The sequence below is a fragment of the Streptomyces sp. SAI-135 genome (assembly GCF_029893805.1).
Taxonomy (GTDB): Bacteria; Actinomycetota; Actinomycetes; order Streptomycetales; family Streptomycetaceae; genus Streptomyces.
The window spans coordinates 1,489,769-1,547,439 of record NZ_JARXYP010000002.1 but is presented as its reverse complement, the minus strand read 5'-3'; the positions used below and the strand labels follow the sequence as shown (position 1 = coordinate 1,547,439).

Below are 57,671 nucleotides of genomic sequence, written 5' to 3'. Positions count from 1 at the left end.
AGCGCGGTCTGCGGCACGTTCGAGGCGTGCTTGAGCAGGCCGACGTTGCCCGCCATCAGCGCGGGCGCCGCGAAGCGGACCACCTGCCACAGCGGGAAGTTCCACGGCATCACCGCGAGCACCGGACCGAGCGGGCGGTAGCGGACCAGGGCGCGGGAGGCGCCGGAGTCCTTGACGTCGTGCTCGGCGGGCTCCTCGTCGGCCAGCAGCGACTCGGCGTGCTCGGCGTACCAGCGCATCGCCTTGGCGCACTTGGCGGCCTCCGCGCGGGCCTGCTTGACCGGCTTGCCCATCTCGGTGGTCATGACGCGGGCGATGTCCTGTCCGCCCTCGTCGAGGAGCTCGGCGGCCCGGTTCAGGAGGCGGGCGCGCTCCGCGAAGGACGTCGTGCGGTAGGTGCGGAACGTGGCCTCGGCGAGCTGGAGCCTGCGTTCGATCTCCTCCTCGCCCATGGCCTCGTACGTCTTGAGCGTCTCGCCGTTCGCCGGGTTCACCGTCGCGATGGGCATGACCGACCTCCTGAAGGGCTGACTGTGCTTCGACCTTCCCGCGCGGCGGGGGCGACCGCAACGCGTGGACGTCAGGCCGAGTGCTCAGCCAGCCGGTCGAGAAACGCGGCCTGCGCCTTGACGATCACGGCCCGGGCCCGGTCGAGGCCGAACCACTCGACGCGGTCCAGTTCCGGGAACTCCTGTGTCCTGCCGGACTTCGGCGGCCACTCCATGCTGAACAACCCCGGGACCACGGTCGCCGGATCGAGGTCCGCCTCGACCGCCCACGCCGTGACGACCTTGCCGTTGGTCTGCCGGACCTCACCGAGCGCCACGGCCTCCCCGTCGGGCGGCTCCAGGCCGAGCTCCTCCTGGAACTCCCGGCGGGCCGCGTCCCAGGCCGACTCCGAGGCCGGTTCGTACTCGCCCTTCGGAACCGTCCACGCTCCGGCGTCCCGCCGCGCGAAGAACGGACCGCCCATATGGCCCAGCAACACCTCCAGCCCGTCCCCGGTGTGCCGGAACAACAGCAGGCCGGCGCTCGTCCTCACGGCATCACCTCGGGGTGCGCGGCCAGCAGCGTCTCGACCGTGTCGGCGTCCTCGGGGCGCTTGTCCTCGCGGTAGCGGACCACGCGGGCGAAGCGGAGGGTGACCCCGGCCGGGTAGCGGGTCGACCGCTGGAGACCGTCGTAGGCGATCTCGACGACGAGTTCGGGCCGTACGGTCACCACGTAGCCGCTGCTGTCGACGGCCAGCTCCTGGAGCCGCTCGGTCTGCCAGGCGAGCATCGCGTCGGTCATGCCCTTGAAGGTCTTGCCGAGCATGGCGTAGCCGCCGTCGGCCGTGCGGGCGCCGAGGTGCAGGTTGGAGAGCCTGCCGGTGCGGCGGCCGTGGCCCCACTCGGCGGCCAGCACCACCAGGTCGAGGGTGTGCACGGGCTTGACCTTCAGCCAGGAAGCGCCCCGCCGGCCCGCGCTGTAGGGGGCGTCGAGGGACTTCACGACCACGCCCTCGTGGCCGCGCTTCAGGGTCTCGGCGAGGAACTCCTCGGCCTCGTGCACGTCCTCGGGACCCGACACCAGCGCGCGCCGGACCCGCATGGGCTCGGGCACCAGCCGGGCCAGCTCCGCGTGCCGTTCGGCGAAGGGCAGGTCGAGGAGGTCGCGGTCGTCGACGGACAGGGCGTCGAAGAAGACGGGGGAGACGGGGACCGCCTCGGCGGCCGTCGTCACGTCCACCCGGGAGCCGACCCGGCCCGCGGTCTCCTGGAAGGAACGCGGGCGCCCGTCCTCGTCGAAGGCGATCACCTCACCGTCCAGGATGAACCGTTCGCCTCTCAACTCCAGTGCTGCTGCCGTCAGTTCGGGCAGCCGGTCGGTGATGTCGTCGAGGGTGCGGGTGTACAGCCGTACGACATCGCCGTCCCGGTGGATCTGGACGCGGATGCCGTCCAGCTTCTCCTCGACCGCGCAGGCGCCGAGCTTCCCGACTGCCTCGGCCACCGAGGAGGCGCTGTGCGCCAGCATCGGCAGGACCGGGCGGCCGACGGTGAGCCGGAAGCGTTCGAGGGCGGGCGGGCCGTCGGTGAGCAGGGCCTGGGCCACCGTCTGGAGGGAGCCCGCGAGCATCACCGCACGGCGTACGTCGGCCGGCGGCGCCCCGGTCGCCTGGGCGAGCCCTTCGACCGCCACCGCGTCCAGCGCGCCCTGCCGTACCTCGCCGGTGAGGAGGCCGAGCAGGAACCGCTGCTCGGCCTCGGTGGCAGCGCCCATCAGCTCGCCGACCAGCCGGGCGCGTTCGGCCTGCGACCCCGCGCCCGCGACCTTGCCCAGCTCGCTGAGCAGGGCGTCCACCGCCTGGACGGTCAGCGTCGGTTCGGCGGCCGGGGCGACCGGGCGGCCCAGCACCTTCCAGCCGACGCCGATCCGGCCCTGCGGGAGCCGTCCCGCCAGGTACGGGATGACGATCGGGACGTCGTCCGCCTCGGCGTCCCGGAAGAGCTCGGCGAGGAGCGCGATCTTCTTCGAGCGCGCCGTGGTCGCGGCGACGTCCTGGGACACCTGGGCCAGCCGGGCAAGCAACATGCCTCCAGGGTGTACCGGAGGCGGCCGGTCTACACCCCGGCAGCCGCGTCGAGGTCGCTCATCAGCAGTTCGCCGTTGACCGCGGCGGCCGCCCGGTACCCGGCGCTCGCCGCGTTGATCACCTGCTCGCCGAAGCCGGCCGCGTTGCCCACGGCGTACACCCCGGGCACGGTCGTCCGCCAGGTGCCGTCGACCACCGGGTAGCTGCCGAAGGGCGTCTCCTGGAACTCGGCGCCGAGCCGCTCCAGCAGGCCGTTGCGCGGGACGGCGCGGGGTGCGGTGAAGACGACCTCGCGCGCGTGCGTCGTGCCGTCCCGCAGGCGTACGGCGGTGAGCCGGTCGTCGGTCACCACCAGCGCGGCGACCTCGCCCGGCACCACCCGGACACCGGCCGCGGCCAGCCTGCGCAGGTCGTCGTCGGAGAGCTCGGCCTCGGCGACCGTGTGCAGGAACAGGGTCACGTCCTTCGACCACTGGGAGACCATCAGCGCCTGGTGCACGCTCAGCGGGCTCGTGGCGAGCACACCGAAGGCCTGGTCGCGGACCTCCCAGCCGTGGCAGTACGGGCAGTGCAGGACGTCCCTGCCGAAGCGCTCGGCGACACCGGGCACGTCCGGGAGCTCGTCCGCCAGGCCGGTCGCCAGGACCAGGCGACGGGCCCGCACCACGCGGCCGTCCGCCAGGGTCACGGTGAAGCCCGGCGCGACCTCGGTCACCCGGCCCCGGACCAGCTCGACACCGTACCCCTCGACCTCCTCGCGGCCGATCGCCAGGAACTCGGCGGGCGGCATGCCGTCCCGGGTCAGGAAGCCCTGCATGTGCGCGGCGGGCGCGTTGCGTGGCTCGCCCGCGTCGACGACCAGGGTGCGACGCCGGGCCCGGCCCAGGACCAGGGCGGCGGACAGGCCCGCCGCGCCGCCACCGACAACGATCACTTCATAGGTATCGGTCATGCCGACACGGTCGCTCCGCGGACGCGGGATTGACAAACAACTTTGCCGATTCTGCAATACGGGTATGAGTACCGACGACGTTCTCGCCGAAGTGGGACCCAGGCTCAGGCGGCTGCGCAAGGACCGGGAGGTGACCCTCGCGGCCCTCTCGGAGACGACCGGCATCTCCGTGAGCACGCTCTCCCGTCTGGAGTCCGGCCTGCGCAAGCCCAGCCTGGAACTGCTGCTGCCGATCGCCCAGGCCCACCAGGTGCCGCTGGACGAACTGGTCGGCGCCCCGCCGGTCGGCGACCCCCGGGTGCGGTCGGCGCCGCTCGAACGGCACGGGCGCACCTTCTGGCCGCTCACCCGGCAGCCCGGCGGCCTCCAGGCATTCAAGGTGCTGGTGCCGCGCCGCGAGGAGGAGCCGGAGCTGCGCACCCACGAGGGCTACGAGTGGCTGTACGTGCTGGCGGGACGGCTGCGGGTGGTGCTGGGTGACCACGACGTGGTGATGTCGGCGGGCGAGGCGGCGGAGTTCGACACCCGGGTGCCGCACTGGTTCGGCTCGACCGGGGAGGGCCCGGCGGAGTTCCTGAGTCTCTTCGGGCCGCAGGGGGAGCGGATGCACGTGAGGGCCCGTCCCCGGAAGGCGTGAGGGGCACCTCGGGGCGTTCGTGGACACTCCGATCCGCGATCGGGCGTTCCTGGTACGTTACGGAGCTTCCGCCGCCCCACGATCCGGAGACCGAGCCCCGTGACGACCGTCGCTTACCAAGGTGAACCCGGATCCAACTCGGCGACCGCCGCGCACACCCTGTACCCCGGGTGCGAGGAACAGCCCTGCACGAGTTTCGAGCAGGCGCTGGACGCCGTGACGCTCGGCACGGCCGACGTCGCCGTGATCCCGGTGGACAACTCCGCGGCGGGCCGGGTGGCGGACGTGCACCATCTGCTGCCCGAGTCGGGGCTGTTCATCATCGCCGAGCACTTCCTCGCCATCCGCTTCGACCTGATGGGCGTGCCGGGGGCGACAGCGGACCAGGTGGAGTGCGTACGCAGCCATGTGCACGCCCTCGGGCAGTGCCGCAAGGTGCTGCGGGAGGGCGGCTGGCGCACCCTCGTCACCGACGACACCGCCGGAGCGGCGCGTGAGGTGGCCGAGCTGGCGGACCCGCGGCACGCGGCACTCGCCCCACCGGCCGCGGCCGCGCTGTACGGCCTCGACGTCCTGCGCCCCGAGGTCGAGGACGACCCCGACAACACCACCCGGTTCGTGGTCCTGTCCCGGGATGCCGCCGTCGGCCCCGACACCGGCGAGCCCACGATGACCAGCCTGTTCTTCTCCGTGCGCAACATCCCGAGCGCCCTGTTCAAGGCGCTCGGCGGGTTCGCCACCAGCGGGGTGAACCTCACGAAGATCGAGAGCTACCAGGTCGGCGCCGGACTCGACGCCAGCCGTTTCTACGTCGAGGTCGAGGGCCACCCCGACGAGCAGCACGTCGCCCTGGCCCTGCACGAACTGCGGTTCTTCTCCACCGAGGTGCGCATCCTCGGTGTGTACCCGGCCCATCCGCGCCGTTCGGCGCGCTGAGCGCCCCAGGCGGACCGGCCTAGGCCTGGTGCTCGGCCTGGAACATCCAGCTCTGCTTCTCCAGGTCGGCGGCGAGGCCGATCAGCAGGTCCTCGGTGACGGGGTCCGCGGGGCCGGTCTTCTCGATGCGTTCCCGTACCCCTTCGACGACCGCGGAGAAGGTCCGCACCAGCGCGCCGACCGCGTCCACGTCCTTCGTCCAACCGGGTGAGAACTCCGGCACCCCGCTGGTGGCCGCGACGGTGCCGGCCCGGCCGTCCGGGCTGACCCCCAGCGCCGCGGCGCGCTCGGCCACCGTGTCGGCGTACGCGCGGGCGGTGGTCACCACCTCGTCGAGCTGGAGGTGGATGGAGCGGAAGCGCGGCCCGTACAGGTTCCAGTGCGCCTGCTTGGCGACCAGGGAGAGGTCGAGCAAGTCCACCAGGGTCGCCTGGAGGGCGCTCCCCGCGATCTCGCGTTCCTTCTCCGGCAGCGGGCTGTTGATGACCGTCATGTGCGCGGGTCCTTTCCGGGGATCGCCGGGGCCGCCCGGTGGGGGACCGGAGCCCGGCTCGTCCCTGTCACCCTGTTCAGCCTCACCGGGTCGTGCAACCGCTGGGCGGCCCCACGGTGTGCGTGCCGACACTTTCCCCGCGGACTGTTCCCTGATCGGCAAGCGACCGCTTAGTATGCGGAGGACCCCGGTCAGACCCCGGCATGACGACGCAGTCCCGTGGAGGCCCCCCCATGCAGGCTTGGCAAGTGCACGAGAACGGCGAGCCGGGCGAGGTGATGCGCCTCGCGGACGTGGCGCGGCCCGAACCCGGCGACGGCCAGGTCCTGCTGAAGGTGCGCGCCGCGAACATCAACTTCCCGGACGTGCTGATGTGCCGCGGCCACTACCAGGTACGCCCGCCCCTGCCCTTCACGCCGGGCGTGGAGATCTGCGGCGAGACCGAGGACGGGCGGCGCGTGATCGCCAACCCCGCGCTGCCGTACGGTGGTTTCGCCGAGTACGCAGTCGCGGACACCGCCGCTCTGCTGCCCGCGCCGGACTCGCTGGACGACGCCGAGGCCGCCGCGCTGCACATCGGCTACCAGACGGGCTGGTTCGGCCTGCACCGGCGGGCACATCTGGAAGCCGGGGAGACGCTGCTCGTCCACGCCGCCGCAGGAGGGGTCGGCAGCGCGGCCGTGCAGCTCGGCAAGGCCGCCGGCGCCACCGTCATCGGTGTCGTCGGCGGCCCCGAGAAGGCGGTCGTGGCCCGCGAGCTGGGCTGTGACGTGGTGGTCGACCGGCGCGGCGAGGACGTCGTCGCCGCAGTGAAGGAGGCCACCGGGGGCCGGGGCGCGGACGTGATCTACGACCCCGTGGGCGGCGAGACCTACACGCAGTCGACCAAGGTCGTGGCCTTCGAGGGGCGGATCGTGGTCGTCGGCTTCGCCAGTGGGACCATCCCGAGCCCCGCCCTCAACCACGCCCTCGTGAAGAATTACGCGATCCTCGGCCTGCACTGGGGCCTGTACAACACCAAGAACCCGAAGCTGGTCCAGCACTGCCACGAGCAGCTCACCGAACTGGCCGCCCGGGGCGCGATCAAGCCGCTGATCAGCGAACGGGTGCCGCTCGCCGGGGCCGCGGACGCGGTCCAGCGCCTCGGCGACGGGGTGACCACGGGCCGGATCGCCGTCGTACCCACGGGAGCGCAGGCATGACCGACGCAGCCGAACTCAAGCGCCGCACAGCCGAGTTGCTGGCCGCCCACCCGCCGGCGTCCACGGACCGCCTCGACTTCCTCAAGGCCCGCTTCGACGCCGGACTCGCCTGGGTGCACTACCCGGAGGGCCTCGGTGGACTGAACGCGCCCCGCTCCCTCCAGGCCGTCGTGGACGCCGAACTGGAGGCCGCGGGCGCCCCCGACAACGACCCGCGGCGCAACGGCATCGGCCTCGGCATGGCCGCCCCCACCATCCTCAAGTACGGCACCGAGGAGCAGAAGCAGCGCTATCTGCGGCCCCTGTGGGTGGGGGAGGAGATCTGGTGCCAGCTGTTCAGCGAGCCCGGCGCCGGATCCGACCTCGCCGCGCTCGGCACCCGCGCCGTCCGTCAGGACGACGGGGACTGGGTCGTCAACGGGCAGAAGGTGTGGACGTCCGGCGCCCACAACTCCCGCTGGGCCATCCTCATCGCCCGCACCGACCCGGACGTGCCCAAGCACGCGGGCATCACCTACTTCATCTGCGACATGGCCGATCCCGGCGTGGATGTGCGCCCACTGCGCCAGATCACCGGCGAGGCCGAGTTCAACGAGGTCTTCCTCACCGACGTCCGCATCCCCGACGACCGCCGCCTCGGCGAGGTCGGCGACGGCTGGCGGGTCGCGCAGACGACGCTGAACAACGAGCGCGTCGCCATCGGCGGCATGCGGCTGCCCCGCGAGGGCGGCATGATCGGCCCGGTCTCCAGGACCTGGCGCGAGCGCCCCGAACTGCGCACCCAGGACCTGCACCAGCGCCTGCTGAAGCTCTGGGTCGACTCCGAGGTCGCCCGTCTCACCGCCGAGCGTCTGCGCCAGCAGCTCGTCGCCGGGCAGCCAGGCCCCGAGGGCGCCGGCATGAAGCTCGGCTTCGCCCGCCTCAACCAGGAGATCAGCGGCCTGGAGGTCGAACTGCGCGGCGAGGAGGGCCTGTTGTACGACGACTGGACCATGCGCCGCCCCGAGCTGGTGGACTTCACCGGCCGTGACGCCGGGTACCGCTACCTGCGCTCCAAGGGCAACAGCATCGAGGGCGGGACCAGTGAGGTCCTGCTGAACATCGTCGCCGAGCGTGTCCTGGGCCTGCCGGCCGAGCCGCGCACCGACAAGGACGTCGCCTGGAAGGACCTGGCCCGATGAGCGACCTGCTGTACTCGGAGGAGGAAGAGGCGCTGCGGGCCGCCGTACGGGACCTGCTCGCCGACCACTGCGACGCGCCGGGCGTGATCGCCCGCACCGAGTCGGACACCCCGCACGACCTCGCCGCCTGGAAGGCCCTGGCCGACGGCATGGGCCTCGCCGGACTCCTGGTCCCGGAGGACAAGGGCGGCCAGGGCGCCTCGCACCGCGAAGCCGCCGTCGTCCTGGAGGAGTTGGGCCGCGCGGTCGCGCCCGTGCCCTATCTCACCAGCGCGGTCGTCGCCACCGAGGCCCTGCTCGCCTGCGACGCCGACGACCTGCTCGCCGAACTCGCGTCCGGACGCAGGATCGGCGCCCTCGCCGTCGCCCTGAACATCGCCCCGGGCGGCGCCTACAAGGTCGTACGCCATGAAGGCGGGGCCCTGCACGGGGAGTTGACCGCGGTCGCGGACGTCCAGGCGGCCGACGTGCTGCTGGTGCCCGCGGACGACGGCGGACTGTACGCGGTGGACGCCTCCGCGGTGACCGTCACCCCGCAGATCCCCTTCGACCTGACCCGGCCGCTCGCGACCGTCACCCTCGACGGGACCCGGGGCCGCCTGCTGGGCGACGCCGAGACCGCCGTGCACCGCGCCCTGCGGGCCGGGGCCGGACTGCTCGCCTCCGAGCAACTCGGCCTCGCCGACTGGACGTTGACCGAGACCGTGCGCTACCTCAAGGAGCGCAAGCAGTTCAACCGGCCCGTCGGCGGGTTCCAGGCGCTCAAGCACCGGCTCGCCCAGCTGTGGCTGGAGGTCGTCAACCTCCGGGCCGCCGCACGCAACGCGGCCGACGCGCTCGCCACCGGCGAGGACACCGACGTGGCGGTCGCCGTCGCGCAGGCCTACGCGGCCTCCGTCGCCGTGCACGCCGCCGAGGAGGCGCTCCAACTGCACGCCGGGATCGGCATGACGTGGGAACACCCGGTCCATCTCTACCTCAAGCGCGCCAAGGCCGACTCGATCGCCTACGGCACCGCGGGCGCGCATCGCGCACGGCTGGCCGAACTCGTCGACCTCCAGGCGCCTTGAGCATCCTGCGCTGACCGCCGGTGAAGCCCGCCCCACCTGGGGCGGGCTTTTCCGTGTGCCTGCGCGCACGGAGTGAACGGGCGACGGCAGTCCGGCCAACTCCTGGCGCGTACAGGTCCCTTGAGGGTCGAAGGGCCCCATACTCCCTGTGGTTCCGACCCGCCCCGCAGGGAGGCAGAACATGGCCCTCATCACCCGTCGCAGAGCCCTCACCACCCTCGGCGCCGCAACCGCGGCGACGCTCGCCCCGCCCGTCGGCAGCGCATGGGCCGACAGCCGCACGCACCGCCCCCGTCCGCTGTGGCGCGCCCATGCCCACAACGACTACGAGCATCCGCGCCCCCTCCTCGACGCCCTCGACCACCGCTTCGGCAGCGTCGAGGCCGACATCTTCCTCGTCGGCGACCAACTCCTCATCGGGCACACCGTGGACGACCTCGACCCCACGCGCACCCTGGAGTCGCTCTACCTCGACCCGCTGGCCAGGATCGTCAGGGCCCACCACGGCTCCGTGTACCGGGGGTACCGCCACCCGCTCCAGCTGCTCGTCGACATCAAGACCGAGGGCTCCTCGACCTACCTCGAACTCGACCGCCGTCTGCGGCGCTACCGGCACCTGTTCACGACCTGTGTGCACGGCAAGGTCGTCCCCGGTCCGGTCACCGCCGTGATCTCCGGCGACCGCGCCGCCCGCGTCCCGATGGAGGCGCAGAGCGTGCGCCGGGCCTTCTACGACGGCCGGCTCGCCGACCTCGGCACCGCGGCGCCCGCCTCCCTCATCCCGCTGATCAGTGACAACTGGACGCTCAACTTCACCTGGCTCGGCGAGGGCGCCTTCCCCGACGCCGAACGCCAGAAACTGCGCGGCATCGTGCGGCAGGCCCACGTGCGCGGCCAGAAGGTGAGGTTCTGGGCCACCCCGGACCTGGCGGGCCCCGCCCGGGACGCGCTGTGGGCCGAGCTCCTCGCCGCCGGCGTCGACTACCTCAACACCGACGACCTGGCGGGCCTGGAGGCCTTCCTGGACGCCCACCGGTAGGAGCCTTCGAGCAGGTGTGGACACCACTCGTTCGGAGGACACTTCAGCCGCCCGGACGAACCCTCCGCTACGCCACACTTGCGGCCGAACGCCGCGAAACGGACCCAGCGGCGTGGCGGAGGAGGCTGTCCATGGCGATTTCCATCTCGGTACTGGTGCTGCTGCTGATCCTGGCGGTGGTCTTCCTGCGCAGCGGCGGACTCAAGGTCTCCCACGCGCTGGTGTGCACCCTGCTCGGCTTCTACCTCGCCAGTACCAGCCTCGCGCCCACCATCCACAGCGGCCTCACGGCGACGGCCGGCATCGTCAGCAGTCTGCGCCCCTGACCTCAGCCCGTGGCGAAGACCCCGATGCCGTTCGGTACGGGCCGTTCGACGCCGCCCGAGGGGTGGTTGAGGGCGACGACGGCACCGGTGCCCGGCGTACGGGCGGCCATCGTCGTGGAGCCGCCGCCGTCCAGGCTGAAGGCGTCCACCGAGCCCAGGGTCCGCAGGGTGTCGGCGACTTCGGCGATCGTCAGCCCCCGCCGGTAGTCGGGAGCGCCGTCCAGCGCGAGGAGATACAGCCGCCGTCCGCCGTCCGCGATGCCCACCGCTGTGCGCACGGCGGACGTCGTGTCGTCGAGGCCGGGCAGCGGACGGCCGCCGGTGAGCACCGGATAGCCGCCGAGCGCGAAGCCGTACGGGACTTTCGCCGCGGCCGCGACCAGTCGGTGCTGCACGGTCACCGCCGAGCCGACCGAGAGCTTCCGCAGCTGCTGCGCGCCCGCCTCCCGGCCCACGAGCACGGTGGTGCCGCCGGCGATCGGCCCGCTGCCCGGGGTGTCGGCGGTGGCGACGACCCGCCCGTCACGGACCGTCACCTCATGGGTGTCCGTGCTGCACGGGGCGGCCCGGTCCGTGTCCGTCCCGCAGGTCGCCCGCAGCCGGGAGGCGCTGCCCCAGTCCGCGGTGAACGCCCCGACCGAACCGACGGGAAGCGCGTACTGGTTCAGCCCGCCGAGCGGCAGTTGTCCCCCGGGGGTCCGCACCGACCCGTCGAGCGTCAGGGCGTCGAGACGGGCCCGGCGGTCGGTGCCCACGCCGAACACCTCCTTCGTGCCGGTGCCGGGCGGCAGCGCGGGCCCGAAGCGCTGGCCTTTCGGCACCGCCGCCTTGAGCGCGCGGCCCTGCGCGATCGCCGGGCCCACGCTCGCGCCGGTGGCCTCGACGCCGGGGTGCTGGGTCTCCGAGATGTTGAAGAAGTCGCCGTTCACCCCCGCGAGGGCGCCCTGTGCGGCGGCCAGCCGGGACACCGTGGCCCGCGCGGCCACCGCCCCGGGATGGAGCAGTTCCACCCGCACGCCCGGCTCGTCCAGGTCCACGCGGATCACGTGGGCGTGCGCAGGCCCCGCGGCGGCGGAGATGTCGAACTGCTCGTACTGCACGCCCGCCGCGAGCCGTGTCCACCCCGGCGCGGCGCCGGCCGGTGCCGCCCCGGCCAGGGCCGCACCGGCCAGCGTGCCGAGTGCCGCGAGAAACGTGAGGACCGATCTGCCTGCGCCGGAACGTCTTTGACGGTGCGTCACAGCTCACCCCTGAGGTCGTGCCAACTGTCCCAGAACTCAGGGGAAGTGCACCAGACGACGGTGAGCGGAGGGGCTACTCGGCGCCGACCACACGCGAACGGATGAGGAAACGCACCCCCTCGGGTGCCTCGAGAGAGAATCCGCTGCCGCGGCCCGCGACGACATCGACGATCAGCCGGGTGTGCGCCCAGACCTCGAACTGGCTCCTCGACATCCAGAAGGTCACCGGTTCGCCGACCCCCGGCACGTCCAGCTCGGCGAGCAGCACGTCCGAGCCGCCGGTGCGGAACTCACCCTCCGGGTAGCACATCGGCGCACTGCCGTCGCAGCAGCCGCCCGACTGATGGAACATCAGCGGCCCGTGCGCCTCGCGCAACCGGCGCAGCAGCTCGGCGGCCGCGGGCGTGACCTCGACACGCGGCACCTCGTCGTACACGGCACGTGCGGAATCCTCGTCCATGGGGGTCGAGTCCAGCACGGGCAAGGTTGCGAGGGGGTTGCACGACGCGGTGCCGCACCCGCGCCTTCAGGACAGGTCGACGGGATCCGGATTCCACATCCGCTTCACCCGGTTGAACCCCTGGTCGGGAACGTTGTTGCGTTCCATGTCGTCCCGCGCCTTCAGCTGTGGTCGGCGAACTGCGTGAAGTGCGCCGGAGTGTGGTCGATCGGCAGGTCCGGACGCCAGGCGGTCAGGCCCTGGGCGCTGCACACGAAGAGGTTCTCCGGGAGCCGGTCGAGCGGGAACCAGCGCCAGTCGCCGACGCGTTCGCCGGGCTGGTCGCACGGCTCGCCCCGCCAGGCGGTGACCTGGGCGGCCACGGTCATCCGCACCACGCCGTCGACGTCGTCGAGGAGCGTGCCGAGCAGCCGGACGTCCACGGGGCCGGCCTCGACGCCGGTCTCCTCGCGGAGTTCGCGCACGACCGTCTGCTCCAGTGACTCCCCGGGCTCCACCGTGCCGCCGGGCAGTTCCCAGGTACCGCGCCGGTGCCGGCCGAGGAGCAGCCCGCGGGGGCCGTACAGGATGGCGCCGACCCCGATCGCCGCGTGCGGGACCGGAGCGCGGCTGCCGCGCGGCCGGGAGGAGACCCGGGCCGGCCGGGTCGCCCGGAAGACGCGGTACGAAGCGTGGTTGCCCTCCTCCGGCGCGTCGAGGACGTCGACGCCCTCGACCCGCAGTCCGTGCTCGCCCAGCAGATCCGTCCAGAGCTCCTCGGTCAGCACCCACATCCACACGGTCACCTCCCCGCCCCCGGCGAGCCGCAGGGTCTCGGGCCGGGCCTCGACGACGGAGGAGGGGCCCGCCCCGTGCGAGTTGGTGTGCAGCACGGTGAAGCACAGCGTCCCGCCGGGCCGGAGCGCCGCGGCGAGGGCGGGCAGCAGCCGTCGGGGATCGAGGTACGGCACCGCGCTGACGGAGTAGACGACGTCGTACGGCTCCGCGGTGCGGAGGTGTTCGACGGCGTCGGCCCTGATCAGGCGCAGACCGGGCAGGGAGCCGTAACGGGCGCGGGCGCGTTCGTGCTGGGTGGGGGAGGAGTCGACCGCGTCGACCGCGGCACCGTACGTCCGGACCAGATGCGCGGCGTGCCGGCCCGGTCCGCAGCCGAGGTCCAGGACCCGCCGTCCGGCGAGCTCGCCGAGGATCTCGGCGCCCGGGCCGGTGTCCCGCAGGCCCCAGTCGAACCGCGCCGGCTCCGGCAGCACGGTGCCGCGCCGCAGATGGTGCTCGCCGTAGACGTGCCAGGCCTCGGCGTTGACGGAGTCGGGGTCCACGGGGCGCGTGGTCAACATGCCTCCCAGGTGCGGTGGTCGAGGCTCGGAACTCTATGCGCGCCCGCAGCCCTTTGCCGTCGCGCATCTTGACGTGTACTTGACGGGTTGGCTTCTATGGGAGCGCTCCCATCCTCCTTCCGACTGCCTCACCCACCTCTGGAGCCGCAGTGAGAAGAACGAGAAAGAGCCCCTTGAGCGCCCTTCTGGCCCGGCTGGCGGCCCTCGTCGGACTGGTGGTCCTCGGTGCCCTCTGCCCCGGCACGGCCCAGGCCGCCCAGGAACCCGGCATCCAGGCCGCCGGTCTGCACATCAGCAACGGCCGCCTGGTCGAGGGCAACGGCAACGACTTCGTGATGCGCGGCGTCAACCACGCCCACACCTGGTATCCGAACGAGCTGGGCTCGCTGGCCGACATCAAGGCCCAGGGCGCCAACACCGTCCGCGTGGTCCTCGCCGACGGCCACCGCTGGACCGCCAACAGCGCCGCCGACGTGGGCGACGTCATCGCGCAGTGCAAGGCCAACCGGCTCATCTGCGTCCTGGAGGTCCACGACACCACCGGTTACGGGGAGGACAGTGCCGCCGGCACCCTCGACCAGGCCGCCGACTACTGGATCGGCCTGAAGAACGTCCTGGCCGGCCAGGAGGACTACATCGTCATCAACATCGGCAACGAGCCCTGGGGCAACACGGGTCCGGAGGGCTGGACAGCCCCGACCGTCGCGGCGATCGAGAAGCTCCGCAACGCCGGCTTCCAGCACACGATCATGGTGGACGCGCCCAACTGGGGCCAGGACTGGCAGCAGGTGATGCGTACCAACGCCCGGTCCGTGTACGCCGCCGACACCACCGGCAACCTGATCTTCTCGATCCACATGTACAGCGTCTTCGACACCGCGGCCGAGGTCACCGACTACCTGAACGCTTTCGTGAGCGCCAAGCTGCCCATCGTGATCGGGGAGTTCGGCGGACCCGCCGACCAGTGGGGCGATCCCGACGAGGACACCATGATGGCGACGGCCCAACAGCTGAGACTCGGCTACCTCGCCTGGTCCTGGAGCGGCAACACCGACCCGGTCCTCGACCTCGTGCTGAACTTCGACCCGGCACAGATGACGGCGTGGGGTCAGCGCATCTTCAACGGGGCCAACGGCATCGCCCAGACCGCCAAGGAGGCCACCGTCTTCGGCGGCGGCTCCACCGACACCCAGGCCCCGACCGCCCCCGGCACCCCCACCGCCTCCGCGGTGACGGCGACCTCCGCCCAGCTGTCCTGGACGGCGTCCTCTGACAACGTTGGCGTGGCGGGGTACGACGTCGTCCGGGTCAGCGGGAGCACCGAGACCAAGGTGGCGTCCTCGACGACGAGTTCGGTGACCGTGGCCGGCCTGACCGCCGGTACCGCGTACTCCTTCGCCGTCTACGCCCGGGACGCCGCCGGCAACCGGTCGGCCCGTTCGGCGACGGTGAGCGTCACCACGGCGAACACGCCCGCCGGGAGCTGTTCCGTCGGCTACCGGGTGGTCGGCGAGTGGCAGGGCGGCTTCCAGGGCGAGATCGTCCTCCGCAACACCGGCACCGCGGCCGTCACCGGCTGGAGACTCGGCTTCACCTTCACCGACGGGCAGACGGTCTCCACCATGTGGGGCGGGACCGCCGCGCAGAGCGGTGGTGCGGTGACCGTCACCCCGGCTTCCTACACCAACACCATCGCGGCCGGGGGTTCGGTCACCCTCGGGTTCATCGGCAGCAAGGGCGCCACGAACACCGCGCCGACCGCTTTCACTCTCAACGGAGCGGCCTGCGTGAACGGTTGATGTCCCCCAGGCATCAGGTCAACTGTCCCGGACCCTTGACTCGGAACGCGCTCGGTCGCGATCCTCGACGCATATATTGCGCCGGTCATGACAACTCCCAGGGCAGTCGGAACGCCCTCGGTCGACGGCGCCTCCGCCGACCGAGGGACGTGGGCCATGGCTGGACGCTCCTGCCGCAGCCGCAAGAACATCACCGCCGTCTCCGTGCTCTTCCTGGTGCTGGCCGCCCTCCTCGGCCCCACGCCGAGCTCGGCGGCCACCGACTGGTGGACACCGACGGCCAGACCCGCACCCGACGCCCAGATCAACGTGACCGGGGCTCCCTTCACGGGCACCGACTCCGCCGGGGAGGTACGCGGGTTCGTCGACGCCCACAACCACCTCTTCTCCAACGAGGCCTTCGGCGGCCGGCTGATCTGCGGCAAGGTGTTCTCCGAGTCCGGAGTCGCCGACGCGCTCAAGGACTGCCCCGAGCACTACGCCGACGGCACCCTGGCGATCTTCGACTACATCACCCACGGCGGCGACGGCAGGCACGACCCGACCGGCTGGCCGACCTTCAAGGACTGGCCGGCGTACGACTCGATGACCCACCAGGCCAACTACTACGCCTGGGTGGAGCGGGCCTGGCGCGGCGGTCAGCGGGTGCTGGTCAACGACCTCGTCACCAACGGGATGATCTGCTCCGTCTACCCCTTCAAGGACCGCGGCTGTGACGAGATGACGTCCATCCGCCTCCAGGCCAAGCTCACTTACGACCTCCAGGCCTTCATCGACCGGATGTACGGCGGCACCGGAAAGGGCTGGTTCCGGATCGTCACGGACAGCGCACAGGCCCGACAGGTCATCCAGCAGGGCAAGTTGGCGGTCGTCCTCGGCGTCGAGACCTCCGAGCCGTTCGGCTGCAAGCAGATCCTCGACATCGGCCAGTGCAGCAGGGCGGACATCGACAAGGGGCTCGACGAGCTGTACGGGCTGGGGGTGCGGTCGATGTTCCTGTGCCACAAGTTCGACAACGCCCTGTGCGGTGTCCGCTTCGACGAGGGCGGCCTCGGAACCGCCATCAACGTCGGCCAGTTCCTGTCCACCGGCACCTTCTGGAAGACGGAGACCTGCAAGGGGCCGCAGCACGACAACCCCATCGGTACGGCGGCCTCCGCGGCCGAGGGCGATCTGCCGGCGGGCGTCGAGGTCCCGTCGTACGACAAGGACGCGCAGTGCAACGTCCGCGGCCTCACCGATCTCGGCGAGTACGCCGTGCGCGGCATGATGAAACGCAAGATGATGCTCGAGATCGACCACATGAGCGTCAAGGCCACCGGCCAGGTGCTCGACATCTTCGAGGCCGCGAACTACCCGGGCGTGCTCTCCTCGCACAGCTGGATGGACCTCAACTGGACGGAGCGGGTCTACTCCCTCGGCGGTTTCGTGGCCCAGTACATGCACGGCTCCGAAGGGTTCGCCGCGGAGGCGAAGCGCACCGACGCGCTGCGCGCCAAGTACGACGTGGGCTACGGCTACGGCACCGACTTCAACGGCATCGGAGACCACCCCGCACCGCGCGGGGCGGACGCCGCGAACAAGGTGACGTACCCCTTCAGGAGTGTCGACGGCGGGTCGGTCATCGACAAGCAGACGTCCGGGCAGCGCACCTTCGACCTCAACACCGACGGCGCGGCCCATGTCGGCCTGATCCCGGACTGGATCGAGGACATCCGGCTCGTCGGCGGACAGGGCGTGGTCGACGACCTGTTCCGGGGGGCCGAGTCCTACCTGGACACCTGGGGTGCCTCCGAGCGGCACCAGGCGTCCGTGAACCTGGCCCACGGGCGTACGGCCACGGCCAGTTCGTCGGAGTCCAACCCCTTCACCAGCTACCAGCCGGGGCGGGCGGTGGACGGCGACGACTCCAGCCGCTGGGCGAGCGACTGGAGCGACGACCAGTGGTGGCAGGTGGACCTGGGCTCCACCAACCTGGTCTCCAAGGTCACGCTCGACTGGGAGCGGGCGTACGGGAAGTCGTACCGGATCGAGCTGTCGACGGACGGCACGGACTGGACGACCGCCTGGTCGACGACCTCCGGTGACGGCGGGCTCGACACGGCGAAGTTCGCGGGCACACCGGCCCGTTACGTCCGGGTCCACGGTCTCGGCCGGGGCACCGACTGGGGATACTCGCTCCACGAGGTCGGCGTCCACAGCGGCTGACCGGATCGACAGCGGGGGAGACGCATGGCACGCATGCCGTCGGCCGAGCGGCGCAGACAGCTCACGGAAGCCGCGATCAGGGCGATGGCCCGGGACGGCGTCGCCAGGACGACGACCCGGTCCATCGCCGCCGAGGCCGGTGTGTCCCTCAGCGTCTTCCACTACTGCTTCGACTCCAAGCAGGCCCTGGTCGAGGCCGTGATCACCACGCTCACCGATCACTCGGTGGGCGTGGTCCAGGACGCCCTGCGTCCCAAGGACACCCTGGAGGAGACCGTCGCCGCCGGGTTCCGGGCCTACTGGGACCACGTCCGCGTCAACCCCGAGGCGCACATGCTCACCTACGAGCTCACCCAGTACGCCCTGCGCGAGCCCGGCTTCGAGCACCTGGCCAGACGCCAGTACGAGCTGTACGGCGAGGCGTACGCCGAGCTCATCGAGCAGCTCCGCAAGGACATGGACCTGGAGCTGCGGGTGCCCGTCCCGGTGCTGGCGCGCTATCTCGCAGCCATGACCGACGGGCTCACCCTGAACTACCTCGTCCTCGGTGACGCGGCCGCCTGGACGGACATCCTCGACACCGTCACGGCGCACATCGCCGGACTGGTGCGCTGAGACCCGCGGGGACGGTCAGGATTCGAGAAGCGCGGACCGGGTGGCCGTGGCTAGCGTGACGGCCATGGACATCCGGATTCGGGCGAGTTTCCTCCCGCACGACGACCCGGCGGCCTCCCTGGCCTTCTACCGGGACGTACTGGGCTTCGAGGTGCGCGCTGACGTGGGCCGCGGCGGGATGCGCTGGATCACCGTCGCTCCCGCGGGCCGGGCCGGCCCCTCGGTCGTGCTGCGCCCGCCGGGAGACGACCCCGAGCTCCTGCTCGCCACCCCCCGTCTCGACTCCGTCTTCGAGCGGCTCCAGGCCCGCGCCGAGGTGATCCAGGAACCGATCGAGCAGCCGTACGGCATGCGGGACTGCGCCTTCCTCGACCCCGCGGGCAACATGATCCGCGTCCAGGAGCTGCGCTGAGGCGTGCGCGTCGACATAGTGTTCGAAGTTGTCGAAACGGGAGGACCAGTCACCATGAGCAAGGCCACGCGGACCGACACACCGCACGCCGCTGACAGCCACGACCTGATCCGCGTGCACGGGGCGCGCGAGAACAACCTCAAGGACGTCAGCATCGAGATCCCGAAGCGCCGGCTCACGGTCTTCACCGGGGTCTCCGGTTCGGGCAAGAGCTCGCTGGTGTTCGACACCATCGCCGCCGAGTCGCAGCGGCTGATCAACGAGACCTACAGCGCCTTCGTGCAGGGCTTCATGCCGACGCTGGCCCGGCCCGAGGTCGACGTCCTGGACGGGCTGACCACCGCGATCACCGTCGACCAGCAGCGCCTGGGCGGCGACCCGCGCTCCACCGTCGGCACCGTCACCGACACCAACGCGATGCTGCGCATCCTCTTCAGCAGGCTCGGCACCCCGCACATCGGCTCGCCCAAGGCGTTCTCCTTCAACGTCGCCTCCATCAGCGGAGCGGGCGCGGTGACCGTGGAGCGCGCCGGGCAGACCGTGAAGGAGCGCCGCAGCTTCAGCATCGTCGGCGGCATGTGCCCGCGCTGCGAGGGCCGGGGCACGGTCAACGACATCGACCTCACCCAGCTCTACGACGACTCCAAGTCGCTGAACGAGGGCGCGATGACCATCCCCGGCTACAAGGCCGGCGGCTGGAACTACCGCCTCTACAGCGAGTCCGGCTTCTTCGACGCGGACAAGCCGATCCGCAGGTTCACCAAGCGCGAGCTCCAGGACTTCCTGTACCGGGAACCCACCCGGATGAAGATCGCGGGCATCAACATGACCTACGAGGGTCTCGTCCCGCGCATCCAGAAGTCGATGCTTGCCAAGGACCGCGAGTCGATGCAGCCGCACATCCGCGAGTTCGTGGACCGCGCGATCACCTTCATGGTCTGCCCCGACTGCGAGGGCACCCGGCTGAGCGAGGGCGCCCGGTCCTCGAAGATCAAGGGGATCAGCATCGCCGACGCCTGCGCGATGCAGATCAGTGACCTCGCGGAGTGGGTGCGCGCGCTGGACGAGCCCTCGGTCGGGCCGCTGCTGACGGCGCTGGGGGAGACCCTCGACTCCTTCGTGGAGATCGGGCTCGGCTATCTGTCCCTGGACCGCCCCTCGGGCACCCTGTCCGGCGGCGAGGCACAGCGCACCAAGATGATCCGCCACCTCGGCTCCTCGCTCACCGATGTCACCTACGTCTTCGACGAACCGACGATCGGGCTGCACCCCCATGACATCCAGCGCATGAACAACCTGCTGCTGCGCCTGCGGGACAAGGGCAACACGGTCCTCGTCGTGGAGCACAAGCCGGAGACGATCGTGATCGCCGACCATGTCGTCGACCTCGGCCCCGGAGCCGGTACGGCGGGCGGCTCGGTCTGCTTCGAGGGCACCGTCGAGGGGCTGCGGACCAGCGGCACCGTCACCGGACGCCACTTCGACGACCGGGCCGGGCTCAAGGACACGGTCCGCAAGGCCACCGGCGCGCTGGAGATCCGGGGCGCGAGCACGCACAACCTCCAGGACGTCGACGTCGACATCCCGCTCGGGGTGCTGACCGTGATCACCGGGGTCGCCGGGTCCGGCAAGAGCTCGCTGGTGCACGGGTCGATCCCGGCCGCCGAGGGGATCGTCTCCGTCGACCAGGGCGCCATCCGCGGCTCCCGGCGCAGCAACCCGGCGACGTACACCGGACTGCTGGAGCCGATCCGCAAGGCGTTCGCGAAGGCCAACGGGGTGAAACCGGCGCTGTTCAGCGCCAACTCCGAGGGGGCCTGCCCGACCTGCAACGGCGCCGGGGTCGTCTACACCGACCTCGCGATGATGGCCGGGGTCGCGACGACCTGTGAGGAGTGCGAGGGGAAGCGGTTCCAGGCCTCGGTGCTGGAGTACCGCCTCGGCGGGCGGGACATCAGCGAGGTGCTCGCGATGCCGGTGACGGAGGCGGAGGAGTTCTTCAGCACCGGCGAGGCGCGTACGCCGGCCGCGCACAGGATCCTGGAGCGGCTCTCGGACGTCGGGCTCGGCTACCTCACCCTCGGCCAGCCGCTCACCACGCTGTCCGGCGGTGAGCGGCAGCGGCTGAAGCTGGCGACCCACATGGGCGAGAAGGGCGGCGTGTACATCCTCGACGAGCCGACGACCGGGCTCCACCTCGCCGACGTCGAGCAGTTGCTCGGCCTGCTGGACCGGCTCGTCGACTCCGGCAAGTCCGTCATCGTCGTCGAGCACCACCAGGCGGTGATGGCTCACGCCGACTGGATCATCGACCTCGGCCCCGGCGCGGGCCACGACGGCGGCCGGATCGTCTTCGAGGGGACTCCGGCGGAGCTCGTCGCCACGGGGGGCACGCTCACGGCGGAGCATCTGGCGGCGTACGTGGGGGAGTGACGCACCGCGTCTAGAGCCGCAGCGTGAACCAGGTCGTCTTGCCCTCGTCGGTCGGGCGGACGCCCCAGCTGTCGGCGAGGGTCCTGACCAGGAGCAGACCGCGGCCGGACTCCTCGTCGTCGGCGGCCCGGCGGGGCTGGGGCAGATGCGGGCTGTGGTCGCTCACCTCGACGGTGAGGCCGGTGGCGGTGCGGCACAGGCGGACCCCCACGGGGCCCTCGGCGTGCTGGACGGCGTTGGTGAGGGTCTCGGAGAGCAGCAGCAGCGCCTCGTCCGCCAGGGCGGCACAGTCCCAGGAGAGCAGGGCCTTGCTCAGGAAGGCCCTGCCCTCCGGGACCGACGAGGGGACGGCGGCGAGGTCGGTGCTCACGGCGTCCGGGGGTGCGTCCGGCAGCTGGGCGAGCAGGAGGGTGACGTCGTCGTTGTGGCTCTCCGCGTCCGGCAGCAGACCGGCGAGCACGTGGTCGGCGGCGGCCTCCAGACACGGTGCGTCGAGGAAGAACTCGTTCAGCAGCGAGGTGAGTTCACCGACGCGTTCCTCGATGTCGCTGCCGGGCGTCTCGATGAGGCCGTCGGTGTAGAGGACGAGCGTGGCGCCGGGCGGGACCGCCACCGACGACTGCTCGTAGAGCACGTCACCGACCCCGAGCGGCGCGTTGACCGGGACGTCCAGGCCGCGCACCCCCTCGCCGGGGACGGCGACCAGGGTCGGCAGATGACCGGCGGAGCAGACGGTGACCGTGCCGGTGTCCGGGGCGATCGTCAGATAGCAGCAGGTGACGAGCTGGTCGGGGACGTCGAGGTCGGTGACGGAGCTCTCCAGCTCCTGCATGAGCTGACGTGGCTGCATCCCGGTCCTGGCGAGGGCGTGCGCGGCCGAGCGCAGCTGGCCCATGACGGCGGCCGCCTCCAGGCCGCGGCCCATGACGTCGCCGATGAGCACCCCCACCCGCCCGGCCCCGAGCGGGATCAGGTCGAACCAGTCGCCGCCCACGCCGGCGCCCTGCGTGGCCGGGCGGTAGCGGCTGGCGGTGGCGAGGCCGGGCAGGGCGGGCGGGGTGCCCATGAGGCTGCGCTGGAGGGTGAGCGCGATGTGCCGCTGCTGCTCGTACAGTTCGGTGAGCTCGGCCTCCGCGCGTTTGCGGTCGCTGATGTCCCGGACGATGGCGCAGGCGCCGACGACCTTCCCACGGGTGTCCCGCGTCGGCCACAGGGTCACGTCCACGTCCAGCAGGGTGCCGGCCTTGGTGACCCGCAGTGTCTCGAAGTGCTCCACCTTCTCGCCGTGCCGCAGCCGTTTCAGCAGGGCGTTGATGTCGCCGTGCAGTGCGGCCGGGGAGAGCATCGACACGTGGCGGCCGATGGCCTCCTCGGCGGTGTAGCCGTACAGCCGCTGGGCGGCCGCGTTCCAGTAGGTGATGTACCCGTCGAGGGTCTTGGCGAGGATGGCGTCCTGGGAGGACTCGACCAGGGCGGCGAGCTCGTTGATGCGGGCCTCGGCGGCCTTGCGGTCGCTGACGTCGCGGACGGCGGCGGAGACCAGGAGTCCGTCCGCCGTCTCCATCGGGCTCAGGCTGATCTCGACGGGGAACTCGGTGCCGTCCTTGCGCAGGCCGTGCAGATCGAGTCCGGCACCCATCGGGCGGACCTGGCGGTTGGCCGCGTACCGGCCGCGGTGCACGCCGTGCTGGCCGCGGAAGCGGTGCGGCATGAGCAGTTCGACGGGACGGCCGAGCAGGTCCTCGCGGGCGTAGCCGAAGAGTGCCTCGGTCTGGGCATTGACGAGCTTGATGATCCCGGCGTCGTCGACGATGACCATGGCGTCCGGAGCGGCCTCGAGCAGCCCCCGGAACCTTTCCTCAGCGGCTCCGGACACCGGGCCTCGAGGGACGGGGGAGTGCGCGGCCGCTCCCGCGCGGGCCGCGGCGCACCCGTGCGGTGGCGGGGCGGCGGACGACGTCGGTGTTGTCGGGTCCATTTCTGCGACGTCGCCCATGCCCATCCCTGCCTGTTCCTCCGGCGGTAGGGGCCATCACAGTGCACCCCGGCCGTCGTCGTGGCCACATGTCCTCAACTGTTCTTTCCTTGCCGGAACGCCTTCCGGATCCGGCCGGAACCGACCTCTTGACCCGATGTCTCCCCCTCCCTGATGCTCGGTTGCGCATAGCGATACCTGTCGCGAATGAGGCAACCGAGAGCGCAGTCGGAGGAGTGACCCATGGCTCATGAGGTTCGTGCTGTCGTCGCCCGGGCGAAGAGCGCCCCCGTCACCGTCGAGACGATCGTCGTACCCGACCCGGGGCCCGGGGAGGCGCTGGTGCAGGTGGAGGCGTGCGGGGTCTGCCACACCGACCTCCACTACCGGGACGGCGGGATCAACGACGACTTCCCCTTCCTGCTGGGCCACGAGGCGGCCGGCCGTGTCGAAGCCGTGGGGGAGGGCGTCACCGGCGTCGAACCCGGCGACTTCGTCGTCCTCAACTGGCGCGCGGTGTGCGGCACGTGCCGGGCGTGCAGCAAGGGCAGACCCTGGTACTGCTTCGCCACCCACAACGCGGCGCAGTCCATGACCCTGCTCGACGGCACCCCGCTCTCGCCCGCCCTCGGCATCGGTGCCTTCGCGGAGAAGACCCTGGTCGCCGCCGGGCAGTGCACCAAGGTGGACCCGGCGGCCCCGGCGACCGCCGCGGGGCTCCTCGGCTGCGGTGTGATGGCGGGCTTCGGTGCCGCCGTGAACACCGGTGCCGTCGGCCGCGGCGACTCCGTCGCCGTCATCGGCTGCGGCGGGGTCGGCATGGCCGCCGTCGCGGGGGCGCGGCTCGCGGGCGCCACCAAGGTCATCGCCGTCGACGTCGACCCGCGCAAGCTGGAGCGGGCCACCGCCATGGGGGCCACGCACACCGTCGACTCGCGCGCGACCGACCCCGTCGAGGCGATCCGTGAACTGACCGGCGGCCACGGTGCCGACGTGGTCGTCGAGGCGGTCGGCCGCCCGGAGACGTACGAGCAGGCCTTCTACGCCCGCGATCTCGCAGGCACCGTCGTCCTGGTCGGGGTGCCCACCCCGGAGATGAGACTGGAACTGCCGCTGCTCGACGTCTTCGGGCGCGGCGGGGCCCTGAAGTCCAGCTGGTACGGCGACTGTCTGCCCTCGCGCGACTTCCCGGCCCTCATCGACCTCTACCTCGGCGGGCGCTTCGACCTGGACGCCTTCGTCTCCGAGACCATCGGCCTCGGGGACGTGGAGAAGGCGTTCGAGAAGATGCAGCGCGGCGAGGTGCTGCGCTCCGTGGTGGTGCTGTGATGTTTCCTATCGCGCATGAGGTTGCGCATGAGGCAACTCTGAGCCACGCGTGTGTCCGCCCCCTGGACGCCTTGACAAGGGTTTGCGGGCGCCCTCAAACTGACGTTGCGTTCAACGCAATCCGTTTCGCTATACGCACCGAGGTGTCATGATGATTCCCGCGTGCCGTCTCGTGGATCTCCCCCGAGGCGAGGCCTACCGGCTCGACATCGATCCGCCGGTCTCGGTGTTCCACACCGACGACGGCGAGGTCTTCGCCATCGACGACACCTGCACCCATCAGGACGCCTCGCTCGCCGACGGCTGGCTGGAGGGCTGCGAGGTCGAATGCCCGCTGCACGCCTCGAAGTTCGACCTGCGCACGGGCGCCGTCGACGCCCCGCCGGCCAAGCGTCCGGTCCGCACCCACGAGGTCCACGTCGAGGACGGCATGATCTACGTCCGGCTGTCCCTGGACGCCCCCAACCTGCCGCCCTGTGTCGCGGCCCGGCTCGCCGGCGGACCCGCGTGAGGATGGTCGCCGTGGTCGGCGCCTCGCTCGCCGGACTCTCGGCGGCCCGCTCGCTGCGCGGACAGGGCTTCGACGGGCGGCTCGTGGTCATCGGCGACGAGCTGCACCGCCCGTACGACCGGCCCCCGTTGTCCAAGGAGTTCCTGGCCGGCTCCCTGGCCGAGACCGAACTCGCGCTGGAGCCGGACGACGAGGACCTGCGGGCCGAGTGGCTCCTCGGCGTCCGCGCCGTCGGCCTCGACGGCCCGCAGCGCGCCGTACGGCTCGCCGACGGCAGCGAGGTACGGGCGGACGGCGTCGTCATCGCGACCGGCGCCGCCGCCCGGACCCTGCCCGGCACGGACGGCCTGGCCGGGGTGCACACCCTGCGCACCCTGGACGACGCCCGTGCCCTGCGCGACGAACTGGCCCTCGGGGGACGGCTGGTGGTGATCGGCGGCGGTTTCATCGGCGCCGAGGTCGCCTCCACCGCGTACGCCCTCGGACTCGACGTGACCGTCGTGGAGGCGGCCCCCACCCCCCTGGCCGGACCGCTCGGCGAGACCATGGGCGGGATCGTCTCGGCCCTCCACGCCGACCATGGCGTACGGCTGCTGTGCGGGGTCGGCGTCCAGGGGCTGCGCGGCGTGAGCCGTGTCGAGGCCGTCCTGCTGGAGGACGGCCGCAGCATCCCCGCCGACACCGTGGTCGTGGGGGTCGGCGCCCGCCCCTGCGTCGAGTGGCTCGCGGGCTCCGGCCTGGAGCTCGCCGACGGTGTCAGGTGCGGCGCCGACGGCCGGACCGGTCTGCCCGGTGTGGTCGCGGTCGGGGACTGCGCCTCCTGGTACGACCCGCGCGCGGGCCTGCACCGCCGTGTCGAGCACTGGACCGGCGCCCGGGAGCGGCCCGACGCGGCCGTCACCGCGCTGCTGGCCGGCGGTGCGGTGGAACCGGGCGCGCCGAGGCCGCCGTACTTCTGGTCCGACCAGTACGGCGTGAAGATCCAGTTCGCCGGTCACGCGGCCGCCGCCGACAGCGTGACCATCGAGGAGGGCGCCCGGGACGATCGCAACGTCCTGGCCGTCTACCGGCGTTCCGGTCACCCGGTCGCCGTGCTCGGGATGAACCAGCCGCGGCTCTTCACGCGCTGGCGCAAGCAGCTCGCCGCAGCGGCCTGACAGCACCGCCGCTGCCGCTCCGTCCAGAACGCCGTCCGCTCTTCCCGGCGTGCACCACCGGCCCACGACGTTCCCCGAGGAGTGCACTGTGACCTCGACCAGCCTGCCCGACAGCCTGATCGCCACCCTTCCCGGCACCTCCTACACCGATCCCGGGCTCTTCGCGCAGGAGCAGGAGCGCATCTTCGAAGCGATGTGGTTCTGCGCCGTCCGCGCCTCCGACCTGCCCAGGCCCGGTGCTTTCCGGACCGTGGAGGTGGGCCGGGAGAGCATCCTGATCGCGCGTGCGCGGGACGGCTCGGTGCGCGCCTGGTTCAACGTCTGCCGTCATCGGGGCGCCAAACTGTGCACGGAGGAGTCCGGGGAGGTGAAGCGGGCCTTCCAATGCCCCTACCACGCCTGGACGTACGACCTGACGGGCAAGCTCGTGGCCGCGCCCAACCTGACGAAGATGCCGGACGTGGGCCGCACCGAGTACGGCCTGGCGAGCGTGGCGGTGCGCGAATGGCTCGGCTATGTGTGGGTGTGCCTGGCCGAGGACCCGCCGCCCTTCGAGGAGGTCGTCCAGGACGTGGTCGCGCGCCTCGGCGACACCGAGTCGATCGAGCACTACGACATCGCGGGGCTGGAGGTCGGCCGGCGGATCGTCTACGACGTCAGGGCCAACTGGAAGCTGATCGTCGAGAACTTCATGGAGTGCTACCACTGCGCGACGATCCATCCCGAACTCACCGAGGTGCTCCCGGAGTTCGCCGACGGGTACGCGGCGCAGTACTACGTCGGGCACGGCGCGGAGTTCGGCGAGGACGTCAGGGGCTTCACCGTCGACGGCTCGGAGGGGCTGGACCGGATCCCGGGGGTCTCCGCGGACCAGGACCGCAGGTACTACGCCATCACGGTGCGCCCGCAGGTGTTCATCAACCTCGTGCCCGACCATGTGATCTTCCACCGGATGTACCCGGTCGCCGCGGACCGCACCGTCGTCGAGTGCGACTGGCTGTACCTGCCGCACGTCGTGCAGAGCGGCAAGGACGTCAGCCGCTCGGTGGAGCTGTTCGACCGGGTCAACCGGCAGGACTTCGAAGCCTGCGAGCGCACGCAGCCCGGCATGCGCTCACGGCTGTACGCCAAGGGCGGGGTGCTGGTCCCCAGCGAGCACCACATCGCCGAGTTCCACGACTGGGTCCAGGCCCGGCTCGGGGCTCAGCCCAGGTAGCCCATCCGGTGGCTGATCTCCTCGGCACCCTTGACCAGGACCGGGGCGAGCTCGTGCAGGCGCTCCTCGGAGAGCCGGTACGCGGGCCCCGAGGCGCTGAGGGCCGCGATGACCTCCCCGTCCCGGTCGCGGACCGGCGCGGCCATGGCGTGCAGGCCGAGCTCCAGTTCCTCCAGGGCCCAGGCGTAACCCCGCTCCCGGGCCTCGGCGAGGTTCTTCTCCAGCTTGGTCTTCGCGGTGATGGTGCGCGGGGTGACCTTCTTCAGGCCGGTCTCGGTCAGCAGCGCGGCGCGCTCCTCGGCGGACAGGTGGGCCAGCAGGATCTTGCCGCTCGACGTGGCGTGCAGCGGGGTCAGCTGGCCGACCCAGTTCTGCGCGGTGACGGCACCCGGGCCGCGCACCTGGTAGAGGTTGACCGCGTACCGCTCCTGCATCACGGCGAGGTTCACGGTCTCGCCGATCTCCTCGGCGAGGTCCTCGCAGACCGGGCGGCTCTGCTGGGTGATGTCGATGCGCCCGGTGACCGCGCCGGCCAGGCGCACGATACCGAAACCGAGCCGGTACTTGCCGCGCTCACCCGCCTGTTCCACCAGGCCGCGCGCTTCCAGGGCGCCGAGGAGCCGGAAGGCGGTGGACTTGTGGACGTCGATCTCGGCGGCCACCTCACTGACCCCGGCCTCGCCGCGCTGGGCCAGGATCTCCATGACGTGAATGGCCCGGTCGACGGACTGCACTCCGCCGCTCGACGACCCTGTCGTTTCGTTATCCGGGTGGTAGTTGCTCACAACGCAACTATACGGCCGGTAAACAACAAGGACGTGAGTCTGTTTCGCGGACCCCGTGCATGTGTCGTGGAAGTTGCGCGCCTCGCAACCTGGTGCGTATCACGCTACTCGTACTAGCATGCCGCGCGTATCGACGGCGCGAGCGAGACGAGGCACCATGGCTCCTCAGCAGTACGACTTCGTCATCGTCGGTGGTGGATCGGCCGGCAGCGCACTGGCCAACCGGCTCTCCGCCGACCCGGGCAACCGGGTACTGGTCCTGGAGGCCGGCCGGCCCGACTACCCGTGGGACGTCTTCATCCACATGCCCGCGGCGCTGACCTACCCGATCGGCAGCCGCTTCTACGACTGGAAGTACGAGTCCGAACCCGAGCCGCACATGGGCGGGCGCCGCGTCTACCACGCCCGCGGCAAGGTGCTCGGCGGTTCCAGCAGCATCAACGGCATGATCTTCCAGCGCGGCAACCCCATGGACTACGAGCGCTGGGCCGCCGATCCCGGCATGGAGACCTGGGACTACGCGCACTGTCTGCCGTACTTCAAGCGCATGGAGAACTGCCTCGCGGCCGACCCCGACGACGAGTTCCGCGGCCATGACGGCCCGCTCGTCCTGGAGCGCGGCCCGGCCGACAACCCGCTCTTCGGCGCCTTCCTCAAGGCCACCGAGGAGGCGGGGTACCCGCCCACCGAGGACGTCAACGGCTACCGGCAGGAAGGCTTCGCCAAGTTCGACCGCAACGTCCATCGCGGACGCCGGCTCTCGGCCTCCAAGGCCTATCTGAAACCCGCCAGGAAGCGGCCCAACCTCACGGTCACCACCCGCGCCCTCGTCACCCGCGTCCTGTTCGAGGGCAAGCGGGCCGTCGGCGTCGAGTACCGGCGCGGCCGGGGCGCGCTCCAGCAGGTCCGCGCCAAGGAGGTGATCCTGTGCGGCGGCGCGATCAACTCCCCGCAGCTGCTCCAGCTGTCCGGCGTCGGCAACGCCGGGGAACTGCGCGCCCTCGGCATCGACGTCGTCCACGACCTGCCGGGCGTCGGCGAGAACCTCCAGGACCACCTGGAGGTGTACATCCAGTACGCCTGCAAGCAGCCCGTCTCCGTGCAGCCGTACCTCGCGAAGTGGCGCGCCCCCTTCATCGGCCTGCAATGGCTGTTCCGCAAGGGCCCGGCCGCCACCAACCACTTCGAGGCGGGCGGCTTCTGCCGCAGCAACGACGACGTGGACTACCCCAACCTGATGTTCCACTTCCTGCCGATCGCGGTCCGCTACGACGGCTCCGTGCCGGCCGGCGGCCACGGCTACCAGGTGCACGTGGGACCCATGTACTCCGACGCCCTCGGTTCCGTGAAGATCAGGAGCAGGGACCCGGAGGAGCATCCGGCGCTGCGTTTCAACTACCTGTCCACCGAACAGGACCGCCGCGAATGGGTCGAGGCCGTCCGCGTCGCGCGCAGGCTGCTCAACCAGCCCGCGCTGGCCCCCTACAACGGCGGGGAGATCTCGCCCGGACCGTCCGTCGAGACCGACGAGGAGATCCTCGCCTGGGTCGCCAAGGACGGCGAGACCGCCCTGCACCCCTCCTGCACCTGCAAGATGGGCACCGACGAGATGGCCGTCGTCGACCCGGCCGGCATGCGGGTGCACGGGGTCGAGGGGCTGCGGGTCGTCGACGCCTCGGTGATGCCCTACGTCACCAACGGCAACATCTACGCGCCGGTGATGATGATCGCGGAGAAGGCGGCCGACCTCATCCTCGGCAACCAGCCGCTCGCTCCCTCCGAGGCCGTGTACTACCGGCACCGGGACGCCCGCACCCAGGCCGGGTAACGCGGATTTTCCGCGGCGGAGCTTGTGCCGGAAACCGGCCGGGTGCGTGGTGCGCGCAAGGCGTCCGCGTGCCCAAACCGTCATCCCCCAACCCCTTGACGTGGGTTGCCGCATTCTCCAGAGTGTTCCACCACAAGCAATGCGATGCGTCATGCGCAACGAAATCGCTCGAAGGGCTCCCGACGTGGCAGACCTGTACGTGGACGGTGAATGGCGGGAGCCGGTGGCCGGAGGCCGCCGGGAGATCCGATGTCCCGCCGACGGCACGCTCTCCGCGACCGTCTCCGAAGGCAGCCGGGCCGACACCGAGGCGGCCCTCGCCGCCGCCCGCCGGGCCTTCGACGCAGGACCCTGGCCGCACACCCCCGAGCGGGACCGGGGCACCCTGCTGCTGCGCACCGCCGACCTGATCGAGCGCGACGCCAAGGAGTTCGCCCGCGCCGAGTCCCTCGACACCGGCAAGCGGCTGGTGGAGAGCGAGTACGACATCGCCGACGTCGTCTCCTGTCTTCGCTATTACGGCGGCCTCGGCGGCACCGACGCCGGCCGCGTGATCGACACCGGACGGGACGACGCCACAAGCCGCGTGGTCTACGAGCCGATCGGGGTCTGCGGACTGATCACACCCTGGAACTACCCTCTTCTGCAAGCGAGTTGGAAGGTCGCCCCGGCCCTCCTGGCCGGAAACACGATCGTCCTCAAGCCCAGTGAACTCACCCCCTCCACCTCGATCCTGCTCATGAAGGCGCTGGAGGAGGCCGGACTCCCCGCGGGTGCGGCCAACCTCGTCCTCGGCACCGGCCCCGAGGTGGGCGCACCGCTCGCCGAGGACCCCCGCGTCGACATGGTCTCCTTCACCGGGGGCGTGGAGACCGGCAAACGGATCATGGCCACCGCCGCCGCGACCGTGAAGAAGGTCGCCCTGGAGCTCGGCGGCAAGAACCCCAACGTCGTCTTCGCCGACGCCGACTTCGAGACGGCCGTGGACTTCGCGCTCACGGCCGTCTTCCTGCACTCCGGGCAGGTCTGCTCGGCCGGGGCCCGGCTGATCGTCGAGGACTCCCTGCACGACCGCTTCGTCGACGAGGTGGTCCGCCGTGCCCGGCAGATCCGCCTCGGCGGCCCCTTCGACCCCGAGGCCGAGACCGGGGCGCTGATCTCCGCCCAGCACCTGGCGAAGGTCGAGGCGTATGTCGCGGCCGGTGTGGCCGAGGGCGCCGTCCTGCGCTGCGGCGGCCGACGACCCGACGACCCCGCCCTGGCCAACGGCCACTACTACCCGCCCACCGTGCTCGACGAGTGCCGGCAGGACATGCGGGTGGTGCACGAGGAGTCCTTCGGGCCGGTCCTCACCGTCGAGCGCTTCACCGACGAGGACGACGCCGTGCGCATCGCCAACGACACCGAGTACGGCCTCGCCGGGGCGGTCTGGACGCAGGACGCCGGGAGGGCCCAGCGGGTCGCCCGCCGGCTGCGGCACGGCACCGTGTGGATCAACGACTACCACCCCTATGTGCCGCAGGCCGAGTGGGGTGGCTTCGGGCATTCCGGAGTGGGCCGGGAACTGGGACCGACCGGCCTCGACGAGTACCGCGAGCCCAAGCACATCTGGCAGAACATCCAACCCCGGCCGCAGCACTGGTTCCGCGGCTGAACGCCGAGAAGAGGTCGACCATGACCCCCACCAAGACCGAGGTGCCGCCGCGCCGCGGCACCCCCGAGGACGCGGCCCCCACGCCCGTCATATCCGTGCGCGGGCTGTGGAAGGTGTTCGGGCCGAAGGCGGACCAGGTACCGGCCTCCGAGGAGCTGCGCGGGCTCACCCGCCGCGAACTCATGGACCGCGCCGGCTGCACCGCCGCCGTGCGCGACGTGAGCTTCGAGGTCGCCCCCGGCGAGGTCTTCGTCGTCATGGGACTGTCCGGCTCCGGCAAGTCCACCCTGGTGCGCTGTCTGACCCGGCTGATCGAACCCACCGCCGGTGAGATCGTCTTCGAGGGCGAGGACATCCGGGACGCCGACGAGAAGCGGCTGCGGGAACTGCGGCGCAGCAAGTTCTCCATGGTCTTCCAGCACTTCGGTCTGCTGCCCCACCGCCGCGTCGTCGACAACGTGGCGTTCGGCCTGGAGATCCGCGGCATGGGCCGGGCCGAGCGCACCAGGCGGGCGCTGGAGGTCGTCGAACTCGTGGGCCTTTCGGGCTACGAGAACTCCTACCCCGACCAGCTCTCCGGCGGCATGCAGCAACGCGTGGGCCTGGCAAGGGCGTTGGCCGGCGATCCCGACGTCCTCCTCTTCGACGAGCCCTTCTCGGCGCTCGACCCGCTGATCCGCCGCGACATGCAGAACGAGGTCATCCGGCTGCACCACGAGGTCGGCAAGACCATGGTGTTCATCACCCACGACCTCTCCGAGGCGCTGAAGCTCGGCGACCGCATCCTCATCATGCGCGACGGCAGAACCGTCCAGTGCGGCACCGGTGACGAACTCGTCGGCGCCCCCGCCGACGACTACGTGCGCGACTTCGTCAAGGACGTGCCGCGCGGCGATGTGCTGACCCTGCGCTGGATCATGCGCCCGGCCACTGCCGAAGACCCGCTGGACGGCCCCGAGTTGGGGCCGGACGTCGTGGTGAAGGAGGCCACCCGCGCGGTGCTCGCGGCCGAGAAGCCCGTCAAGGTCGTCGAGAACGGCGAACTGCTCGGCATCGTCGGCGACGAGGAGATCCTCGCCGTGGTCGCCGGGCAGGAAGGCGACGCCTGATGACCGTCGCCATGGAGAAACCCGAGACCTCGGGGGAGGCGCGGCAGAGCGCACCCCCTCCGCCCGTCGCCCCCGTCCGCAGGATCAGCCGGTCCATGGTGATCGGCGCGATCCTCGTCGTCTGGCTCGTCCTGTTCGCCCTGCTGCGCGGACAGCAGACCCTGTCGCTCGCCGCGGCCGACCTCACCGATCTGCACCGCAGGCTCAACGACCTCAACGACTCCATCGGAGCCAACCGCAACTCCAACCCGCTGTTCCTGTACTTCTTCAACGAGATCCGGCTGGTCATCGACAACCTGGTGACCTTCGTGCAGGACCTGATCTCCCAGCCGTCCGGTGACCGCCCGCTCCCGCAGATCGGCTGGCTCGGCGTGGTCGGCCTCGCCGGGTACGTCTCCTGGGCGGTCGCCAACTGGCGGGTCGCGCTGCTGGCCGTGGCCGGCTTCACCTTCCTCGGGCTCCAGGGCCTGTGGCAGGAGAGCATGGACACACTGGCCCTGACCCTCTCCGCGGTCCTGGTGGCGCTGCTGTTCGCCCTCCCGCTGGGCGTGTGGGCGGGCCTGTCGGAGCGGGTCAACCGGATCGTCACCCCGTTCCTGGACTTCATGCAGACGATGCCGACCTTCGTCTACCTGGCGCCGCTGACCCTGTTCTTCCTCATCGGCGGTGCCTCCGCCACCATCGCCACCGTCATCTACGCCGCGCCCCCGGCCATCCGCATCACCGCGCACGCGATCCGGTCCGTGCCCGCGACGACGGTCGAGGCGGCCGACTCCCTGGGCGCCACCCGCCGGCAGTCGCTGCTCAAGGTGCTGCTGCCGATGTCCCGGCGGACCGTGGTGATGGGCGTCAACCAGACCATCATGGCCGCCCTGGCCATGGTGACCATCGCGGCCCTGATCGACGCCCCAGGGCTCGGCAAGACCGTCGTGCAGGCCCTCCAGTCGCTCGACGTCGGCACGGCCTTCAACGCGGGCCTCGCGATCGTCGTCATGGCGATCGTCCTGGACCGGGTCACCACCGCGGCGAGCGGACGCGCGGAGGCGGCCCGGCGCTCCGGCGGCCCGCTGCTCAAGTGGCGCCGGCACCTGCTGGTCGCCGGGGGAGCGGTGGCCGCCGTACTCGTCTATCTGTCGCACACCTACGTGTGGGCGGCCGAGTTCCCCGGCGACGGAAGCACCGGCAGCACCATCGCCAAGGCCGCCGACGACGTGACCACCTGGGCGCAGGACAACCTGTCCGGGCTGACCAACGGATTCCGTGACGTCATCACCAACGGACTCCTCAACCCGTTCCAGACCCTGCTGACCGACTCCCCGTGGTGGCTCGTGGGCGCGGCCCTCATCGGGATCGCCGTCGTGCTCGGCAGGTGGCGCGCGGGGATCACCACCGCCGTGTGCGTGGGCCTCCTGGTCGCCACCGGCGTGTGGTCGGACGCCATGACCACCCTGGCCTCGACCGTCGTGGCGACCGTGCTGGTCATGCTGCTCGGCGTGGTGATCGGGGTGTGGATGGGACGCAGCGCGCTGGTGGACCGGCTGGTCCGGCCCACCCTCGACGCGGCCCAGGTCATGCCGCCGTTCGTCTATCTCGTGCCGTTCCTCGCGCTGTTCGGCGCGACCCGGTTCACGGCCATCGTCGCCGCGATCGTCTACGCGGCCCCGGTCGCCATCAAGATCATCGCGGACGGGGTGCGGACCGTGCCCGCGACCACCGTCGAGGCGGCCACCTCCGCCGGGTGCAGCACCTGGCAGATCATCACGAAGGTCCAGCTGCCGATGGCCCGCAGTGCCCTGACCCTCGCGACCAACCAGGGGCTGATCTACGTGCTGGCGATGGTCGTCGTCGGCGGCCTGGTGGGCGCGGGCGCCCTCGGCTACGACGTGGTGGCCGGCTTCTCCCAGGGACAGCTGTACGGCAAGGGCCTGGCGGCCGGGCTCGCCATCGTCCTGCTGGGCGTCATGTTCGACCGGATCACTCAGGCAGCGGCTCGCCGCACCAGCGCATGAACGCCGTATCGGCGCACGATTAAGGAGCACCACACGATGGCAAGACACTGGCGAGCCGGCGCGGCCGGCCTGGCCGTCCTCGGCCTCACCCTCACGGCCTGCGGCGGCGCGAAGGTCGGCGACTCCTCGGAGGCCGGCGGTTCGGGCGGCTCCGGCAAGTGCGGCACCTTCAACCTCGCGGTCAACCCGTGGGTGGGCTACGAGGCCGACGCGGCGGTCGTCGCGTACGTCGCCGAGCACGACCTGAAGTGCAAGGTCACCAAGAAGGACCTCAAGGAGGAGATCGCCTGGCAGGGCTTCGGCACCGGCGAGGTCGACACCGTCCTGGAGAACTGGGGCCACGACGACCTGAAGAAGAAGTACATCACCCAGCAGAAGACCGCCGTGGAGGCCGGTTCGACCGGCAACAAGGGCATCATCGGCTGGTACGTGCCGCCGTGGCTGGCCAAGGCCCACCCGGACATCACCAACTGGAAGAACCTCAACAAGTACGCCGCGAAGTTCAAGACCTCGGAGTCCGGCGGCAAGGGTCAGCTCCTGGACGGCGACCCGTCCTACGTCACCAACGACGAGGCGCTGGTGAAGAACCTCAAGCTGGACTTCAAGGTGGTGTACGCGGGCAGCGAGACCGCGCTGATCCAGGCGTACCGCAACGCCGAGAAGAACAAGGAGTGGGTGATCGGCTACTTCTACGAGCCGCAGTGGTTCCTGTCCGAGGTGCCGCTGGTCAAGGTCGAGCTGCCCGCGTACAAGGCGGGCTGTGACGCCGACGCGGAGAAGATCGCCTGCGACTACCCCGTCTACGACCTCGACAAGATCGTCAGCGCCAAGTTCGCCAAGTCGGGCAGCCCGGCCTACGACCTGGTGAAGAAGTTCAACTGGACCAACGACGACCAGAACACCGTGGCCAAGTACATCGCGGTGGACAAGATGACGCCGGAGGCGGCGGCCAAGAAGTGGGTCGACGCCAACCGCGGCAAGGTCGACGCCTGGATCAAGTAACCCTGTCCGGAAGGCCCGGTGGTCGGTGCGCGCGGGTGCGTGCCGCCCACCGGGCCGTGCCGTTTTCCCGGGCGGTCGCCGGGCGTTCCCCGACGTCACAGGACCTCTTGACACCCACCGGCACGGCGGGCACATTGAGTTGCGCAGCCTGAATCGTGTTGCGTAAAAAGCAACTTAACCGGAGGTGCGGCGATGGCGGGACCCCGAGTGGTCATCATCGGAGCGGGCGTCGTCGGCGCGGCACTCGCCGACGAGCTCTCCGCGCGCGGCTGGACCGAGGTGACCGTGGTCGACCAGGGCCCGCTGCCCGCCACCGGGGGCTCCTCGTCGCACGCCCCGGGCCTGGTCTTCCAGGCCAACCCCTCCAAGACCATGACCGAGCTGGCCCGCTACACCGTCGAGAAGTTCTGCTCCCTCGACGTCGACGGACAGCCCTGCTTCCTCCAGGTCGGCGGACTGGAGGTGGCGACCACCCCGGAGCGCGTCACCGAACTCCACCGCCGGCACGGCTGGCTCACCGCCTGGGGCGTCGAGTCGCAGATCCTGACCGCCGACGAGTGTGTCGAGACGCACCCCCTGGTCAACCGCGAGCGGGTCCTCGCCGGCCTCCACATCCCCACCGACGGGCTCGCCAAGGCCGTCCTCGCCGTCGAGGCGCAGATCCGCCGGGCCACCGGGCGCGGAGTGACCTTCCTGGCCCGCCACGAGGTCCTGGACGTCCTCCGGGCCGACGGCGAGGTGACGGGCGTCCGCACCGACCAGGGGGACCTCCAGGCCGACATCGTCGTGTGCTGCGCCGGCATCTGGGGCCCGAGGATCGCCCGCATGGTGGGGATGAACCTCCCGCTGACCCCGCTCGCCCACCAACTCGCCTGGACCGGCCCGGTCCCGGCGCTCGCGGGCCAGACCGAGGAGGCGGTCCGCCCGATCCTGCGCCACCAGGACGCCGACCTCTACTACCGCGACCGCCACGACACCCTCGGCATCGGCTACTACGGGCACCGCCCCATGCCGATCACGGCCGACGACATCCTCTCCTTCGACGAGGCCGAGGAGATGCCGTCCGTCCTGAAGTTCACCGCGGACGACTTCGCCGACGCCTGGACCGAGACGCAGTCACTGCTGCCCGCGACGAAGGACGCCAAGGTCGAGGAGGGCATCAACGGCCTGTTCTCCTTCACCACCGACGGCCTGCCCCTGCTCGGCGAGTCCCCGGACGTCAAGGGCTTCTGGGTCGCCGAGGCCGTCTGGGTCACCCACTCCGCCGGCGTCGGACGGGCCGTCGCCGAATGGCTCGTCGACGGCCACTGCTCCTCCTTCGACCTCCACGAGTGCGACGTCAACCGCTTCGAGCCGCACCAGCTCTCCCCGGAGTACGTCCTCGCCCGCGACTGCCAGAACTTCGTCGAGGTCTACGACATCCTCCATCCACTGGAGCCGGCCGGAGACCCGCGCCCGATCCGCACCAGCCCCTTCCACACCCGCCAGCAGGAACTCGGCGCCTTCTTCCTGGAGGCGAACGGCTGGGAGCGGCCGCACTGGTACGAGGCCAACGCGGGCTTGGTGCAAGGCCGTTCGATCCTCACCCCCAACGACTGGGCCGCGCGGTACTGGTCCCCGATCGTCGGCGCCGAGGCCCAGACCACCCGCGAGACCGTCGCGATGTACGACATGACCGCCCTCAAGCGCCTGGAGGTGAGCGGGCGGGGAGCGGCCGACCTCCTGGAGCGGCTGTGCACCGGCAAGGTCGCCAAGTCCGTCGGTTCGGTGACGTACACCCTGCTGCTCGACCACGACGGCGGCATCCGCAGCGACATCACCGTCGCCCGGCTCGCCCCCGACCTCTTCCAGGTCGGCGCCAACGGCAACCTCGACCTCGACTGGTTCACCCGCCACCTCCCCGCCGACGGCACCGTCCAGGTCCGTGACATCACCCCGGGCACCTGCTGCATCGGCCTGTGGGGGCCGCTCGCCCGGGACGTCCTCCAGCCGCTCGCGGACGAGGACTTCTCGGCGACGGGCCTGAAGTACTTCCGCGCCAAGCGCGCCCACATCGGGTCCGTCCCGGTGACCGCCATGCGCCTCTCCTACGTCGGCGAGCTCGGCTGGGAGCTGTACACCACGGCCGACCTCGGCCGGAAGCTGTGGGACACGCTCTGGCGGGCGGCGCAGCCGCTGGGCGGCATCGCGGCCGGCCGGGGCGCCTTCAACAGCCTCCGCCTGGAGAAGGGTTACCGCTCCTTCGGCACTGACATGACCTACGAGCACGACCCGTACGAGGCCGGGGTCTCCTTCGCGGTGAAGGCCGACAAGGACGACTTCGTCGGCAAGGCCGCGCTGGAGCGCCGCAGGGCCGACGTGCGGCGGAGGTTGACCTGCCTGACCATCGAGGACCCGCGGGCCGTCGTGATGGGCAAGGAGCCGGTGTACGACGGGCGCCGGGCGGTCGGGTACGTCACCAGCGCGGCCTTCGGCTACACGATCGGCAAGGGCATCGCCTACGCCTGGCTGCCGGCGGAGCTCGCCGTCCCCGGGACCTCGCTGCACATCGGTTACTTCGACCAGCGGGTGGCGGCGGTCGTGGCCGAGGAGCCGCTGTTCGACCCGGCGATGTCCCGCCTCCGGGGGTGAGCAGGGCACAGGCGGACGCCGTACGGGAGGACACCTGAGGGCAGCACCCGGGGCTCTGCGGCGGCCAGGGCGTCCCGGAGGCCGGGAGCCGCACGGCGGGTCCGCAGGGCCGGGGCCACCAGCGTACGAGGCGGCTCGGGCAATCGGGGTCCACGTAACCGGGCGCCCGGGACGAGCGGCGTCCGCGGTGCCCCGGGAGTCCCCGGCGGCCGGCGCGTCTCGGAGGCCGGGAGCCGGGAGCTGTGAGGCGGTCCGAAGTATCGGGGCCATCGCCGTCCGGGGCGACCCGGGTGCCCCGGACGAGCGGCGTCCGCGGTGCCCCAGGAGTCCGCGGCGGTCGGCGCGTCTCGGAGGCCGGGAGCCGGGAGCTGTGAGGCGGTCCGAAGTATCGGGGCCATCGCCGTCCGGGGCGACCCGGGTGCCCCGGACGAGCGGCGTCCGCGGTGCCCCCGGCGAGCGGTGTCAGCCCAAGTGGCCGAGTCGGCGGCTGAGTTCGTCGGCGCCCTCCACCAGCACCGGTGCCAGTTCGTGCATCCGCTCCTCGGTGAGCCGGAAGGCGGGACCGGAGGCGGTGAGGGCGGCGACGACCTTGCCGTCGCGGGAACGCACCGGCGCCGCCATCGCGTTGAGGCCCTCCTCGTACTCCTCCACCGTCATCGCGTAGCCCTGCTCACGGACCCGGGCCAGCTCCGCCTCCAGCTCCTGCCGGGAGGTCAGCGTGCGCGCCGTCATCCGTTCCAGGCCGGCCGCGGCGACGAGCTCGTCCCGGCGGGTGTCCGGGAGGTGGGCGAGCAGGACCTTGCCGCTCGACGTGCAGTGCATCGGCGTCAGCCGGCCGACCCAGTTCTGCGCGGTGATGGCCGACTGGCCGCGCACCTGGTCGAGGTTGATCACGTGATGGGACTCCAGGACCGCGATGTTCATCGTCTCGCCCAGTTTGTCGGCGAGGCGCTCGCAGATCCCGCGGCCGTGCTTGGTGACGTCGATGCGCCCGGTGACCGCCCCGGCCAGCCGCACGATGCCGAAGCCGAGGCGGTACTTGCCGCGCTCGCCCTCCTGCTCGACCATCCCGTGCGCCTCCAGCGCGCCGAGCAGACGGAACGCGGTGGACTTGTGGACGTCGATCGCCTCGGCCACTTCGCTGACGCCTGCCTCGCCGCGCTGCGCGAGGATCTCCAGCACGGTGACGGCCCGGTCGACGGACTGCACCCCGCCGCCGGACGTGCCCCCGGACTCGGTGCCGTAGCTGCTCATGGCGGAACCCTATGCGAACAGGTCGGCGCTGGTCAGCGGAAGACCACCGTGCGATGGCCGTTGATCATGACGCGGCTCTGGCAGTGCCACTCCACGGCCCGGGCGAGGACCTGTGCCTCGACGTCCCGGCCCAGGGTGACCAGACTCTCGGGGCTCTGCGCGTGGTTCACGCGGATCACGTCCTGCTCGATGATGGGCCCCTCGTCGAGGTCCGGGGTGACGTAGTGGGCCGTGGCCCCGACGAGCTTGACACCCCGCTCGTGCGCCTGGACGTAGGGCCGCGCGCCCTTGAAGCTCGGCAGGAACGAGTGGTGGATGTTGATCGCCCGGCCCTCCAGCTGCTTGCACAGGTCGTTCGACAGGATCTGCATGTAGCGGGCGAGGACCACGAGGTCGATGTCGAGCCGGTCGACCAGTTCGAGCAGCCGCGCCTCCGCGTCCGCCTTGGTCTCCGGGGTCACCGGCACATGGTGGAAGGGGATGCCGTAGCTCTCGGCGAGCGGGGCGAAGTCGCGGTGGTTGGAGACGATCGCCGGCACCTCGATGTCGAGTGCGCCGGTGCGCTGCCGGAAGAGCAGGTCGTTGAGGCAGTGGCCGAACTTCGACACCATGATCAGGGTGCGGGTCGGGGTGCCCGCGGGCCGCAGCTGCCAGGTGATCCGGTACGCCTCGGCGACGGGTGCGAAGCCGGACCGCAGATCCTCCAGGGTGGTGTCCGGGTCCGAGACGTCGAAGTGGACCCGCATGAAGAAACGGTCCTGGAGCCGGTCGTCGAACTGCTGGCTCTCCTGGATGTTCCCGGAGTGCCGGACCAGGAAGCCGGTGACGGCGTGGACGAGTCCGGAGCGGTCCGGGCAGGACAGGGTGAGGACGAACTCGCGGTCGGGTTGCGGTCGAAGAGACACGGAGTCCTCCCGATGGCTGCGTATTACGCAACAGTGCGACTGATACGCAACATGGTCCCGGTTGGGGCGGCCGTCGGTCAAGGGGTGGCCCGGGTGCGGCCGGAGGGGCACTGCGATGCTTGTGTGACCGGTCACACGCGTGTGAAGATGGCGGGCGTCACATCGGGGCGGCGGGGGACACGGCTGGTCGCCCACCCTTCCCGCACGTCCAACCGCCCGGAAGGGAAGGCGCGTTGACCGCACTCGTCGGCACACCCGAGGAAACCCGCCTCTGGTCGCATCCCGAACTCGGGCTCCAGGCCGTCCTGGACGCCACGGGGTCGGTCCGGCTGGGCGCGCCCGACGGGGACCGGGCCGCTCTGGTGCCGTTGGTCGAGGTCACCGCCACCGGGCACGGACGACTGTGGTCGGGGGAGCGTTTCGTCGAGACCGCGATCGGCGACCGGCTGGCCTACCGCGGCCATGACACGGTCCGGGACGGAAACCGTGAGCGTACGACGATCCGGCTGGCGGATCCCGAGACCGGCCTGGTCGCCGAGGTGCTGCTGGAGACGGCCACCGGCGCCGGTTTCCTGCGCTCGCAGGTACGTCTGGTCAACGAGGGCGGCGCCCCGCTGCGGTTGGAGAGCGTGAGCACCCTGACCCTCGGCGGCATCACCGACGCGGACGGCGGCCTGGACGGGCTGACCCTGCACTGGGCGGACAACGACTGGCTCGCCGAATGCCGGTGGCGCAAGGCCCCGTTCCGGGAGCACGTCGTGCCGCTGAGCCGGTTCGCGCACGGGCACGAGGGGCGCGGCTGCTTCGAGCGCTGCTCGCAGGGGAGCTGGTCCACCGGCCGTCATCTGCCGATGGGGGCGCTCACCGACCGTTCGGGGCGGGCCTGGCTGTGGCAGATCGAGTCCAGCGCGGGCTGGCGCTTCGAGACCGGCGAACGTGAGAGCGCGGCCTATGTCGCCCTGTTCGGCCCCGACGACGCCCACCACCAGTGGTGGCACACCCTCGCGCCCGGCGAGGACTTCCGCACCGTGCCCGCGGTCCTGGTCCGCGGCGGGGCCGGCGGTCTCGACACCGCCTTCGGCGAACTCACCGACTACCGCAGGCTGATCCGCCGCGACCACCCCGACCACCGCACCCTGCCGGTGATCTACAACGACTACATGAACACCCTGATGGGCGACCCGACCACCGCGAAGCTTCTGCCGCTCGTCGCGTCGGCGGCCAGGGCCGGCGCCGAGGTCTTCGTGATCGACGCGGGGTGGTACGACGACGACGCGCAGGGCTGGTGGGACGCCGTCGGCGCGTGGGAGCCCGCCCGGGGGCGTTTCCCCGGCGGCATCCAGGAGGTGCTGGACGCGATCCGGGACCACGGCATGGTCCCGGGACTGTGGCTGGAGCCCGAAGTCGTGGGTGTGCGCAGCCCGTTGGCGCAGAGCCTGCCGCCCGAGGCGTTCTTCCGGCGCGGCGGACTGCGCGTGACGGAACACGGGCGCCACCACCTGGACCTGCGCCACCGGGCCGCCCGGGCCCACCTCGACGCGGTGGTGGACCGGCTGGTCGGGGAATGGGGTGTCGGGTACCTCAAGCTCGACTACAACATCAACACCGGACCCGGCACGGAGAACGGCCCGGAGAGCCCCGGTGCCGGCCTGCTCGGCCATCACCGCGCCCACCTCGACTGGATGTCCGGCCTCCTGGACCGGCACCCCGGCCTGGTCCTGGAGAACTGCGGCTCGGGCGGTCTGCGCATGGACTACGCCCAACTCGCCGTCGCCCAGCTCCAGTCCACCAGCGACCAGCAGGACCCCCTGCGCTACCCGCCCGTCGCCGCGGCCGCCGCCACCGCGGTGACCCCCGAACAGGCCGCGGTGTGGGCCTACCCGCAGCCCGAGCACACCGCCGACCGCATCGCCTTCGTCCTCACCGGCGCGCTGCTGGGCCGGATCCATCTCTCCGGCTTCCTGGACCGCATGAGCGAGGAGCAGTTCGACCTCGTACGGTCGGCGGTCCGGGTGTACAAGGACATCCGGCCGAAGATCGCCGAGGCCCGCCCCCTGTGGCCGCTGGGCCTGCCGGGCTGGGAGGACGCCTGGCTCGCCCACGGTCTGCGGGGGCGCGACGCGACGTACCTCGCGGTGTGGCGGCGGGAGCGGCCCGGCGCCCCGGAGAGCCGTACGCTCCCCCTTCCCCATCTGCGGGGCCTCGACCTGCGCCCCGAGGTCCTCCAGCCGACCACGGCCGACGCCACGGCGGAGTGGGACCCGGTCGAGGGAAGGCTCACCGTCGGTCTGCCGCGCCCCGACACGGCCGTACTTCTCGCGCTGGCCGGGACCGCGTGAGCGCCCGGACCGCTCAGTCCCTGGCACCCCGCCGATCCTCGGTGAACTCGGACATCGGGCACCCTCGGCACCGCCCTGCACGGCCCCGGCTCCCTGCTCATCGGCATCGAGCGGGCGGCGCGGGACGCGGGATACGCGCTCCGGGTCGTCAACACCCTGGAGGGTGATCCGGCGGGCGCCGCCGGGGCCGTGGAGTCCGTCCTCGCACAGGGCGTGGACGGCATCGTCGTGTCCGAACCCCTCGACGAGGGTTCGGTGTCGCTGAGTGTCGATGTCCCGGTCCTGGTCCTCGGGGCGCCCGCGGCCTTCGGTGGCCCACGGACCGTGGGCGCGGGCGTCGGCGCCGAGTCGCCGGCCCGGGTCGCCACGGAACACCTGCTGGACCTCGGCCGCACACGGTCCATCACCTGGCGGATCCGCAGCGGTGATTCGCCGCCCGGGACCGTCTCCAGGGCTGGCACGCGGCGCTCGGCTTCGACGACATTCCCGTCTCCGCCTACGTCACCCCCCGCTGACCACTGTCCGCCAGCCCTTCGACGCCGTCGCCCGGGAAGGGCTCCGGCTCCTTGTGCAAACCATCGAGAAACCGGACGCCGAGCCGGCACCGGCGGGCGACCCACCGGTCGAACTCGTCGTACGCGCCTCCAGGCACCCCCGCCGACGGGCGGCCGGCGTCCGGCCCCCGGCGCACGCGACCACCACCGGCCGACCCGGGCTTCCCGGGGCCCGGAGAGGAGCCCGAGCCGGGCTCGGCCCCGTTGTCTGTTTCGCGGACCTGCAAGAGGGCCGCCGGCCGGCCTTCGGTACCGGCGGCGCTGCCGGGGCGCCGCCGGTACCGCTCACCTCACCGCACCTGACGCGCGTACGGCGCCACCGTGATCCGGTCGATCAACGGCGCGTACCGGGAGCGGAGCAGTACGCCGGGGAAGGTGTCCGAGGCGTAGGTCGTGCCGTCGAAGTTCGGCAGCTCCTCGGAGCGGAAGCCGATCGTGTTCTGTCCCTTCTTCAGGGTGACTGGGACGGTGAGCTCCCAGAAGTTGTTCTCGTGGAAGCTGTGCGGGAAGCCGACCCGCCGCAGATCCCCGCCGTTGACGGTGATGTCGGCGTGGCGGGCCAGCGGGTCCGGGTTGTAGTGGGTGGCCTCGGACTGCTCGGGACTGGAGTAGCGGATCCGCAGCGCGTACAGGCCGGCCCGGTCCGCGCTGACGGTGAAGGTGGCCGTGTTGCCGTTGCCCGGGGCGCCGCCCACGCCGGTGATCGCCGTACCGCCGGTGGCCAGCGAGAGCGGGGTGAGCGTGGCCGAGCCCGCGAGCACCGCGTCCTGTGCCTCGTACGTACGGGCCGTCAGCGCGCCCTCGGTCGGGGTGACCGTGAGCCGGTCGACCAGGGTGGCCGACGAACCGCCCGTCACCGTCACCTTGTTGACGCCGCCGGAGAGGGAGACGGCGACGCGGTCGCGGTCCTTGGCCAGGCTCAGGACGTCGTGGCCGTTGACGGAGAGCCGGGCGCCGGTGCCGCCGAGGGTGTCGACCTTGAGCGTGGCCTCACGGTCGGCGGGGGAGTACACCCAGAACGTGGCCGTCTGGCCCTTGGCGAGCCGGGCCGCGCCCGAGCCGGAGCCCGGCACGTCGTAGACGGGCTGTGCGCCCGAGCCCAGCCAGGCCAACTCGCCCTCGTACACCCGTGTGCCGGCCGAGGCGCCCGGCAGGGACAGGGTGAGGCGGTCGACGATCGCGTCCCCCTTCGTCACGCGCCTGCCGTCCAGGCTCTTCGCCGCGAGCGTCAGGGTGTGCTTGCCCTTGGTGAGCTGCACCTTGGTGTCGGTGTGGTCCCACACCACCCACTTGTAGCCGAGCGGCAGGTACAGCTGCTGCTCGCTGCCGGCCTGGCCGTCCACCCGCAGGAAGACGTCGGTGGGCCCCTGTTCCTTCACCTTGTCGAAGGTGTTGAGGGAGTTGGCGAAGACGCTCAGGTCGTAGGTGCCGTCCTCGGGCACGTCCACCGTGAAGTCGAGCGTGACGTCCGAACCGGTGCGCAGCCCGCCCACGTCGTAGCCGCCGGAGGTGTAGAACTTCGACACGTCGGAGGTGGAGCCCTCCGGGCCGTTCCTGGAGTAGCCGGACCCGGTGTGGGCGGCGTCCTCCGCCTCGTAGGAACCCTGCCAACGCACCGGCGGGGACTGGGTCTTCGTCGCCTTCCCGGCCGGGGTGAGGGCGATCTCGTACGCCGAGGACTCCTTCAGCGTCGGCAGCGTGCCGTCACCGAAGTCGACGGTGACCGTCCCGTCGTCCGCGACCTTCAGGTTCGTCTCGGTGAGCAGCTTCGGGCCGGAGCTGTCGCCGATCTGTCCGCTCCACTCGATCTCCCGCACCCAGGCGTGCACGTGCGTGCCGAAGAGCTTCCTCGGGACGCCCGCGAAGGTGATGTGACCCTTGCCGGTGGAGCCGCCGAAGATCAGCCGGGCCTGCTTCTTCTTCTCGTCCAGCGTGGCCACGCCCTGCATGGTGTAGTTCTGGCCGGGGAACGGCGGGGTCACCGACACCGTGTGCCCGCTCATCGAGGCGTACGAGTTCAGCAGCCACCACTGGCCGTTGCCGCGGTTGGACTGCACCGCCGAGTCGGAGAGGTTGCCGTCGATGTTCCAGTAGGCGATGTCGGCGTCCACCTTGGACTCCTCGATCGCGGACACCCACTGGATCATCTGGCCGGGCACCGAGGTGTGGTAGTTGAAGGCGTACTCGTTGATGTTGACGGGGAGTCGGGAGCCCTCGCGGTCGGTGCCCTTGAACAGCTCCTTCTCCCACGCCCGGTACTTGGCGACGCTCGCGCGCACCGCCTCCGGGTGGCTCAGCTCGTGCCAGGTGATGACGTCCGGGAGGGTGCCGGCGGCCAGGGCGTGGGTGAGGAAGCCCTTCACCTGGTCGTACAGGACGCTGGTGTTGGGACCGGCGATCCGCGCGTCGGGCATCTTGCCCTTGATCAGTCTGTACGCGGAGTCCCAGGCGGCGAAGTAGTCGGCGGGGTCGCTCAGCCAGCTGACCTTGTCGTAACTCCACTGCCCGGTGCCGAACATGTTGCCCTCGGGCTCGTTGAACGGCACGAAGACGACGTTGTCCTGGTACTGCTTCGGCAGCTGGAGCACCTGGTCGACCTGCTTGGCGATCTTCTCCTCGTAGAGCCGGAGCTTCTCCGCGGGGGTGTCGCCGGGCCACTCGTAGGGGAAGCCGCGGTGGATGTCGGTCATGTAGATGTACACGTCGCCGTCGGTGGAGTCGGCGAGCGGCCGCACCACGTCGAGCGCGTCGGCACCGGGGTGCTGCGGGCCGTCCTGGGCCTTGGTGGAGACCGTGCGCAGGCCCATGCCCTCGATGAGGTTGTTGGTGGGGACGTCCGGTCCGTACACCCCGTAGAGGGTGCCGGAGGCACCGCCGTGGAACGCGCCGGTGTCCGAGCCGAGGTCGACGGTGAGCTGCCCCTCGCGGACCACGGTGACGGTCGCCTCCACGGCCCTTCCGGAAGCCGTTCCCGCCACGGTGAAGGTCCCCGGCCGGGCGTACTTCTCGGGCGGTACGGCGTCCCAGACGACGGGTGTGTCGCGGTCGTAACCGTCGGAGAAGGTGGCGCGGACGGCGGCCGGCAGGGCCGGGGCGGTCCCGTCGGTCGTACGGACGTCGAAGGAGGTTCTCGTCAGGTCCTGGAGGACCGGCACGGTCCCGACCAGGCCCGCCACCTGCTCGGCGGTGAGCGCCGAGTGCCACACGGCGAAGTCGTCGACGGCCCCCTTGAGGAGCGGGTCGGGATAGAGGGACTTGCCTATGTAGCCGGCGGCGGTCGCCGAGGAGCTCAGCAGGTCCCTGGCCTTGATGGCGGTCGCGGCGGAGGAGACCGCCACGCCGTCGAGGTAGGTGGTGAGCCGGCCCGCGGCGGTGTCCAGGGTCACGGTAACCGTGCGCCAGGTGTCCGCGGGCAGTGCCGCGTAACCGCGCACCTGCGCCTCCGCGCCGCCTCCGCCGGTGGTCACGGAGGTCTGGAACAGCCCGCTGCCGTTGTACGGCGTGCTGAAGAGGTACCTGGTGGTGTCGGTGCCCAGGTCGAAGATGCGCTGCCAGGACGCGGTGTCGCCGCTCCACTTCACCCGGGCGGAGACGGTCAGGTCGCTCGCGTCGCCGACCACTTCGCGGGGCAGCCGGACGTAGGCACCGTCGGAGGTGGGGGCTCCGCCGGGCAGGGACAGCGCCGTGCCGCCGTCCGGGCCGGCCACGGACCGGGCGGTCGCGCCGTTCACCAGACTCGCGGTGAGGCCGTTGCCGGAGCTGTCGGTGATCCTTCCGGAGGCGAGGTCGTCCTGGTCGAAGGTGTAGCGGGCGACGGGCCCGGGTGTCCCTGCCGCCTGCGCGGGCACGGCGGGTGCGGCCAGCAGGCCCGCGCCGAGGGCCAGCGCCATGGCGGCCGGCGCCCGGCGGCGCGTGGATCTGTCAGCGGATGACATCGATGCGTCCTCAATCGTCGGGGAACGAGTGCGGGTCGGCCCGCCTCCGGAGCCGTCGAACCGATTCGATCCGGACAGGTGCGGGCGCAAGAGGCCGGTGCGGGGACAGTGGCTGGGGCGGCTCTGTGTCGGCACGGGGAGGGGGAGCCGCGAGGGGCGACTGCGCCGAACCGGTTCGGCGAAGCTAGCACCGGGGCAACCGGCCAGCAATCCCCTCGACACCGGGATCTCGCCGTCTGTCCGAGCCGGCCAGGGATGACGGCACGGGTATTGACAGGCGCCCGGGCAGTTCCTACGTTCACTTCCACGCGAACCGGTTCGACAGCCGGTCGCCCGTCCCAAGGAGTCGCCGTGAACATCGGTGAGATCGCCCGGCGGGCCGGTGTCTCGCGCAGCACCGTGTCCTACGCGCTGAGCGGCAAGCGCCCCGTGTCGGAGGACACCCGCCAAAAGATCCAGCGGATCGTCGACGAACTGGGATACCGGCCCAGCGCCAGCGCCCGCGCCCTCGCCAACGGCCGGACCAGCACCATCGGCCTGGTCTTCCCGCCCGCCGGGAACCACTACACGGGCATGCAGCTCGACTTCATCGGCAGCGTCGTGGAGGCCGCCGCGGCCCAGGACTACGACGTGCTCCTGTCGCCCAGCGGCGTCGACAGCGACCGCTCCTTCCAGCGGCTGCTGGGGGAGCGGCGGGTCGACGGCGCGATCCTGATGGAGATCCGGCTGGAGGACGACCGGGCCGACCACCTGGCCGCGCTCGGTTTCCCCTCCGTCGCCATCGGCCGCACCGCCCACCCGGAGGGCAGCTGGTACGTCGCCCTCGACCACACCGCGCTGGCGGCGGCCTGCGTCCACCACCTCGCGGACCTCGGCCACCGCCGTGTCGCCTTCGTCAACCGGCCCGAACAACTCCTGAGGACCGGCTACGAGTCCGCGCACCGCGGCCTGGACGGTTTCACCAAGGCCGCGGCCGAACGCGGGCTGACGGTCCGCACCTACTGCTGCGGGGACGACGCCGCCGCGGGCCAGGCCTGCGTGGAGCGCATCCTGCACGATGACCCGGCCACCACGGCCCTGGTCACCCTGAACGAGGCCGCCCTGGGCGGCCTGTACCGGGGGCTCGCCCACGCGGGCCGCCATGTGCCGCGCGACTTCTCCGTCACCGGCGTCGTCGCCAACCGGTGGGCGGAGACGGTGACCCCGCAGCTCACCGCGGCGGACGTACCGGCGGCCGAGATGGGCCGGCTCGCCGTCGACCTGCTCGTGGAGCGCCTGGACCACCCCGACGCACCGCCCCGCCAGCACCTGCTCACCCCACCGATCTCGCTGCGGGCCAGCACCGGGCCCGCGGGGGCCCCGCAGACCTGACCGGATCCCCCGAGCACTCGTCACACCGCCGCACGCCCGGACATCCGACGGCGTCGTTCGCGGTGCCCTCCTCACCGCGTGACCCACCGCCACGGCACCCGCATGCCGCACACCGAAGGAGTACGCCATGAACCGTTTCTCCAGACGGCACCGCCCGACCGTCGCCGTCCTGATCTCCCTGGCCGTCGCCGGCGGCGTCACCGCCTGCGGCTCCGGCTCGGGCAGCAGCGGCACCGAGGGTGCCGACAGCGGCACGTACACGGTCTGGGACCCCTACCCCCAGTTCGCCAAGGGCTCCGCCTGGACCGACCTGCTGGACAAGTGCGGCACCGAGGCGGGCGTGAAGGTCAAGCGGACCGGCTTCGACACCAGCGACCTGACCAACAAGGCCCTGCTCGCCGCCCAGCAGGGCAACTCCCCGGACGTCCTCGTCGTCGACAACCCGGTCGTCTCGACCCTGGCCGAGGCGGGCGTCCTCACCACGACCGACGAGAACAAGCTGGACACCTCGAAGGCCGATCCCAACCTCCTCGCGGCCGGCCAGTCGGGCGGGAAGACGTACGGCACCCCGATCGGCGCCAACACGCTGGCCCTCTACTACAACAAGAAGGTCCTGAAGGAAGCCGGCGTGGACATCGCCTCGGTGAAGGACTGGGCCTCCCTGACGGCGGCGCTGGAGAAGGTGAAGAAGGCCGGCAAGAAGGGCATCACGTTCTCCGCGATCGGCACCGAGGAGGGCAGCTTCCAGTTCCTGCCGTGGTTCTGGGGCGCGGGCGCGAAACTGACCCGACTCGACTCCGCCCAGGGCGAGTCGGCGCTTGCCCTGTGGAAGGGCTGGGTCAAGGGCGGCTACGCCCCCAACTCGGTGCTCAACAACACCCAGACCACCAGCTGGCAGGAGTTCGCCACCGGCGACTACGCCTTCGCGGAGAACGGCACCTGGCAGCTCGCCAATGCCAGGAAGGCCGGCTTCGAGTACGGCGTGCTCCCGATCCCCGGCGCCTTGGGCGGCAGCGCGGCCGCTCCGACCGGCGGCGAGTTCGTCACCCTCCCGGTGCAGGACGACACCGGCCGCTACACCACCGCCCGGAAGCTGGCGACCTGCCTCACCAGCACCCAGAACCTGTACGACACCGACACCACTCTGTCCTACGTGGCCCCCACCGCCGAGGTCCAGGCCAAGCAGGTGGCGGCCGACCCCGAGCTCGAGCCCTGGGTCGCCGCGGTCAGGACGGCCAAGGGCCGCACCAGCGACGACCTGGGCACCAAGTACCCCAAGATCTCCGAGCAGATGTGGAAGGCCGTCCAGTCCGCGCTCAGCGGTTCCAAGTCCCCGAAGGACGCGCTGACCGACGCCCAGTCCGCCGTCAAGTAAGCATGAGCCGGGGCCAGTTGATGACTCAGACGACACAAGTGCCGCGCCCGCGGACCGACTCCGAGGGGGCGGCCCCCGAGGCGCGGCGCCGTCCGGCCTCCCCGCAGTGGGCGGCCTGGGCGTTCCTCGCCCCGGTGACCCTCTACCTCGCCCTGTTCTACGCCTATCCGCTGTACCGCAACATCGACCTGAGTTTGCGCCACTACACCGTGCGCTCGTTCGTGCGCGGCGACGCGCCGTTCACGGGCCTGGCGAACTACCGGACGGTCTTCGACGACCCGACCTTCGCTCCGGCCCTGCTGCACACCGTGGTCTTCACGGGGGTGTGCCTGGTCTTCCAGTACGCCATCGGTCTGGCGCTGGCGGTCTTCTTCCACCAGAACTTCCGGCTCTCGGTCACTCTGCGGGCCCTGTTCCTGGTGCCCTGGCTGCTGCCGCTCATCGTCTCGGCGTCGACCTGGTCGTGGATGCTGAACAGCGACTCGGGCATCGTCAACGCCGTTCTGCACGCCGTCGGCGTCGACCCGGTGAACTGGCTGACCTCGCCGTCCTGGTCGCTGACCTCGGTGATCATCGCGAACATCTGGATCGGCGTCCCCTTCAACCTGGTCGTGCTCCACAGCGGTCTGCAGTCCATCCCGTCGAGCCTGTACGAGGCGGCCGCCCTGGACGGGGCGAACGCCTGGCAGCGGTTCTGGCGGATCACCTTCCCGCTGCTGCGCCCGGTCTCCGCCATCACGCTCCTGCTGGGCCTCGTCTACACGCTGAAGGTCTTCGACATCATCTGGATCATGACCAAGGGCGGCCCGGCGGACTCCTCCACCACCTTCGCCACCTGGTCCTACCAGCTCGGCTTCGGCAACCTGCTGCCCGCCTTCGGCCCCGGCGCCGCCGTCGGCAACCTGCTCGTGCTCGCCGCCCTGGTCTTCGGTCTGATCTACGTCCGGGCCCAGCGAAAGCAGGCGCTGTCATGACAAGAGGTCTGAAGACCGCCCTCGGTCTGCTGCTGACCGGGATCATGCTCTTCCCGGTCTACTGGATGCTCAACGTGTCCCTCACCCGCGACCAGGACATGCGCAAGAGCCCACCCGACCTGTTCCCCGCCCACGCCACCCTGGAGGGCTACCGGGCCGTCGTCGACCAGCAACTGCCCTACCTGGGCACCAGCCTCGTCATCGGACTCGGCACCGTCGCCCTGACCGTGGCCCTGGCCGCCCCGGCCGGCTACGCCCTGGCCAAGCTGCGCCCGCGCGGCGGCGGCATCCTGAGCTTCGTCCTGCTGGCCGCCCAGATGATCCCCGGCATCATCATGGCGATGGGCTTCTACGCCATCTACCTCCAGCTCGGACTGCTCCAGTCCGTGCCCGGCCTGATCGTCGCCGACTCCACCCTGGCCGTGCCCTTCGCGGTGCTCATCTTCACCGCGTTCATGTCGGGCATCCCCGGCGAACTCCTCCAGGCCGCGCAGATGGACGGGGCCCGTCCCCTGCGCACCTTCTGGTCCGTCGTGCTGCCGATGAGCCGCAACTCCGTGGTCACCGTGTCGCTGTTCGCGTTCCTGTGGTCCTGGTCCGACTTCGTCTTCGCCAGCACGCTCGTCAACGGCGGCGCCCACGAGCCGATCACCCTCGGCATCTACCACTACATCGGCAACAACAACCAGCAGTGGAACGCCATCATGGCCACCGCCGTGGTCGCCTCCCTGCCGGCCGCGGTCATCCTCGTCCTCGCCCAGCGCTACGTCGCCGCGGGCGTCACCGCCGGCGCGGTCAAGGACTGACGCCCGCGGCACACCCCTCCCCGACGACCACCGAGATCCCAGCTCGAGAAACGAGTGCCTCTTCATGACCGCCGCCCGCTCCGGCCCGGCCTTCTCCGTCCAGGACATCCCGTTCAGCACCCACGGCTCCTGGTTCGGCATCTCCCCCGTGCTCGCGGAGAAGACGCGCGCCGAGGACCTCCACCTCGTCTCGCACCAGAACGGCATGCACGCCGTGCTGCGCCTCGTCCCCCTCGACCCCGCCACGGGCGAGCGGGCCGAGACCCTGGTCGAGGCAACGCCGGCTCTGCTGAGCTGGACGGGCCCGGCCGGACGCGTGGACCTCACCTACGAGACACCGGACACCGTACGGCTGCGCGGTGCGGGCGCCCCGCTGCGGATCTCGGCGGCGGCCCCGACCCTGACGCCGTTCAGCGGAACGTACTTCTACCGCGAACCGGCCGCCGACGCACACGTGTTCACCTCGTACGAGACCGGATGCCGCTACCGGATCACCGTGCTGTCCGGCACGCTGACCGAGGTGTTCGGCAGCCAGGCCCTGGGCAGCGCCGACCGCGGTGTCACCGTCGCCGCCGCCGCGGACGGCGGATGGGAGATCGCGGTCGAGGGGATCGACACCGCCCGCCCCGCCTACGTGCCGACGGCCGCCTTCGGGAAGGTCGTCGAGGCCGCGCGGAACGCCTTCGCGGACTTCGTCGACACCGTGGCCCCCTGGCGCTCGGGCGACACCCCGGCCGCCGAACTCGCCGCCTACGTCCTGTGGTCGGCGACGGTGAGCCCGGCCGGCCTGGTCACCCGGCCCGGTGTCCTGATGTCCAAGCACTGGATGGACAAGGTCTGGAGCTGGGACCACTGCTTCAACGCCCTCGCCCTGGCCCCCGGTTGCCCCGAACTGGCCTGGGACCAGTTCCAGCTGCCCTTCGACCACCAGGACGGCAGCGGGGCGCTGCCCGACTCGGTCACCCACTCCGAGGTGCTCCGCAACTTCGTCAAACCGCCCATCCACGGCTGGGCGTTCGGCCATCTGCGACGCAGGCTGCCCACGCCCCCCGGCCGGGCGGAGCTGACCGGGACCTACGACCGGCTGGAACGCTGGACGGAGTTCTGGCTCACCGCCCGGCGCGCTCCCGGCGCCGCCCTGCCGCACTACCAGCACGGCAACGACAGCGGCTGGGACAACGCGACCACCTTCGACCCCGAACGCGTGGTCGTCACCGCCGACCTCGCCGCCTTCCTCACCCTCCAACTGCGCGAACTCGCCGATCTTGCGACGCAGTTGGAGAGACCGGCGGACGCCGTGCGGTGGACGCGGGCCGCCGAGGAGACCCAGCACGCGATGCTCGACCAGCTGTGGACGGGCGAGCGGTTCGTCGCCCAGGGCGTCGACAGCTCGGACACCTGGGGCAGCTCCAGCCTGCTCGACCTGATGCCGATCGTGCTGGGCGAGCACCTGCCGGACGACGTCAGCGAGGTGCTGGCCGGCCGGATCGAGGCCCATCTGACCCCGTACGGCCTGGCCACCGAGCTGCCGGCCTCGCCCCACTACCTCTCCGACGGCTACTGGCGCGGCCCGATCTGGGCGCCCGCCACGGTCCTCGTCGAGGACGGGCTGCGCCGGGGCGGCCACCACCGGCTGGCCGACGAGATCAGCGCCCGCTTCCGCGCCCTGTGCGAGCACCACGGTTTCGCGGAGAACTTCGACGCCCTGGCCGGCACGGGCCTGCGCGACCGCGCCTACACCTGGACGGCCGCCGCCTACCTCGTCCTCGCCGAGGCGCATGCGCGACGGGCCGCGCGGTGAGGCCGGTCAGGCCAGGGCGACCTCGACCGGCAGCCGCTTGATGCCGTTGTGCCGTCGACGAAGTTCGACTGCACCCGGGGGACAGCCCCGTCAGTACGGCGAGTACGAGAACTCGATCGGCACCGGCCGGCTGCACCTCTGGTTCGACCGTCCGGCCGACGGCTGGACCGGCACCGGCCTGCCGAAGAGCCCGCCGAGTCGACGAGTTCCAGATCGACCTCCCGGACACCCCGGGCGAGGTGGCCGTCGTCATCGGCAGGACGGCGTGGAGCATCTCCCCTGCCGAGGCGGGGAGTTCATCGCCGGCTCCGTGCTCCCTCGCCGACCACGTCGTCACCGGCCCGACCGCCATGCGCACCGACGTCGGCGCCCGGCCCATCGAGTCCGAGGAGGAGGTCCTGCACATCGCGCTCGGCGCGACTGGGAGTTCCGCGGGATCCGGCCGCCCCGGCGCTGACGGTCCGGTGCCCGGTCCATGGGCACCTCATCCGCCAGGCTCAGTCGAGGACCGCGGTGGCCTCGATCTCGACCAGGTGCTCGGGGACGTCCAGTGCCGCGACGCCCAGCAGCGTGGCCGGTGCGGCCGGGGTGACGCCCAGTTTCGCGGCCGCCCGCGAGATTCCCTCCAGGAGTTGGGGCATCTTGTCGGGCGTCCAGTCGACGACGTGGACGGTCAGTTTCGCGACGTCGTCGAAGGAACCGCCGGCCGCGGCCAGGGCCGTGCCGACGTTGAGGTAGCTCTGCTCGACCTGCGCCGCGAGGTCGCCCGCACCGACCGTGCGGCCGTCGGCGTCCCAGGCGACCTGACCGGCGACGAAGACCAGCCTCGATCCGGACGCGACCGACACCTGCCGGTAGACGTCGATCTGCGGCAGTCCGCCGGGATTCAACAGGGTGATGGACATGCTCAGCGCCTCCCATGGCCGGGTACCGCCGGCCCGTGGTCTCTTGTGGTTACTGGGAAACCGTAGGAGAGCGAGCGATGACATGGAAGAACGCACTTTTCGGTGACTGGGTAACCCGGGGGTGACCAGGCAGCTCAGCGGCCCGTAGGTGGTCGAGGGCACGGTCGGCCACGCGTGGGTGCAGGGTCGTCCGATCTGCGCTCCGGTGACCCCGGACCCGGCCCACCGGACCGGCGTGCTCGTTCCTCACGGCGCTCACCCGCCCGGTCTTCCCGTGCGCGGCCGGGCAGGTCGCCGCCATGACCGAATCCGCGGACGCCCCTGAGAGCCGACGGTCGCGCAAGCGAGTGCACTACGGGGAGGGGCGCGAGGCCCTGCTGAACCCCGCGGTGCGGGTGGGGGGGGCGGGGCGGGCTGCGCAAGCTCACCCACCGCGCGATCGCGGAGGAGCGCTACCACCACCAGCGGGTGGACCGCCCGGGCGACGGACTCACGGTCACCGCGCACGCCGCCGACGGCACTGTGGAGGGGCTCGAACTCCCCGCCGCCCGGGGCTGGTTCACCGCCGTCCAGTGGCACCCCGAGGACACCGCCCACGAGGATCCCGCCCAGCGGGGCCTGTTCGACGCCCTGATCCGGGCCGCGTGCGAGGGGTTCGCGGGAGAGTGCTGCGCGTTGTCGCCGCGTACAAACCGTGTGCAGCCGGCTCAGCAGCGCAGACGCGCGAGTTCGTCCGCGCGGCGGTGGTCCTTGGGGCGGCCGAGGGAGCGGCGCATGCGGATCAGGTCGTCCAGAGCGGCGTAGCGGACGGTGAAGCCGGCCGGGTCACTTGTGCTCACCGCCCGAGCCAGACAGGGGGCGACATCCATGTCCCCCCAGGGCAGGGCGGGGGTGCACAGGTCGCCGCTGACGCCGGTCACCCGGTAGGCCACCTGAGGACGACCGAGGTCGGGCAGGCCGGCGCACCCCGTGCCGGTCAGGGCTTCGCGCAGGGCGTGAGCCTGCTCGGGCGTGCCGTCCCACAACAGGTCGAGGTCTCCGGTCAGTTCCACCGAGCCGTGCATGATGCCGGCGACCTGGCCTATGACGACCGCCTGCGAACCGGCCTCGCACAAAGCCCGGAGGAAAGGGATCGGGTCGAAGCCGAGCGCACCGTCGGTGGCGAACGTGCCGGCCACGTCGTCGGCCTCCTCCACTCCACGTCCCGAGGCGACACGTGCGCGGGTCACGTCCCGGGTGCGCCTGACGGCCTGACGTAGCCGAAGAGCAGCAGTGTCGTTCACCCGCTCATTCAACAGTGCAATGCGCCGGCGCCGAGGGGCGATCAAGAACCGGGCGCTCCGGAGGGTGGGGGATCGGTGAAAACCCAGTGGAAGCGCTGTCAGTGGGCCCCCTTATGCTGCACCGGACGATCACGCGGGACCAGGGGAGGGCGCGGCATGTTCGGCAAGCTGTTCGGCAGGGATGCGGAGAGACCGGAGGCGAATCCGTACGCCCTGCCCGTCCCGCGCAGACAGCGGAACGGGACGTACCCGCTGCGCGCCCTCGGGGACACCCGAGTGCTCGCACTGGTGGAAGCTGCCGACGCCGGTGACTGGGAAGCGGTCAAGGAAGCCCTGGCCCCCTTCGACCTCGGCCGTGACCACGCCGTGCTGGGCGAACTCGCCGAGCTGGACGGTCTGCAGGACTGGATCGGCCGGGCCGTGGCGGAGGACAAGGAGCACCGGGCGACCGCCCTGCTGATCTCCGGGACACGTCACATCAGCTGGGGCTGGGAGGCCCGCACCTCCGCGCGTGCCGTGGATGTCACGCAGGAGCAGTGGCGGATCTTCCACGAGCGGCTGGAGATCGCCGAGGAGCAGCTGCTCGAAGCCGCCGAGCTGCGACCGGACTGGATCACCCCGTGGCGCCGCCTCCTCACCTCCGGCCGAGGCATGTCCCTCGGGACGGCTGTCAACGAGACCCGGCGCGACGCCGCCCTCCGCCGCGACCCGCTGGACCTGGAGACCCACATCGAGTGGGTGTCCCAGCTCCAGCCCCGCTGGGGCGGCGAACCGGGCCAGGCCCTGGCGTTCGCCCGCGAGACCTTCGCCGGCGCACCCGACGGACACCGCCTCGGCTGTGTGATCGCCATGGCCCACATCGAGGAGTGGGTCGAGTCCGACAGCCGGGACCATCTCGACACACCGCAGACGCAGGAGGAGTTGAGGGAGGCGGCCAGGCGCAGCATCCTCCACTCCGCCTACGAGCGGCCCCTCGGCTGGCAGGAGGACTTCAACATCTTCGCCATGGCACTGGCCCTGTCCACGGAGAGCGTCGTGGCCCCGCGCGTCTTCCACGAGCTGGACGGCGCCTACACCTCGTGGCCCTGGACGTACATGGCGCAGCCGGAGAAGACGTACGCCCGTTTCCGGCGCCGCGCCTGAGCGCGTGCGCTCCGCCTGCCCCTCGTCGAAGACCTCACCCCGGACTGCCCGATGACGCTGCCCCACACCCCTGCGCACCCGACCGCCGCCGACCGCACCTTCCAGGTGGACCTGCGCGGCCTCGTCGACCTCCTCTCCCACCACCTCTACTCCAGCCCCCGTGTCTACCTGCGCGAGCTCCTGCAGAACGCGGTGGACGCGCTGACCGCCAGGCGCGGCCTCGAACCGGGCGCCCCGGCCGACGCGTTCGGCATCCGCCTGTTCGCCGACGGCTCCGTGGTCCGCGTCGAGGACGACGGCGTCGGTCTCACCGAGGCCGACGTGCACACCTTCCTCGCCACGATCGGCCGCAGCAGCAAGCGCACCGAGCAGATCGCCGAACAACGTGCCGATTTCATCGGCCAGTTCGGCATCGGCCTGCTTTCCTGCTTTCTGGTCGCGGACGAGATCCACGTCCTCAGCCGCTCCGCCCGCACCCCCGACGCCCCCGCGGTGGAGTGGCGCGGCCGCGGCGACGGCAGCTACACCGTGCGAACCCTGCCCGGCTCCGCCCGCCCCCGGCCCGGCACCACCGTCACCCTGACGCCCCGCGCCGACGCGGGCGAGTGGACCCGCCCGGCTCAAGTGCACGCGCTGGCCCGCCACTTCGGCTCCTTGCTGCGCCACCCGGTGACCTTCGACGACGGCACGGCAGGCCCCGGCGGCAAGGGCGCACCCGTCAACCCCGAGCCCGCGCCGTGGGCGCGCACCCACCCCACCCCCGGAGCCCGTTCCCGCGCCCTGGCCGCGTACGGCGAGGAGGTCTTCGGGTTCACGCCGCTGGACACCATCGAGCTGGACCTGCCGGCCGTGGGCCTGAAGGGCATCGCCTGCGTCCTGCCCGAGGCGGTGCCGGCCGGGC

At 71.4% G+C, this 57,671-nt stretch carries 45 protein-coding genes and 4 pseudogenes (2 of these 49 running past the window's edge); 34 read left to right on the top strand and 15 right to left on the bottom strand.

Features of this window, described 5'->3' with window-relative positions:
* From M2163_RS11355 to M2163_RS11340, 4 genes are all read right to left on the bottom strand, one after another.
* Positions 1–509, bottom strand: partial view of an NADP-dependent succinic semialdehyde dehydrogenase gene (locus tag M2163_RS11355; RefSeq protein ID WP_280852900.1) — the start only. 877 nt of this gene lie to the left of the window's left edge; only the first 509 of its 1,386 coding nucleotides appear in the window; it begins with the start codon at positions 507–509; its stop codon lies off the left edge, out of view.
* 71 nt (positions 510–580) lie between these two features.
* Complete coding sequence (locus M2163_RS11350) at positions 581–1,042, bottom strand: NUDIX domain-containing protein (protein WP_280852901.1); 462 nt, start codon at positions 1,040–1,042, stop codon at positions 581–583.
* Complete coding sequence (locus M2163_RS11345; protein WP_280852902.1) at positions 1,039–2,577, bottom strand: ATP-dependent DNA ligase; 1,539 nt, start codon at positions 2,575–2,577, stop codon at positions 1,039–1,041. The genes M2163_RS11350 and M2163_RS11345 overlap by 4 nt, the downstream gene beginning before the upstream one ends.
* Positions 2,578–2,606: 29 nt before the next feature.
* Entirely contained in the window at positions 2,607–3,530 is a 924-nt protein-coding gene (locus M2163_RS11340) for an NAD(P)/FAD-dependent oxidoreductase (protein ID WP_280852903.1), read from the bottom strand.
* Positions 3,531–3,594: 64 nt separating this feature from the next.
* On the opposite strand from M2163_RS11340, the gene M2163_RS11335 reads away from it, so the two are divergent.
* Positions 3,595–4,167, top strand: coding sequence for an XRE family transcriptional regulator (locus tag M2163_RS11335; RefSeq protein ID WP_007380385.1), 573 nt, complete (start codon positions 3,595–3,597; stop codon positions 4,165–4,167).
* A 99-nt stretch (positions 4,168–4,266) separates the two neighbouring features.
* Positions 4,267–5,103 (top strand): prephenate dehydratase, encoded by an 837-nt coding sequence (locus M2163_RS11330; protein WP_280852904.1) that lies wholly within the window; start codon positions 4,267–4,269, stop codon positions 5,101–5,103.
* A gap of 19 nt (positions 5,104–5,122) precedes the next feature.
* On the opposite strand, the gene M2163_RS11325 is transcribed toward M2163_RS11330, so the two are convergent.
* Entirely contained in the window at positions 5,123–5,596 is a 474-nt protein-coding gene (locus tag M2163_RS11325) for a DNA starvation/stationary phase protection protein (protein ID WP_280852905.1), read from the bottom strand.
* Positions 5,597–5,829: 233 nt separating this feature from the next.
* Here M2163_RS11325 and M2163_RS11320 point away from each other — a divergent pair, with 233 nt between their 5' ends.
* From M2163_RS11320 to M2163_RS11300, 5 genes are all read left to right on the top strand, one after another.
* Positions 5,830–6,798: an NADPH:quinone oxidoreductase family protein gene (locus M2163_RS11320; protein WP_280852906.1), complete on the top strand. Its 969-nt coding sequence runs from the start codon at positions 5,830–5,832 to the stop codon at positions 6,796–6,798.
* Positions 6,795–7,979, top strand: a complete 1,185-nt coding sequence (locus M2163_RS11315; RefSeq protein ID WP_280893899.1) for an acyl-CoA dehydrogenase family protein — start codon at positions 6,795–6,797, stop codon at positions 7,977–7,979. The genes M2163_RS11320 and M2163_RS11315 overlap by 4 nt, the downstream gene beginning before the upstream one ends.
* Complete coding sequence (locus tag M2163_RS11310) at positions 7,976–9,049, top strand: acyl-CoA dehydrogenase family protein (RefSeq protein ID WP_280893898.1); 1,074 nt, start codon at positions 7,976–7,978, stop codon at positions 9,047–9,049. The genes M2163_RS11315 and M2163_RS11310 overlap by 4 nt, the downstream gene beginning before the upstream one ends.
* 181 nt (positions 9,050–9,230) lie before the next feature.
* On the top strand, positions 9,231–10,088 hold the full coding sequence (locus M2163_RS11305; RefSeq protein WP_280852909.1) for a phosphatidylinositol-specific phospholipase C/glycerophosphodiester phosphodiesterase family protein: 858 nt from the start codon (positions 9,231–9,233) through the stop codon (positions 10,086–10,088).
* 131 nt (positions 10,089–10,219) lie between these two features.
* Positions 10,220–10,414, top strand: coding sequence for a hypothetical protein (locus M2163_RS11300; protein ID WP_280852910.1), 195 nt, complete (start codon positions 10,220–10,222; stop codon positions 10,412–10,414).
* Between the two features lie 2 nt (positions 10,415–10,416).
* Here the strand turns inward: M2163_RS11300 and M2163_RS11295 are convergent, their stop codons facing one another.
* The 3 genes from M2163_RS11295 to M2163_RS11285 form a co-directional block, all read right to left on the bottom strand.
* Positions 10,417–11,655, bottom strand: coding sequence for a phosphodiester glycosidase family protein (locus M2163_RS11295; protein ID WP_280893897.1), 1,239 nt, complete (start codon positions 11,653–11,655; stop codon positions 10,417–10,419).
* 73 nt (positions 11,656–11,728) lie between these two features.
* Positions 11,729–12,115, bottom strand: coding sequence for a DUF779 domain-containing protein (locus M2163_RS11290; RefSeq protein WP_280852912.1), 387 nt, complete (start codon positions 12,113–12,115; stop codon positions 11,729–11,731).
* A gap of 161 nt (positions 12,116–12,276) precedes the next feature.
* Entirely contained in the window at positions 12,277–13,452 is a 1,176-nt protein-coding gene (locus M2163_RS11285; protein WP_280893896.1) for a bifunctional class I SAM-dependent methyltransferase/NUDIX hydrolase, read from the bottom strand.
* 173 nt (positions 13,453–13,625) lie between these two features.
* Here M2163_RS11285 and M2163_RS11280 point away from each other — a divergent pair, with 173 nt between their 5' ends.
* The 5 genes from M2163_RS11280 to M2163_RS11260 all read left to right on the top strand — a co-directional run bounded on the left by M2163_RS11280 (position 13,626) and on the right by M2163_RS11260 (position 20,919).
* Complete coding sequence (locus M2163_RS11280) at positions 13,626–15,251, top strand: cellulase family glycosylhydrolase (RefSeq protein ID WP_280893895.1); 1,626 nt, start codon at positions 13,626–13,628, stop codon at positions 15,249–15,251.
* Positions 15,252–15,407: 156 nt separating this feature from the next.
* Entirely contained in the window at positions 15,408–17,459 is a 2,052-nt protein-coding gene (locus M2163_RS11275) for a discoidin domain-containing protein (RefSeq protein ID WP_280893894.1), read from the top strand.
* Positions 17,460–17,483: 24 nt separating this feature from the next.
* Positions 17,484–18,074, top strand: a complete 591-nt coding sequence (locus M2163_RS11270) for a TetR/AcrR family transcriptional regulator (protein WP_280893893.1) — start codon at positions 17,484–17,486, stop codon at positions 18,072–18,074.
* 64 nt (positions 18,075–18,138) lie between these two features.
* On the top strand, positions 18,139–18,486 hold the full coding sequence (locus M2163_RS11265) for a VOC family protein (protein WP_280893892.1): 348 nt from the start codon (positions 18,139–18,141) through the stop codon (positions 18,484–18,486).
* 54 nt (positions 18,487–18,540) lie between these two features.
* Positions 18,541–20,919, top strand: coding sequence for an excinuclease ABC subunit UvrA (locus tag M2163_RS11260; RefSeq protein WP_280893891.1), 2,379 nt, complete (start codon positions 18,541–18,543; stop codon positions 20,917–20,919).
* Between the two features lie 10 nt (positions 20,920–20,929).
* Here the strand turns inward: M2163_RS11260 and M2163_RS11255 are convergent, their stop codons facing one another.
* Complete coding sequence (locus M2163_RS11255; protein WP_280852919.1) at positions 20,930–22,795, bottom strand: PAS domain S-box protein; 1,866 nt, start codon at positions 22,793–22,795, stop codon at positions 20,930–20,932.
* A gap of 342 nt (positions 22,796–23,137) precedes the next feature.
* Between M2163_RS11255 and M2163_RS11250 the strand changes: the two genes are divergently transcribed.
* The 4 genes from M2163_RS11250 (at position 23,138) to M2163_RS11235 (ending at position 27,107) form a co-directional block, all read left to right on the top strand.
* Complete coding sequence (locus tag M2163_RS11250; protein WP_280893890.1) at positions 23,138–24,223, top strand: S-(hydroxymethyl)mycothiol dehydrogenase; 1,086 nt, start codon at positions 23,138–23,140, stop codon at positions 24,221–24,223.
* A 148-nt stretch (positions 24,224–24,371) separates the two neighbouring features.
* Complete coding sequence (locus M2163_RS11245; protein ID WP_037710117.1) at positions 24,372–24,734, top strand: bifunctional 3-phenylpropionate/cinnamic acid dioxygenase ferredoxin subunit; 363 nt, start codon at positions 24,372–24,374, stop codon at positions 24,732–24,734.
* Positions 24,731–25,891, top strand: a complete 1,161-nt coding sequence (locus M2163_RS11240) for an FAD-dependent oxidoreductase (RefSeq protein ID WP_280893889.1) — start codon at positions 24,731–24,733, stop codon at positions 25,889–25,891. Before M2163_RS11245 ends, M2163_RS11240 begins: the two co-directional genes overlap by 4 nt.
* Positions 25,892–25,979: 88 nt before the next feature.
* Entirely contained in the window at positions 25,980–27,107 is a 1,128-nt protein-coding gene (locus tag M2163_RS11235) for an aromatic ring-hydroxylating dioxygenase subunit alpha (protein WP_280893888.1), read from the top strand.
* On the opposite strand, the gene M2163_RS11230 is transcribed toward M2163_RS11235, so the two are convergent.
* Positions 27,095–27,841 carry an IclR family transcriptional regulator gene (locus tag M2163_RS11230; RefSeq protein WP_280854263.1) on the bottom strand — a complete coding sequence of 249 codons (747 nt, stop codon included), beginning with the start codon at positions 27,839–27,841 and terminating at the stop codon, positions 27,095–27,097. The two genes, M2163_RS11235 and M2163_RS11230, sit on opposite strands and share 13 nt — an antisense overlap.
* Before the next feature lie 208 nt (positions 27,842–28,049).
* Here M2163_RS11230 and betA point away from each other — a divergent pair, with 208 nt between their 5' ends.
* From betA to M2163_RS11200, 6 genes are all read left to right on the top strand, one after another.
* A complete protein-coding gene (betA, locus tag M2163_RS11225) occupies positions 28,050–29,720 on the top strand; it encodes a choline dehydrogenase (RefSeq protein ID WP_280893887.1) in 1,671 nt (556 codons plus the stop codon).
* Positions 29,721–29,904: 184 nt separating this feature from the next.
* On the top strand, positions 29,905–31,374 hold the full coding sequence (locus tag M2163_RS11220) for an aldehyde dehydrogenase family protein (protein ID WP_280893886.1): 1,470 nt from the start codon (positions 29,905–29,907) through the stop codon (positions 31,372–31,374).
* A gap of 20 nt (positions 31,375–31,394) precedes the next feature.
* Complete coding sequence (locus M2163_RS11215; RefSeq protein WP_280852926.1) at positions 31,395–32,483, top strand: glycine betaine/L-proline ABC transporter ATP-binding protein; 1,089 nt, start codon at positions 31,395–31,397, stop codon at positions 32,481–32,483.
* Positions 32,483–34,492, top strand: a complete 2,010-nt coding sequence (locus tag M2163_RS11210; protein WP_280893885.1) for an ABC transporter permease subunit — start codon at positions 32,483–32,485, stop codon at positions 34,490–34,492. The genes M2163_RS11215 and M2163_RS11210 overlap by 1 nt, the downstream gene beginning before the upstream one ends.
* Positions 34,493–34,528: 36 nt before the next feature.
* A complete protein-coding gene (locus M2163_RS11205; protein ID WP_280852928.1) occupies positions 34,529–35,494 on the top strand; it encodes an ABC transporter substrate-binding protein in 966 nt (321 codons plus the stop codon).
* A 192-nt stretch (positions 35,495–35,686) separates the two neighbouring features.
* Positions 35,687–38,125, top strand: a complete 2,439-nt coding sequence (locus tag M2163_RS11200; RefSeq protein ID WP_280893884.1) for an FAD-dependent oxidoreductase — start codon at positions 35,687–35,689, stop codon at positions 38,123–38,125.
* A 462-nt stretch (positions 38,126–38,587) separates the two neighbouring features.
* On the opposite strand, the gene M2163_RS11195 is transcribed toward M2163_RS11200, so the two are convergent.
* Both M2163_RS11195 and purU read right to left on the bottom strand, forming a co-directional pair.
* Entirely contained in the window at positions 38,588–39,379 is a 792-nt protein-coding gene (locus tag M2163_RS11195) for an IclR family transcriptional regulator (RefSeq protein WP_280852930.1), read from the bottom strand.
* Between the two features lie 32 nt (positions 39,380–39,411).
* The gene (gene purU / locus M2163_RS11190) at positions 39,412–40,284 is read right to left on the bottom strand and encodes a formyltetrahydrofolate deformylase (RefSeq protein WP_280852931.1); all 873 of its coding nucleotides are present in this window, start codon (positions 40,282–40,284) and stop codon (positions 39,412–39,414) included.
* A gap of 233 nt (positions 40,285–40,517) precedes the next feature.
* Between purU and M2163_RS11185 the strand changes: the two genes are divergently transcribed.
* Both M2163_RS11185 and M2163_RS11180 read left to right on the top strand, forming a co-directional pair.
* Positions 40,518–42,623: a glycoside hydrolase family 36 protein gene (locus tag M2163_RS11185; protein ID WP_280893883.1), complete on the top strand. Its 2,106-nt coding sequence runs from the start codon at positions 40,518–40,520 to the stop codon at positions 42,621–42,623.
* Between the two features lie 45 nt (positions 42,624–42,668).
* Positions 42,669–43,269, top strand: a pseudogene (locus M2163_RS11180) (substrate-binding domain-containing protein); the annotation flags it as partial.
* A gap of 198 nt (positions 43,270–43,467) precedes the next feature.
* Here the strand turns inward: M2163_RS11180 and M2163_RS11175 are convergent.
* Positions 43,468–47,067, bottom strand: coding sequence for a LamG-like jellyroll fold domain-containing protein (locus M2163_RS11175; protein WP_280897246.1), 3,600 nt, complete (start codon positions 47,065–47,067; stop codon positions 43,468–43,470).
* Between the two features lie 396 nt (positions 47,068–47,463).
* Here M2163_RS11175 and M2163_RS11170 point away from each other — a divergent pair, with 396 nt between their 5' ends.
* The 7 genes and pseudogenes from M2163_RS11170 to M2163_RS46615 all read left to right on the top strand — a co-directional run.
* The gene (locus M2163_RS11170; RefSeq protein ID WP_280852933.1) at positions 47,464–48,483 is read left to right on the top strand and encodes a LacI family DNA-binding transcriptional regulator; all 1,020 of its coding nucleotides are present in this window, start codon (positions 47,464–47,466) and stop codon (positions 48,481–48,483) included.
* A 127-nt stretch (positions 48,484–48,610) separates the two neighbouring features.
* Positions 48,611–49,858, top strand: coding sequence for an extracellular solute-binding protein (locus M2163_RS11165; RefSeq protein WP_280852934.1), 1,248 nt, complete (start codon positions 48,611–48,613; stop codon positions 49,856–49,858).
* Between the two features lie 20 nt (positions 49,859–49,878).
* Positions 49,879–50,832: a sugar ABC transporter permease gene (locus tag M2163_RS11160; protein WP_280852935.1), complete on the top strand. Its 954-nt coding sequence runs from the start codon at positions 49,879–49,881 to the stop codon at positions 50,830–50,832.
* A complete protein-coding gene (locus M2163_RS11155) occupies positions 50,829–51,638 on the top strand; it encodes a carbohydrate ABC transporter permease (RefSeq protein WP_280852936.1) in 810 nt (269 codons plus the stop codon). Before M2163_RS11160 ends, M2163_RS11155 begins: the two co-directional genes overlap by 4 nt.
* Before the next feature lie 64 nt (positions 51,639–51,702).
* Positions 51,703–53,439 (top strand): trehalase family glycosidase, encoded by a 1,737-nt coding sequence (locus M2163_RS11150; RefSeq protein WP_280852937.1) that lies wholly within the window; start codon positions 51,703–51,705, stop codon positions 53,437–53,439.
* 82 nt (positions 53,440–53,521) lie between these two features.
* Positions 53,522–53,617, top strand: a pseudogene (locus M2163_RS11145) (catechol 1,2-dioxygenase); the annotation flags it as partial.
* A gap of 139 nt (positions 53,618–53,756) precedes the next feature.
* Positions 53,757–53,896 (top strand): annotated as a pseudogene (locus M2163_RS46615) (FAA hydrolase family protein); the annotation flags it as partial.
* 40 nt (positions 53,897–53,936) lie between these two features.
* On the opposite strand, the gene M2163_RS11140 reads toward M2163_RS46615, so the two are convergent.
* Complete coding sequence (locus M2163_RS11140) at positions 53,937–54,344, bottom strand: RidA family protein (protein WP_280852938.1); 408 nt, start codon at positions 54,342–54,344, stop codon at positions 53,937–53,939.
* Between the two features lie 453 nt (positions 54,345–54,797).
* Between M2163_RS11140 and M2163_RS11135 the strand changes: the two are divergent.
* Positions 54,798–54,989: pseudogene (locus M2163_RS11135) on the top strand (gamma-glutamyl-gamma-aminobutyrate hydrolase family protein); the annotation flags it as partial.
* Between the two features lie 62 nt (positions 54,990–55,051).
* Here the strand turns inward: M2163_RS11135 and M2163_RS11130 are convergent.
* Complete coding sequence (locus M2163_RS11130; protein ID WP_280852939.1) at positions 55,052–55,573, bottom strand: hypothetical protein; 522 nt, start codon at positions 55,571–55,573, stop codon at positions 55,052–55,054.
* 210 nt (positions 55,574–55,783) lie between these two features.
* Between M2163_RS11130 and M2163_RS11125 the strand changes: the two genes are divergently transcribed.
* Together M2163_RS11125 and M2163_RS11120 are read left to right on the top strand one after the other, a co-directional pair.
* A complete protein-coding gene (locus M2163_RS11125; protein ID WP_280852940.1) occupies positions 55,784–56,770 on the top strand; it encodes a hypothetical protein in 987 nt (328 codons plus the stop codon).
* A gap of 51 nt (positions 56,771–56,821) precedes the next feature.
* Positions 56,822–57,671, top strand: the beginning of a protein-coding gene (locus M2163_RS11120; protein ID WP_280893882.1) for an HSP90 family protein. Its footprint extends 1,007 nt past the window's final position; the window shows 850 of its 1,857 coding nt (coding positions 1–850); its start codon is at positions 56,822–56,824; its stop codon lies off the right edge, out of view.

Bases quoted from the DNA above. Each gene is read 5' to 3' on its own strand.
- M2163_RS11345 (WP_280852902.1), bottom strand. From the start codon at position 2,577: ATGTTGCTTGCCCGGCTGGCCCAGGTGTCCCAGGACGTCGCCGCGACC.
- M2163_RS11340 (WP_280852903.1), bottom strand. From the start codon at position 3,530: ATGACCGATACCTATGAAGTGATCGTTGTCGGTGGCGGCGCGGCGGGC.
- M2163_RS11335 (WP_007380385.1), top strand. From the start codon at position 3,595: ATGAGTACCGACGACGTTCTCGCCGAAGTGGGACCCAGGCTCAGGCGG.
- M2163_RS11325 (WP_280852905.1), bottom strand. From the start codon at position 5,596: ATGACGGTCATCAACAGCCCGCTGCCGGAGAAGGAACGCGAGATCGCG.
- M2163_RS11320 (WP_280852906.1), top strand. From the start codon at position 5,830: ATGCAGGCTTGGCAAGTGCACGAGAACGGCGAGCCGGGCGAGGTGATG.
- M2163_RS11315 (WP_280893899.1), top strand. From the start codon at position 6,795: ATGACCGACGCAGCCGAACTCAAGCGCCGCACAGCCGAGTTGCTGGCC.
- M2163_RS11310 (WP_280893898.1), top strand. From the start codon at position 7,976: ATGAGCGACCTGCTGTACTCGGAGGAGGAAGAGGCGCTGCGGGCCGCC.
- M2163_RS11305 (WP_280852909.1), top strand. From the start codon at position 9,231: ATGGCCCTCATCACCCGTCGCAGAGCCCTCACCACCCTCGGCGCCGCA.
- M2163_RS11300 (WP_280852910.1), top strand. From the start codon at position 10,220: ATGGCGATTTCCATCTCGGTACTGGTGCTGCTGCTGATCCTGGCGGTG.
- M2163_RS11290 (WP_280852912.1), bottom strand. From the start codon at position 12,115: ATGGACGAGGATTCCGCACGTGCCGTGTACGACGAGGTGCCGCGTGTC.
- M2163_RS11285 (WP_280893896.1), bottom strand. From the start codon at position 13,452: ATGTTGACCACGCGCCCCGTGGACCCCGACTCCGTCAACGCCGAGGCC.
- M2163_RS11275 (WP_280893894.1), top strand. From the start codon at position 15,408: ATGGCTGGACGCTCCTGCCGCAGCCGCAAGAACATCACCGCCGTCTCC.
- M2163_RS11270 (WP_280893893.1), top strand. From the start codon at position 17,484: ATGGCACGCATGCCGTCGGCCGAGCGGCGCAGACAGCTCACGGAAGCC.
- M2163_RS11265 (WP_280893892.1), top strand. From the start codon at position 18,139: ATGGACATCCGGATTCGGGCGAGTTTCCTCCCGCACGACGACCCGGCG.
- M2163_RS11260 (WP_280893891.1), top strand. From the start codon at position 18,541: ATGAGCAAGGCCACGCGGACCGACACACCGCACGCCGCTGACAGCCAC.
- M2163_RS11250 (WP_280893890.1), top strand. From the start codon at position 23,138: ATGGCTCATGAGGTTCGTGCTGTCGTCGCCCGGGCGAAGAGCGCCCCC.
- M2163_RS11245 (WP_037710117.1), top strand. From the start codon at position 24,372: ATGATGATTCCCGCGTGCCGTCTCGTGGATCTCCCCCGAGGCGAGGCC.
- betA (WP_280893887.1), top strand. From the start codon at position 28,050: ATGGCTCCTCAGCAGTACGACTTCGTCATCGTCGGTGGTGGATCGGCC.
- M2163_RS11215 (WP_280852926.1), top strand. From the start codon at position 31,395: ATGACCCCCACCAAGACCGAGGTGCCGCCGCGCCGCGGCACCCCCGAG.
- M2163_RS11210 (WP_280893885.1), top strand. From the start codon at position 32,483: ATGACCGTCGCCATGGAGAAACCCGAGACCTCGGGGGAGGCGCGGCAG.
- M2163_RS11205 (WP_280852928.1), top strand. From the start codon at position 34,529: ATGGCAAGACACTGGCGAGCCGGCGCGGCCGGCCTGGCCGTCCTCGGC.
- M2163_RS11200 (WP_280893884.1), top strand. From the start codon at position 35,687: ATGGCGGGACCCCGAGTGGTCATCATCGGAGCGGGCGTCGTCGGCGCG.
- M2163_RS11195 (WP_280852930.1), bottom strand. From the start codon at position 39,379: ATGAGCAGCTACGGCACCGAGTCCGGGGGCACGTCCGGCGGCGGGGTG.
- M2163_RS11175 (WP_280897246.1), bottom strand. From the start codon at position 47,067: ATGGCGCTGGCCCTCGGCGCGGGCCTGCTGGCCGCACCCGCCGTGCCC.
- M2163_RS11165 (WP_280852934.1), top strand. From the start codon at position 48,611: ATGAACCGTTTCTCCAGACGGCACCGCCCGACCGTCGCCGTCCTGATC.
- M2163_RS11160 (WP_280852935.1), top strand. From the start codon at position 49,879: ATGACTCAGACGACACAAGTGCCGCGCCCGCGGACCGACTCCGAGGGG.
- M2163_RS11155 (WP_280852936.1), top strand. From the start codon at position 50,829: ATGACAAGAGGTCTGAAGACCGCCCTCGGTCTGCTGCTGACCGGGATC.
- M2163_RS11150 (WP_280852937.1), top strand. From the start codon at position 51,703: ATGACCGCCGCCCGCTCCGGCCCGGCCTTCTCCGTCCAGGACATCCCG.
- M2163_RS11140 (WP_280852938.1), bottom strand. From the start codon at position 54,344: ATGTCCATCACCCTGTTGAATCCCGGCGGACTGCCGCAGATCGACGTC.
- M2163_RS11125 (WP_280852940.1), top strand. From the start codon at position 55,784: ATGTTCGGCAAGCTGTTCGGCAGGGATGCGGAGAGACCGGAGGCGAAT.